Below are 56,739 nucleotides of genomic sequence, written 5' to 3' on the forward strand. Positions count from 1 at the left end.
CCGGTCCTCCCGGCGGACAAGAAAACTGTCACCCATGCTATCGGTCCATTCTGTTACCTATCTATCCGGTTCGGACAGCCGGACATTTCTCCCCGTATAGTGACGGGGAGAAAGGGCAGTTGCAACGCTGCCGTCAGTCCTTCTTCGCAACCGCGACGCGCAGCGCCAAATCGCGAAGCTGCTGCGGGCTCGCTTCCGACGGCGCGTTCATCAACAGGTCGTAGGCCTGCTGGTTCATCGGGAACATGGTGATCTCGCGCAGGTTCTTGGCGCCGACCAGAAGCATGACGACGCGGTCGACACCGGCGGCCATGCCGCCATGCGGGGGCGCGCCATACTGGAAGGCGCGGTAGAGGCCGCCAAAGCGTTCCTCGACCGTGGCGCGGTCCAGCCCGACCGTCTCGAACGCCTTGACCATGGTTTCGGGCAAATGGTTGCGGATACCGCCGCTGGCGATCTCGAAACCGTTGCAGACCATGTCGTACTGGAACGCCTTGATGCCGAGCAGATCGTCGCCGTTCAGCGCGTCGATGCCACCCTGCGGCATCGAGAACGGGTTGTGGGCGAAGTCGATCTTCTTCTCCTCCTCGTTCCATTCGAAGAACGGGAAGTCGACGATCCAGCACAGTTCGAAGCGTTCTCGGTCGACAAGATTGAGTTCCTCGCCGGCACGGGTGCGCGCAGCGCCCGCGAAAGAAACGAATTTCTTCGGGTCGCCGGCAACGAAGAAGGCAGCGTCGCCGTCGGCAAGGCCGAGTTGCAGGCGGATCGCTTCGGTGCGTTCCTCGCCGATATTCTTGGCGAGCGGGCCGGCGCCTTCGAGCCTGTCGCCCTCCTTGCGCCAGAAAATGTAGCCCAGCCCCGGCTGGCCCTCGCCTTGCGCCCACGAATTCATGCGATCGCAGAAGGCGCGGCTGCCGCCGGTCTTGGCCGGAATGCCCCAAACCTCTGCCTTCGGATCGTTGGCCAGGATGTTGGCGAACACCTTGAAACCGGAATCGCGAAAATGATCGGAGACGGCCTGCATCTCGATCGGATTGCGCAGGTCGGGCTTGTCGGAGCCGTATTTGCGCATGGCGACATCAAAGGGGATGCGCTGGAATTTCTGTGTCACGGGCTTGCCGTTGGCGAAGGTCTCGAAGACTCCCCGCATCACCGGTTCCATGGTCGACAGCACGTCGTCCTGCTCGACGAAGCTCATTTCGAGGTCGAGCTGGTAGAATTCGCCGGGCAGACGGTCGGCGCGCGGATCTTCGTCGCGGAAACAGGGTGCGATCTGGAAATAGCGGTCGAAGCCCGACACCATGATCAGCTGCTTGTACTGCTGCGGCGCCTGCGGCAACGCGTAGAACGTGCCGGGATGGATGCGCGACGGCACCAGAAAGTCGCGCGCGCCTTCCGGAGACGACGCGGTGAGGATCGGCGTCGAGAATTCGGTGAAGCCGACCTCGCCCATGCGCTTGCGCATCTCGGCGATGATTTTCGTGCGCGCCACGATGTTCTTGTGCAGCGTCTCGCGGCGCAGGTCGAGGAATCGGTACTTCAGCCTGATGTCCTCGGGATAGTCCGGTTCGCCGAACACCGGCAGCGGCAATTCCTTGGCGGCGGACAGCACCTCGATCTCGCGGGCGAAAATCTCGATCTCGCCGGTCGGGAGGTTGGCGTTGGTGGTCTCGGGCAAGCGCGCCTTGACTTCACCGTCGACGCGGATCACCCATTCGCCACGCAAGGTTTCGGCGACCTTGAAGGCAGGCGAATCGGGATCGGCGACGATCTGGGTCAGGCCATAGTGATCACGCAGGTCGATGAAGAGCAGGCCGCCATGGTCGCGCACGCGATGCACCCAGCCCGACAGACGAACGGAATTGCCGACGTCGCTCTTTCGCAACTGGGCACAGGTGTGGCTGCGGTAACGATGCATGGTCATGGATAAAATCCGGGATTGTGGGTTGCGGGCCAAAGCATCGCAGCCCGGCCCAAAATTTGCGCGAAAAGCGCATGAGAGGCATGGTTTGTCAAGGCAAGTGGGCGTCACAGGCTCAACGCCGCCGGCAATTGCCTCTGGCATTCGCCAAGGCGATGGTTCAAGAAAGAGATCACCGATACGTGATCGTCTTCCTTCATGTCTTCCATCCGTCCGCTGATCCCGCTTCTCATGGCCGCCGGCATCCTGCTCGGCGGCAATGGGCTGCAAAGCACTCTGATCGCGTTGCGCGGCGCCCAGGAAGGGTTTTCGGCTTCCGACATCGGCCTCATGGGCACCTTCTATTTCGCCGGCTTCCTGCTCGGCTGCCTGGCCATCACGCGCATCATGAAGGCGGTCGGGCATATCAGGGCGTTTTCGGCGCTGGCGGCTATCGCCTCGGTCGGCACGTTGCTGCTGGTGCTGGTTCTCGATCCGGTGATGTGGTGCGCGGTGCGCTTTGCCGGCGGCTTCTGTTTTGCCGGGCTGTTCACCATCGTCGAAAGCTGGCTGAATTCTGGCGTCACCAACAGGGACCGCGCTCGCGTGCTGGCAATCTACCGGATGGTCGATACCGGATCGGTGACATCGGCCCAGTTCCTGATTCCCGTCTTCGGCGCCGGCGGCTTTACCATCTTCGCCATCATGTCGATCATGATCACGCTGTCGCTGGTTCCGGTCTCGCTCGGCGACCGCTCCAACCCGACGCCGCCCGAGGAGGTCAAGCTCGATCTGGCGCGCGTCTGGCGGATTTCGCCGCTTGGCTGCTTCGGCTGCATCGCCGTCGGCGTCACCAACAGTGCCTTTCGCACCTTGTCGCCGGTCTATGCCGAGCAGATCGGCATGTCGGTCGCCGATGTGGTCACTTTCGTCAGCGTCGGCATCTTCGGCGGCGCCATCATCCAGTATCCGCTCGGTTACCTCTCCGACCGCTGGGATCGGCGACGGGTGCTGTTGATGACGACCTGCTGCGCGATGCTTTCGGCATTGGCGCTGGTGTTCATCGCCGGCAGCAATCCGCTGCTCAACTTCATCATCATCTTCATCTTCGGCTGTTTCGCCATGCCGCTCTATTCGCTGTCGGCGGCACATTCCAATGATCGCGCGGATGCCGGCGAGTTCGTGCTGATCAATGCGGCCCTGATGCTGCTCTATTCCTTCGGCGCCATTGGCGGCCCTTTCGCGGCTTCGACTGCGATGCAGTATTTCGGGCCAAGCGCGCTGTTCGTCTTCAGCGCCGTGGTCTACGCGGTCTTCATCGCCGTCATCCTCTACCGCATGCAGGCCCGGTCCGGCGTGCCGGCGGGCAGGCGCAGCCGCTTCACCGCCCTGTTGCGCACCTCGACCGTTTTCGCGCGGCTGGCGAGGAGAAATAGTGATCCAGACAGTCCGGAAGGGCCTTGACGGCGGCACCACAGCTTGACGAAAGCCTTCCCGGCTGAAATCTAGGAAGACCCTACTCCTGCCAAAAGCGATTTGATGCACGTCATCACCACCCAGAAAGAACTCGAGACCGTTCTCGCCGCTTTCGAAAAGTCGGATTTCGTCACCGTCGACACCGAATTCATCCGCGAAACGACCTTCTGGCCAATCCTGTGCCTGATCCAGATGGCCGCGCCCGGCGTGACGGCGCTGATCGATCCGCTGTCACCTGAAATCGATCTGGCTCCCTTCTTCAGGCTGATGGCCAACGAGGCGGTGGTCAAAGTCTTCCACGCCGCCCGGCAAGACATCGAAATCATCGTCCATCTCGGCGATCTCGTTCCGCACCCGGTGTTCGACACACAGGTGGCGGCGATGGTCTGCGGCTTCGGCGACAGCGTTTCCTACGATCAGCTCGTGCAGCGCATCACCGGGGCGCGGCTCGACAAGTCCTCGCGCTTCACCGACTGGCGCCATCGGCCGCTGTCCGACAAGCAGCTCGATTACGCGCTGGCCGACGTTACCCATCTGATCGAGGTCTATCAGCACCTCAACGCCGAGCTGGCGCGGGAAAACCGTGCCCACTGGCTGAATGAGGAGATGGATGTCCTGACCTCGCGCGAGACCTACGATCCGCACCCCGAGGATGCCTGGAAGCGGCTGAAGATGCGACTTCGCAAACCGCAGGAGCTGGCGATCGTGCAGGGCGTGGCGGCATGGCGCGAACGCGAGGCGCGCGAGCGCGACGTACCGCGCGGCCGCGTGCTCAAGGACGACGCGATCTACGAGATCGCGCAACAAGGGCCGCGCGATGCGGCGGCCCTTGCCAAGCTGCGCACGACGCCAAAAGGCTGGGAACGCTCCTCGACCGCGACGGCACTGCTCGGCGCGGTCAATACCGCGCTCGCCCTGCCCAAGGAGCAGATGCCGAAACTGCCGAAAAGCTTCCAGCCGCCCGAGGGCTCGAACGCGGCCGCGGAACTCTTGAAAGTGTTGCTCAGGATCGTCGCCGAGAGACAGGGTGTCGCCTCGAAGGTGCTCGCCTCCAGCGACGACATCGACCGCATCGCGGCCGAGGGCGAGGATGCCGATGTGCCGGCGCTGCAAGGCTGGCGGCGCGCCGTCTTCGGCGAACAGGCGCTGAAGCTTGTGCGCGGCGAGATCGGCATCAAGTTCGACAAGCGAAAAATAGCGGTGTTCGACCTGTAAGCACCGGCCTTTTCCGTCTCGGCTTGTGGAGAAGGTATTTGGCGCAGCTCAGACGATTGCGAGCAAGTGCAGGGCCAACCAGATCCAGCCCAGGGCCAGCACCACCGCGCCCAGAACGAAGGAGCGGTTGCGCAGCAGCAGGTCGTTGCTGGTCAGGTGAAACCAGGCGTGAAAATAGCGCGACGCGACAAAAATCCACATCAGTGCGAGCGTGATGTAATTGACGCCGTTGGTCATGTGCAGTGACAGGCACAGCACGTAGAAAAGCACTGGCAGTTCGAACTGGTTGATCAAACTGTTCGCGACGGTGACAGTGGAGGCCGGCTCGGTCGAACGAACCTTGTACTGGCCGACCTTGGCTTCACCCGACTTGACGGCAAAATAGCGGCCCCGGCCCATGACGACATAGATGATGTAGACCAGCAGCACTTGCGCTAGCACCGGCCAGAAGATCGCGGTCTGGTTCATGAAAACGCCCCTGTCCTGTCCGGCCTCAATTCCGACGTCTTTGGCCCGCCAGCCAGAAAGCGGCAATGACGATGACCGGGACGGCGAGAAACGCGAATTTGGTGACGATCAACGCCGAGGCGAAAGACAGCGAGTCCGGGTTGGCGTAGAGGAAATCGGACAGAAGCCGCGCCACGGCGATATTTTGGGCGTAGTCGGCGAGTGTGTACGGCAGCACCAGGACCAGCGCGAAGATCGCCTGCACCTGCGCCGGCAGCACCCGGAAATTCTTCAGACGCCGGCCGGTTGCCAGGATCAGGCTGACCAGTGTCAGCGACAACAGCGCCGGAAACAAAAGGTCGAAGGTCAGGTAATGCCAGACCAGGATGATCTCGCCACCGCGCCGGCCAAGCGCCGTCAGCCAGGCCATGCCTTCGTCGGGCGTGAATCCGAAATAGCGCATGTCGAGCGAGGCCAAGCCGCCGCTCAACTGGCGGAAATAGAAGAACTCCATCACCGTCATGGCGATGAAGACCGCCGCCGAGAGGAAGCAGAGCGCCGCGACATGGCGCGACAGGCGCAGCACCATGGCGGTCAAGTTGCACCAATGCCCGGAAGAATCAGGCTCCGCCCGGATAGTTGGGGCTTTCGCGGGTAATCGTGACGTCATGGGCGTGGCTTTCACGAAGTCCGGCGTTGGATATGCGCACAAAAGTGGCGCGGTCGCGGAAATCGGCAAGGTCGCGGCCACCAACATAACCCATAGCTGCTTTCAGCCCGCCCGCAAGCTGGTGCAGCACGCCAGACACAGGTCCTTTGTAGGGGACCTGCCCTTCAATGCCTTCCGGCACCAGTTTGAGCGTGTCGCGCACCTCGGCCTGGAAGTAGCGATCGGCGGAGCCCCGCGCCATCGCGCCGACCGAGCCCATGCCGCGATAGGCCTTGAAGGAGCGGCCCTGGTGCAGATAGACCTCGCCCGGGCTTTCGTCGGTGCCGGCCAGCAGCGAGCCGATCATGGCGGCACTGGCGCCCGCGGCGAGTGCCTTGGCGAGATCGCCGGAATATTTGATGCCGCCGTCGGCGATCACCGAGGCGCCTGATTTATGCGCCGTTTCGACCGCCGACATGATGGCCGAAAGCTGGGGAACGCCGACCCCGGCCACGATGCGGGTGGTGCAGATGGAGCCCGGACCGATGCCGACCTTGACGGCGTCGGCGCCGGCGTCGATCAGCGCCCGTGTGCCGTCCGCGGTGGCGACGTTGCCGGCCAGGATGCGCACGGAATTGGAGAGCTTCTTCGCCCGCGTCACCGCGTCCAGGACCCGCTGCGAGTGGCCATGCGCGGTGTCGATCACCAAAAGGTCGATACCGGCCTCGATAAGACGCTCGGCGCGCTCGAAGCCGTCATCGCCGACGCTGGTGGCGGCCGCGGCGCGCAGGCGGCCCTGCGCATCCTTGGTGGCGTGCGGGTTGAGCTGCGACTTCTCGATGTCCTTGACGGTGATCAGCCCGACGCAATTGCCCGTTTTGTCGACCACCACCAGCTTCTCGATGCGGTGCTGGTGCAGAAGCCGCTTGGCCTCGTCCTGGTCGACATTCTCCTTGACCGTGATCAGGTTCTCACGGGTCATCAATTCGTAGACCTTTTGCGCCGGATCGGAAGCGAAGCGCACATCGCGATTGGTCAGGATGCCGACCAGCCGGCCGGTCTTGTGGCCGCCGGCGCCGCCATTCTCGACCACCGGAATGCCCGAGATCGAGTAGGTGCGCATCAGCGACAAGGCATCGGCGAGCGTGGCGTCGGGACCGATGGTGACCGGGTTGACCACCATGCCGGATTCGAATTTCTTGACCTGCCGCACCTGCTCGGCCTGTTCGGCGGGCGAGAAATTGCGATGGATGACGCCGATGCCGCCGGCCTGCGCCATGGCGATGGCGAGCCGTGCCTCCGTGACCGTGTCCATCGCCGCCGACAGGATCGGCACGTTGAGGTCGATGTCGCCGGCGATACGGGTGCGGATGTCGGTCTGGCCGGGCATCACCTCGGAATGACCGGGCTGCAAAAGCACGTCGTCAAAGGTCAGCGCCAGTGCGCCGGTCGAGGTTTCGATGATTTTTGCCATGGCCAGCCCTTTGAATGCAGAAAAAGCGCTGGACCGGAATGGACAGCGCCGACTCGTTATTCCCTTTCAGGATTGGCGGTGGCTGGTAACACGTCCAGCGGCCGATGAAAAGCCGATCGTTGAGTGGTCGTTAAGGATCGGCTCAGTGTCGATAGGGTCGCGGAACCGATCCGACTTGCTGTTTCTACGCAGTTCCAGACGCAAAACCGTTTCACACTTTTCCTGGAGCCTAGTCCGCGCCCAGAAGAGCATCGAGCAATTCATGACGCGGCGATGCGAAAGGATTGACAACGGTCACGCCGCCCCAGGTGAAGCCATGTTGCAGATCTTCCGACAGGAGCAGCCGGCAACCCGATTGCGAGGCAGCTGATAGGATGACTGCATCCCAGATACTGAAATGATGGTCCGCGACAAGATCGACCGCCATCATCATGACCTCGGGCGACGTTGCTGTGACCGGAAAGGCGTCGCGCCAGCCCAGAAGTGCATCCCGAGCTTCCTGCGAAGATCGTCCAGCCTTGCGAACAAGCACATTGAAGAGTTCGCCAAGCACCTGAACCGGAATGACAACCGCCTCTTGCGGAACGTTGCGCAGCAATCCCAGAACAGCGTCACGCTTGTCGGCGTTGTTCACCCCTTCAGCATAAGCAAGGATGTTGGTGTCGAGGGCGACCTTCACCGCTCGTAAAGCTCGTCGCGCGTCCATTGCCCGGCATCGACGACAGGCTGCCGTTCAAGCCGCGACAGCAATGTGTTGCGCGAACGCGAGGCCACCTGACCGCGATTGTCCGCAGGCACGATCCGCGCAACCGGCCGTCCATGACTGGTCACGACAAAGCTCTGCCCTTCCCGCACACCACGAAGAATGAGCGAAAATTTTCGATTGGCGTCGGCGGCTGAAACGGATTCGTCCATGATCCATCCAAGTAGTTATTTTAACTACAATAGCGATAGCTTGGCTCCTTGGCAAGCAGTCTCTGATCACTGCCCAGGCACTCCGCGGCGTCGAAATCGCACAAAAGTGACAGCAAATTAATGCGACATCGGCCCCAGGGCATGATAACCGCCCATTGTATCGGCATGCCCCCAGCCGGCAGGCAAATTCGACCAATTCGGACGCGTTCGTTGAACCGCACCATTCCGCTTATCCTGGCGGTCGCTCTTTTCATGGAAAACATGGATTCGACCGTCATCGCGACATCGCTGCCGGCGATCGCCATCGACATCCATACCAGCCCGATTGCGCTCAAACTGGCGCTGACGGCCTATCTGGTGTCGCTGGCGATCTTCATTCCGATCAGCGGCTGGATGGCTGACCGCTTCGGCGCCAAGAACATCTTTCGCGCCGCGATCGCGGTGTTCATCGCCGGTTCGGTCGCCTGCGCGCTGTCCGGTTCGCTGCCGGCCTTCGTGATTGCGCGTTTCCTGCAAGGCATTGGCGGCGCCATGATGACCCCGGTCGGGCGCCTGGTGCTGGTGCGCGCCACGCCCAAGAGCGAACTGGTCGCCGCCATGTCGTGGCTGACCGTCCCCGCACTGGTCGGCCCGCTGGTCGGTCCGCCAATCGGTGGCTTCATCACCACCTATTTCACCTGGCACTGGATCTTCCTGATCAATGTGCCGATCGGCCTGATCGGCATCTGGCTGGCCACCCGCTTCCTGCCGGAAACCGAATCGATGGAGACGCCGCCGCTCGATTTCGTCGGCTTCGTGCTGAGCGGGGTGGCGGCATCCGGTATCGTCTTCGGCCTGTCGGTGGTCAGCCTGCCTTATCTGCCGCCGGCGACCGGCTTCATCACCGTGGCCGTGGGGCTGCTGTCGGGAGCGCTCTACCTGATGCATGCGCGCCGCGCCAGAAATCCGCTGCTGGCGCTCGACCTGTTCCGCAACCAGATTTTCCGCTCCTCCGTGCTCGGCGGCGGACTGTTCCGGATCGGCATCGGCGCCGTGCCGTTCCTGTTGCCGCTGATGCTCCAGATCGGCTTCGGGCTGACTCCGTTCCAGTCGGGCATGATCACCTTCGTCTCGGCGATCGGCGCCATCGGCATGAAATTCGTCACCGCGCTGATCTTCCGCGTCGTCGGCTTCCGCCGTGTGTTGATCGCCGGCTCGCTGGTCGCTGCCGCATCGATCGCCGTCAACGGCCTCTTCACCCCCGAAACGCCTTACGCGCTGATGCTGGCCATATTGCTGGTCGGCGGCTTCATCCGCTCGATGTTCTTCACCGGTGTCAACGCACTCTCCTATGCCGAGGTTTCGGCCGAGGACACTAGCAAGGCAACGCCGATCGCCGCCGTCTTCCAGCAGTTGTCGATCGCACTCGGCGTGGCGGTTGCCGGCGGCATCCTGGAAGTGTCGACCGGCATCCATGGCGGACCATTGACGCTCGCTGACTTCCACACCGCCTTTTTCATCGTCGCCGCGATTTCGGCCGCCGCGTCGCTGTCGTTCATGCGGCTGGCACCCGACGCCGGCAACGCAGTCTCCGGCCATGGGCTGCTGACGACGCCCAAGACATTGCAACCGGTTAGATCGCCGGGAGAGTGAGGCAGCCTTCCCTTCTCCCACAACAAGGGGAGAAGGGAAGGCGCTATTCCCGACCGGCCTCTCGCCCCTTGAAGTCTTTCGCCAAGAGATAAAGCTCGACCGATTCATCGCGCGAGGCCGGCGGCTTGACGTGGTGGACGGAGCGGAAATTCTTCTTGAGCATGGAGAGCAGCTCGTTCTCGGCGCCACCCTGAAAAGTCTTGGCCAGGAAATGGCCGCCGGGCTTCAGGACCGACAGCGCGAAATCGGCCGCCACCTCGCACAGATGCATGGTGCGGATATGGTCGGTCCGTTTGTGGCCGGTGGTCGGCGCGGCCATGTCGGACAGCACGACATCCGGATCCCCGCCCAGCGCTTCGGAGAGCTTTTGCGGCGCCTGCGGATCGAGAAAGTCCAGCAGCAGCACCGGCGCACCGGGCACGGCATCCATTTCCAGATAATCGATGCCGACGACATGCGGATGTTCGGCCGTCGATTTCGTGCGCGCGGCCGCGACCTGGCACCAGCCGCCAGGGGCGGCACCGAGGTCGATCACCTTCATGCCAGGCTTCAAGAGGTGGTGCTTGTCGTCGATCTCGATCAGCTTGTAGGCCGCGCGCGAGCGATAGCCGTCGGCCTTGGAGCGCTGGACATAGGGATCGTTGATGTGGCGCTGCAGCCAGCGGCGCGACGATTCCTTCAGGCCGCTTTTCTTCTTGATCCGCGTCTTCAGCACGCGAAGGCTGGCGGACCCTGGTTTTTCCGGTTTCTTGGTCATTGCCTGATTTCTTGTTTGAGCATGATCATGCCCTGGTACGTCCATCGTTGCGCCAGACGCCATCATCGGCCATCAGTTCGCTCAATATGCCCTCGCGCAGGCCCCGGTCGGCGACGCGCAGCCGCTCCGAAGGCCAGACGGCGCGGATCGCTTCGAGGATAGCACAGCCGGCCAGCACGAGATCGGCGCGGTCGGCGCCGATGCAGGGGTTGGCGCAGCGCTGCTGGAAATCCCAGCCGACCAGCCTCTCCACCATGCGGTCGACGCTGTCGCGGTCCATCCACAGGCCGTCGACCCGTCGGCGGTCATAGCGTTCGAGGTCGAGATGGACGCCGGCCAGCGTCGTCACCGTTCCCGAAGTGCCCAGCAGATGGAAATTCGGGCTCGTCTTGAGATGGCTCAGCCGATCGCGACCATCGAAAGCGGCCAGCCTGCCGGCGACATCGTCGACCATGGCGGTGAAGATCTCGCGCGTCACGGTGCGGCCGCCAAAGCGTTCCGCCAATGACACGACGCCGACCGGCAGCGACGTCCACGACACGATGTGGTTGGCAAGGCGCGGCGAACGGCGGCCGGTGAGATCGATCAGCGCGATCTCGGAGGAGCCGCCGCCGATGTCGAACAGGACGACGCCTTGCGTGTCGCGCTCGACCAGCGAGCCGCAGCCGGAAACCGCAAGGCGGGCTTCTGTCCGGCGGTCGATGATCTCGAGCTTGAGGCCGGCTTCGCGTTCGACACGATCGAGGAACTCGACACCGTTTTCGGCGGTGCGGCAGGCTTCCGTGGCGATCAGCCTTGCCTTCCTGATCTTGCGGCCGCGCAATTTGTCACCGCAGACCTTCAGCGCCTCGACCGCGCGGTCCATCGCCGGCTGGCCGAGCCGGCCATTGGCGGTCAGCCCCTCGCCCAGCCTGACGATGCGCGAGAAGGCATCGATGACGCGGAACTGGCCGTGACGCGTGGGAACGGCGACCAGCAGCCGGCAATTGTTGGTGCCGAGGTCCAGCGCCGCGAAGACGGGAAGCTCGTGTACCGGCGGCCGGCGGTTGCCTTGTTCGGGGCGTGGCACTGGAACGACGGGCGAGATCGCCGCAGCGGCAACGGGCTTCAGTTCCACCGCCGCGATGGTGGCCTTGCCTTGTGCCGGCGATCGATTGTCCCCGGGGCGCGCATCGTCGCGCGCAAAAACCTTGCGCCCACGCCTTCGCTTGCGCCGTTTCTTGGGCTTGCCCTTCTGGTTGTGGGTCGCGTCGCCCGCCTGCCCATTCACGGAGCGAGGCTCCGTCGGGCGGCGTTGCTGCCAACCGGCTGTCCCCGGGCCTGATGACCCCGGGGAAGCGCTGGACGCGCCCACCTCCGGCGCGCCTGCGCCGGTGTCGCGGTCTTCCACTGTCGTTCCTTCCGGCGCCGCGCGAACCGGTGACGGACGCAGCAGGCGCTTTGGCATGTTTCAAGTTGCCGCCAGACTAACAGTGCCGTGGCCGATCACCAAGAGCCGCATGCTGAATTTTGCCGGCTGGGGGCGCGAACCGCCTTTTTCGCTGCACCGCCGTAATGTACCCGCAAGGCTGGATTGATACCGCGACGCCAGGTGAGACCGCACCCGTCGAAACCGATGTCCTCGCCGCTTGTCAGCGTTTTGCGCCCCCGTCCAGCGCAGGCAGGTCTTGCCGGCATCATGCGCGACAAGTGTTCGCGGTTGAATAGCCGGCTTCAATGAGGCATTTCTGAATTGAATGGGGAATGCGGGGCGATCGGCCTCTCGACAGAAAAGGAAGCGGATACGCAACGCATGGCAGTCGGGCAATGAACTGGAAACGCTATTTCTGGCCGGTCGTCGGCATCGGCGCGGTGATCTTCTCGCTGCTGCTGCTCTGGCATGAATTGCGCGGCATCTCACTCGACGACGTATGGGAGGGGCTGGCGGCCATTCCGGCTCGCGGCTGGATGCTGGCGGGCTTGAGTTCGGTCGTCGCCTATGCCGCGCTTGCCGGCTACGACCACATCGCGTTGCTGCATATCGGCAGACGAGTGTCGTGGCTGTTCGTGACGCTCTGCTCCTTCACCACCTACGCGCTGTCGCACAACATCGGCGGCTCGGTGTTTTCCGGCGCCGTCATCCGCTACCGCGCTTACGGCACGAGAGGGCTGACCGGCCAGGAAGTCGGCGTGCTGGTGGCGGTCTGCTGGATAACCTTCGTGCTGTCGACGATACTCGCCTCCGGTCTTGTGCTGGTGTTCGAGCCGCAGATTATCGACCGCTTCTCCGGCATCGCCCATCACGGCTTGTCGGAGGCCGCAGGCATCGCAATGCTGGTCCTCATCGCTGCCTACATATTCGGCAGTTGGCTGCATCTGCGCCCGCTGAAGATCGCCAGCTTCCAATTGCACTATCCAGCGCTGCCGATCGTCGCCCGGCAATTGCTGATCGGCCCGATCGAACTGCTCGCCGCCGCGGCGATCATCTTCTTCGCCCTGCCCGAGTTGCACAATCCCGGCTATTTCGTCGTACTCGGCGTCTTCCTCGTCTCCTTCTCGATCGCCCAGATCTCGCACGCGCCGGGTGGCCTGGGCGTATTCGAAGTGGTGTTCCTGGCCGGGCTTTCCGACATGGACCCGGTCGGCGTGCTGGCCGCCCTGCTGGTGTTCCGGCTGTTTTATCTCATCATCCCGCTGTTTCTGGGCCTGGGCATCGTGCTGTTCTTCGAACGCTCGCAGTTCAGCCGCAGGGAGAGCTGAGGCCCGGAGCTCGCACGCCACTGGAAAAGGTGGCGTTCGGAACCAGTGATAAAAGCTGTCAATTGAGCCGCAGAGCAGGCTTGACTATTTTCCGCTGGCGGCTACAAGGCAGCGCTCAAGCGGCTTAGCCGTTCGGCCCGCGCGGTCCATGATCGCGCCTGCTGGGGAATAGGTTAACGGTAGACCCACGGACTCTGACTCCGTTAGTCCTGGTTCGAATCCAGGTTCCCCAGCCAACATCCTTCCAAGGCTTTTGCTGCTTTGGGGTTTCCAGCCTCTGGGGATTTTCCCGTCCGCGCACCCATCCTGACCGGGGTCCAAAATTAGACGCAGAGGTGGTGTCCGAACGCCGCTTCGCTCCAACGGCAGGCTCGGCGGTGGCGCGACGATTGTGAAGTTCTGCTTCACAGCGCATTGACGTTATCGCCAATAGTCGTTCGCTGCGAGCGGGAGTACTTCTAGCGTGCAAATTCTGGACTCGTACCGCAATTCGGGAGCCTGTGGCACCGTCGAGACTCCATGTGCGGACGCTCAGGAGACATACAATGCCGGACGCAACATTTTCCCGACGCGATATCCTCTGGGCGGCAGGCGCCCTGAGTGTCAGTGCTGCTTTCGCCGAACCACTCGCCGCCGCTCAACTCGCCGTAGCCGGCCCAGAGCCGACGTCGTGGGTGGACCCGACGATGCCCGAGATTACCCATCGCATGATCGAGACGAACGGCATCCGCTTGCACGTGGCCGAGCAGGGTGAAGGTCCCCTCATCATACTTTGTCACGGCTTTCCCGAATGCTGGTATTCCTGGCGGCACCAGCTTGGCGCGCTGGCGAAGGCTGGCTTCCGTGCGGTAGCACCCGACTTGCGCGGCTATGGGCGGAGCGACCGCCCGGAGGACGTGGAGAAATATACGATTCTCCATAACATCGGCGACCTGGTGGGCCTCGTCGACGCTCTGGACGCCAGACAAGCCGTGATCGCCGGCCACGACATCGGTGCTGCGATAGCATGGCAAACAGCGCTTCTGCGTCCCGATCGCTTCCGGGCTGTTGTCGCGCTCAGCCCGCCGTTCCGCTCGCGAGCGTTCGGCGACTCAGGGCCGCCGACGACGCTGATGCCGCGCACCAAGGACGCCGTGTTTTATCAACTCTATTTCCAGACCCCGGAGGCTGAGGCGGCGCTCGGAGGCGACCTGCGTCGCACGTTCCGATCCATGTTCTACTCCCTCTCGGGCGACAGCCCGCCGCCGGCAGGCGCCGGAGGATTTGCCGCAGGAATGGTGCCCCGGAACGGAGATTTCCTGACCAATCCGGTGTCTTTGCCTTCCTGGGTCAGTGAGGCCGACATCGATATCTATGTCGAGGAATTCACGCGCAGCGGATTTCGCGGCCCTCTGAACTGGTGGCGCAACATCGATCACAGTTGGGAACTCATGGCCGCGTTCAGCCAGGCGGTGGTGACTGTCCCGGCGCTCTACATTGCGGGCGAACACGACATGATCGTGGAGCTATTTCAACCGATTATCGCCAAACAGTCGGCAATGGTTCCCAAGCTCCGGCCGGCAGTCATGCTGCCGGGCTGCGGTCATTGGACCCAGCAAGAACGTGCGCCGCAGGTGAGCACCGCAATGATCGACTTCCTTCGGACCCTTTAGCCCGAGCAAGGCGGCTCGGCCACCGAACGCGACGTTCGAGGCGCGGCGGATTGACGAACGAAACTAGTTTGTAGGAGCTCACATGTCGTCGCAAACCGTGTTCCTAACCCATCTCGTCCTGGGGTACGTCCCGTGGCTGCTTTTCCTTGGCGCGTACATCTGGCCAAGGCTCAACGCGATGGATCACTTCGATGCGCAACGAGCTATCGCGGCCGTGCACAGCTTCCGCGTCATCGGGCTTGCCTTTCTCCTTCCCGGCGTCGTCGGCAGCAGCCTGCCTGCCGGCTTCGCCACGTTCGCCGCCTATGGCAACTTGGCGACCGGGGTGCTGGCCATGCTGGCGCTGCTCGCGATCAGGATACGTCCGCTGTTCTGGCTGCTCGTGCTCGCCTTCAATCTTGTAGGGGTGGTGGACATTGCCCTCGATTCCTACCACGCGGTCCAAGTCAATCTTCCTGCAGTTGCAGGCGAACTCGGCGGCATGTACGCGTTCCTGATCATCTACATGCCGTTGCAGATGATCTCACATCTCACTGCATTCTATCTGCTCGCGCGTTCCCAGATGGACGCAGTTTCGTCCGGCGTCGGCGATGCGGCCGGATCCTAGCACTCTCCGCTGTCACATGCGGCATCAACTTCATTGCAAGTCAAAGGCCTCGAAACGTATTCGCCCGCGCTTCATCGCCATGTCGCTCAATAATTTGTCACGTCCCACGGCGGACTGGGGCTTGCTCAGCTGAAAACGGTCCTTCAACAACCGAACGATGCTCCTCGTGATCGCTCGCCAACCGAAAGCCACCGTAGAAGCTCATACCCGCGCGGGACTGGAAGGAGCATGGTGTCGAGACTGATGAAAGCAATCGCACTCGCAATCCTTCTGATTGCGACGACAGCCGCTGGCCTCGCGGCCGCATATCCGATGGCAGCCGCCATAGCGTGCCCGAGTTGCCTGGGGTTCAAAAAAGACTCGGGTCAGGTCTATGTCGAGGATGGGATCACTCCTCAGCAGCAAGCAGCAGCGCTCCAGACAATTGGCATGGCTCGCGAACGGCTTCGCCGGTTCTATGGGGCGATAGAAAGTAATCCCGAGGTCTTCATCTGCGGGGACGACAATTGTTACCGGAAAATCGGCGGAGGCAAATCGCGCGGCATGGCCGTCCTCAATCTCGCGCTATTCCTCTCGCCCAAAGGCGCGACCGTCACCATCGCATCACACGAGATGTCGCACATCGAACTTCATATCCGGATCGGGCTGATCAAGACTTTCCGTCGTGATGTGCCGCAATGGTTTGATGAGGGCGTCGCGGTCGTCGTTTCGGATGACGACCGCTACCTGAAGCCAATATCATCGCCCGATCGTTGCCTGGTTGAACCGGATGGCGCGCTGCCGACGACGAGGAGCGCCTGGATTGAAAGCGCGGCATCGGCGGGCCTGTACGCGAAAGCTGCCTGCCGGGTGAGCCGGTGGATTGCAGATCACGGCGGCCCCCGCGCCGTAACCCGGCTGTTACAGAAAATCGCTGCGGGCGAATCCTTTGAGATGGCGTATTGAGCGCAAGAAAGTGCGCACTGGCCTGTATGAACGCTGCCGGGCATGAATGCGAATGCTCATGTGACAGACGCTGCCATAGAAAAAGTCTTGAAGTGGTTGCCTGACCATTGCGGAGTTCGTTTCGACCGGGCTCAATTCGAGGCCCTGTCTGCCTCGAACAGGCTCGTCAATTCGTTAAGTTCCGGGGCGTTTAAGGTCCCTTGTCGGTGAAGTGATCCCATCGTGAACTCTGATTCGGCTGAATTAGTCTTGATTCGAATCCAGGTTCCCCAGCCAGATTCCATAGCACCAGTCACTCCGACCCTCGGTATTATTTGATGGCCGCGGGCGCGTTCCACTGGCTAAGCTCTGTGAGAATTTCCTGCATAAGGTCGCCTGATGGTCACTGACACCGAGTTCATCCGCGAAAGCATCAGCCAAGGCTGCGTGATTCTTGCCGATGGCGAGTTCTTCATCGACAGGTTGGTGAAGTATATCGGCAACGGGAGGGTCCGATGGCACGTCGAATTTCGTGGACATCGAATCGACCTGACGACCGGCCAGCTCAAGAACCAGCCTACGTTCCGAAGGAAGATGCTCGAACAGGCCGGCGTGCTGCCGCCGCAGCGTACCAGGGCCGGTTACAGGCGATGGGCCATCGATCTGAGGAAGAACGCCATCGAGCTTCCTTGGCGGGATAGACCGGTCGATGCCGATTTCACCGTCGATAGGCTTGTCAGCCATGGGGGCGACCGGTGGATGGTTGAATACCAAGGCAAGGCAATCAAATTCACGACGACCAAACTGCGCAGGCAAACCAGTTTCCGCAAGAGGATGCTGCTCAAGGCTAAGGTGCTGCCGCCCCAACTGGACCCGGTTGCCTTTCGGAAGTGGGTGGACTGGCTGATTCAAAACGCCACTGAGGCCGCGCCGCAGGCCAGCAAAGCCTTGATGACCGAGAAAAGTTGGCTTGACGACCTGCCGGAGCTAGCCGGCTGGCAAAAAGAAGCGCCGTCCGAAAGCGACTAACAGGGCGTCGGCCGCCCTCCCCGGGCAGTTAATTTCCATTCATGGAATGCTGAAGGGCACCGAGTCCGCGACCGTTCCGTCGATGGCCAAATCAACACGATAGGTGCCCGCCGGCCATCCCGCCGTGGGTTTGGTGAGTTGTGAATCGGCCTGATTGTTCGCTCCGACGTCGAGGTCGACCTTGTCGATAGTATAGTTTTCCGGTGCCGCACCGTGGGAATCGACCGAAACCCAGGAGAATGTGATTTTCGATGTGGGCGCGATATCCACCAGGTCGGCCGACACATAAATCACCGGTGTGTCGGCAGGGAAATTGCTCTGAGACGTTTCCCCGTCCTTCGTCGCGGAAAGGACGATGTTATCGAAGCCGGCCGCCTGGGCGGGCAAGCTGAGGGCCGCCAAGGCGGCAATGGCAACTAGAACTGATTTCAAGGCTTACTCCTCGGACTGGTTAGTGGCCCCACAAATCAGGGGCGAAGCGGCGCTATGGAGCGAATGTCCTCAGCCCAGCCATTTGTCGTAGTCGGCCACCAGCAGGTGCAATGGCGGCGTATCTTCCTCGATATCCGCGAAACGGCCGATCGGCTCGCGGAAGACATTGTCGGTGCGATCGTCATTGACGGTCGACACCTCGCCGATCAGGACATCCTTGCCCTCGGCCCAGAAGGCGTGCCAGACGCCGGGCAAAAGCGTGACGCTCTGGCCGGGATCGAGCTTCAGCAGCCCGCCAGCCGGCAGCCGATGGATGGTTCCGTCGACGGGCACCGACACCTCGGCCTTGGGGTCGATACCGCCGTCGCGGTCATGCATGAACAGTTCAAGCACCAGCTTGCCGCCGCCGCGGTTGATGATGTCCTCGGCCTTGATGTTGTGACGGTGCATCGGCGACATCTGGTCCTTGCGCGAAATCATGATCTTTTCGGCATAGAGCATGCCCATGCCCTTCTTCATGTCCTCGTAGCGGCCGTTGCGAACGGTGAACAGGAACAGGCCGAGATCGTCGAACTTGCCCTGGCCGTAGTCGGTGATGTCCCAGCCGAGCCGCGAGGTGAAGATGGCAGAGGAATCGACCTGGCGCGCCTTCATCTCTTCCGGCGACCAGTAGGCGAAGGGTGGCATGATGTAGCCGAACGAGCGGATGAAAGCGTCGGCTTCGCGGATGATGTCGTTGATGGCGGAGCGTTTCATGATGATGACCCTTCGTGTCGACTTTTCCGACAAATCGCATAGCTGAACGCCGGAGCGGTGTCGATCCATCCTGCCCGTTCAGCCTTGCGCGTTCCCGCCCATGGCCCAGCGATCCGGCCCTGTGGCCGCGTGACATCGCACGCTTTCGGGCTCATAACCCGCGCGAACTGCACGGGATATAGCCAATGCCGACCATCCATGACCTCGATACGCCGTCGATCCTCATCGATGCCGCACGCGCCGAGGCCAACATCGCCCGCGCGCAGGCCCATGCCGACAAGAACGGGCTGAAGCTCAGGCCGCACATCAAGACGCACAAGCTGCCTTACTGGGCGAAGAAGCAGATGGCGGCGGGTGCGGTGGGCATCACTTGCCAGAAGATCGGCGAGGCCGAGGTGATGGCCGACGCCGGGCTGACGGATATCTTTCTCCCCTACAACATTCTTGGCCGCGCCAAGCTCGAACGGCTGAAGGCCCTGCATGGCCGGGTGACGCTGTCGGTGACGGCCGACAGCGCGCAGACGCTGGAAGGGCTCGCCGCCACCTTCACCGATGCCGGGCACCCGCTATCGGTATTGGTCGAATGCGACACCGGCATGGGACGCTGCGGCGTGCAGACGGCCGATGAAGCGGTTGCGCTGGCGAGAGTGATCGACAAGGCAGGCGGGCTTACGTTTGGCGGGCTGATGACCTATCCGGCCGCCGGCCGGGCAGTGGAGGCCGAGGCCTGGCTTGCCGACGCCAAACAGGCGCTGGCCGCTTCAGGGCTCGCCTGCGAGCGCATCTCCAGCGGCGGCACGCCTGACATGTGGCGTTCCACCGATGCCTCCATCGTCACCGAATACCGGCCTGGCACCTATATCTATCTCGACCGCTACCAGGTCGCCAAAGGCGTCGGCGGTCTCGACGATTGCGCGCTTACGGTTCTGGCAACGGTGGTCAGCCATCCGACAGCGACGCGCGCCATTCTCGATGCCGGCAGCAAGGCGCTGTCCAGCGATACGCTGGGGCTAAAGGATTTTGGCGAGCTGATGGGCGTGCCGGGAGCGCTGGTGACGGGCCTGAGCGAGGAGCACGGCACGGTCACGCTTTCCGGCGATGGCAAGGTAAGCATCGGCGAGCGCGTGCGTGTCGTGCCTGACCATTGCTGCGTCGTTACCAACCTGTTCAACGAGGTCAATCTGATCGATGGTGAGACGGTGCTGGAAACGCTGCCGGTGGCAGCGCGCGGACTGATGGGGTGAATTTTTAGACCGGCCTCTCGGCCTGCCGTGCCGCCACCCTGCGCATGGCAATAACTCGCCGGCGCCGGATTTCGGTGCGCATCGCCATCAGATGCAGCGTAAAGAACAGCACGGTAAAGCCGACGGCCATAACCAGCAGCGGCCAGAGCAGGCTGGGATCGATGGTCGGGCCGCCGAGCCTGAACACGGAAGCCGGTTGGTGCAGTGTGTTCCACCAGTCGACCGAGAATTTGATGATCGGAATGTTGATGAAGCCGACCAGCGTGATGATGGCGGCGGCCCAGGCGGCGCGGCTGGCATCGTCCAGCGCACGGGTCAGCGCGATGATGCCGAGATACATCAGGAACAGCACGAAGACCGAGGTCAGCCTTGCATCCCAGACCCACCAGGTGCCCCACATCGGCTTGCCCCAGATCGAACCGGTGATCAGCGCCAGAGCGGTGAAGACCGCACCGATGGGGGCGGCTGATTTGAGCGCGACATCGGCCAGCGGATGGCGCCAGACCAGCGTACCGAGGGCAGAGAGCGCCATCAGCGTGTAGCACATCATGGCGAGCCAGGCGAAAGGCACATGGATGTACATGATGCGCACCGTGATACCTTGCTGGAAATCCTCGGGCGCGGTGAAGCTCATATAGAGGCCGACCGCGAGGACGAGCGCGGCGAGCACCGCCAGCCACGGCACAAGCCTGTCGGCCAGCCCGACGAACCGCGTCGGATTGGCGAGATCGGTCCAGCCGCTCAGGCGTGAGGTGGTGTCACTCATGCGACTTTACATAGACCGCCGACGCGTTTGGGGCAATCGAGCGGCGGTGTCGCAGGCGTAGAGGCGTCTTCCTTCCCCCTGTGGGCCCCCTGTGGGAGAAGGAAAAAACTGCTCAGGCTGCCTCGCCCTGCACCGAGCGGCTGAGGCGGCGGACCTCCTCGTCGTTGAGCAGGCCGCCGGCGCGCAGCAGGCTGGCGAAACGGCCGTTGCGCAGCGACAGCTCGGCGAAGCCACCCATCTCGACCACCTTGCCCTTGTCCATGAACACGACCAGATCGGCGTCGCGGACGGTGGTCAGGCGATGGGCGATGATGAAGGTGGTGCGGTCGCGGCGCAATTCGTCGATCGCTTCCTTGACGCGATCCTCGGTCTCGACGTCGAGCGCGCTGGTCGCCTCGTCGAGCACCAGGATCGGAGCATCCTTCAGCACGGCACGGGCAATGGCGATGCGCTGGCGCTCGCCTCCCGACAACTGGCCGCCACGTTCGCCGACCACCGTGTCGTAGCCATTGCTCTTGGCCAGGATGAAATCCTGCGCCGCGGCCGCGGCGGCGGCGGCATGGATCTCGTCGTTGGTCGCGTCGGCACGGCCGACGCGGATGTTGTCCTCGATCGAGCGGTTGAGAAGCCCGGCATCCTGGAACACGGTGGCGATCGAATGGCGCAGCGACTTGCGGGTCACGGTGCGGGTGTCGATGCCGTCGATCAGGATACGGCCGCTGGACGGCGAAAAGACGCGCTGCAGCAAATTGATGAGCGTGGTCTTGCCCGCACCCGTCGGCCCGACGATGGCGACGGTCTGGCCAGCCTGGACCTCGAAGGATACATCGCTGACACCCTGCCCCGAATTGGGGAACTCGAAGCTGACATCCTCGAAACGGACATGACCGGTGACGTTGGCAAGGTCGCGCAGGCCGTCCGGCTCGGCGGTGTCGGCGGCCGAGTCCTCAAGGCGGTAGAAGTCCTCGAGCTTGGCGCGCGCCTCGGAAATCTGAGTGGTGAAGGCCGACATCTGGTCGAGACGGGCGATCAGCATTCCGGCAAAGCCGGTGAAGGCGACGACGTCGCCGACGCGGAGCTGGCCACGGGTGACAAGATAAGCGCCGATCGACAGCACGATCATCATCGAGATGGTCGAGGACAGGCGGTTCAGCGCATTGGCGATCGCCCACCAGTCGAGCACAGGATTCTGCGCGTCGAGCAGGCCCTTGACGTAGCGCTTCAACGCCGCGGTTTCATGGCCGATGCGGTTGTAGCTCTGCAGCACGGCGACATTGCTGACGCTATCGGTCACATGGGCAAACACGGTATGGTAGTGACGCTCGACGGCGGTCTGCCCGGACTTGGTGCGGCGCATGACGACACGGCCGATGCCAACGTAAAGCACGCCGAGGCCAAGCAACACGACGGACATGCGAACGTCCATCGCAAGCGCGGTCGGCACCAGCAGCACCAGCGCAATGGCAGTCGAAAGATGCACGCGCATGAATTCGAGCCACAAGCTGAAAAGGGTTTCAACGGCGCGCAGCAGCGTGTGCAGCGAATTGGAAGTGCCGCGCTGGTGATGCCAGGCGAGCGGCATGGTGATTACGCGCTCGAAGGACTGGCACAACACTTCCGAACGACGGGCATGGGCGAAGCGGTCGGCGCCACGCGCCACCAGCACGAAGGCTATGACATTGAAGACACCGAGGGCCGCCCAGACGGCGAGTGTCGAAAACACCGGCCCTTTTTCGGAAATGGCGCCGATCACCCGGCCTAAAAGGATCGGCTCGAGGATGGCTATGGCTGCGAGCGCGACGTTGGCCGCACAGATCAGCGCGACGCGCTTCTTGTCGGCAGCCAGATACCCCAGCGCTCTCCAATAGATCTGCAGAAGTGACACTTCAGCTACTCCGCCAACATTCTATTGTGCCCAATACCAATATTGTGCACTGCACCATTTCCTGACACGTAACGGTTGATGCGTCGCAAAACAATGCCCGTCTATCGCTTCCGTTCCCATTTAGCGAACAAAAGATAACGACGATACGAAATCTGACGTGATCACCTAACGGTTTGAGATAAAAGGTGAAATGTCAGCCTTGCGGCAAAATCATGGCAGCCGTCGAGCAGTGCCACATTTTTAATCACCGCGAGCTTGCACAGTTGGTTTCGGGCATGTTTGGCGGGGGGCCCACAGATCGCGCGCAAGTAAACAGGGCGCGGCGGCGCGCGTCCCGGAGGACGCGCGCGCTTCTGACCTAAACTGCTGATTTTACGCTGGTATCTTGACCAGGACCTCGGTCTGGCCGCCGGATTTGGGTTCAAAGGACGCCGATTTTGTCTTCGAACCATTGACTTCGAGCGAGATCGTCTTGGTCTTTTTGTCGCGCACGACCTGGACCTTGATGTCGGCGCCCAGCATCTTGAGCGAAGCCTGATAGCCATCCCAGTGGCTGGGCAGCTTCGGCCGGAACGTGATCTGCTTGCCGCGCCGTTCGATGCCCAGGATGCCTTCGACCGCTGCCCGGTAAAGCCAGCCCGCCGAGCCGGTGTACCAGGTCCAACCGCCGCGCCCGGCCTTGTCGTCCCCGGCATAGATATCGGCGGCCACCACATAGGGTTCAACGCGGTAGTGCTCGGTCGAGGCCTCGTCGAACGCATGGTTGACCGGGTTCAGCATGGAGAAGCAGCGATAGGCTTCATCGGTCTGCCCCATCTCGGCGAGCGCAATGACGAACCAGGTGGCTGCGTGGGTGTACTGGCCGCCATTCTCGCGAACGCCAGGCGGATAGCTCTTGATGTAGCCGGGATCCTTCTGCGTCTTCGAGAAGGGTGGCGTGAACAGTTTGACGATCTTGAGATGATCGTCGACGAGCAACTTCGTCGCCTGCTGCATCGCCGTGGTCGAACGCGCCGGGTCGCCCTCGCCAGACAGCACGCTCCAGGACTGGGCGATGGAGTCGATCTTGCACTCTTGCGATGTACGCGACCCCAAAGGCGTGCCGTCATCGAAACTGCCGCGCCGGTACCATTCGCCGTCCCATGCCGTGCTTTCAAGCGCCCGCTTCAGCGCGTCGGCATGCTTTGCCCAGGCCTGGGCGCGCTTGGTGTCGCCCTCGGTCCTGGCGACCGCGGCGAAGTCGCCCAGCGTCTTCAGCAGGAACCAGCCCAGCCACACGCTCTCGCCCTTGCCGTGCTCGCCGACACGGTTCATGCCGTCGTTCCAGTCGCCGCCAAGAATCAACGGCAGGCCGGCCGGACTGCTGCGCTTGATGGCAAGGTCGAGCGCACGCGCGCAGTGGTCGTAGAGCGAAACCGTCTTCTTCGAGATTTCCGGGGTGAAGAAGGCGTCGTGCTCGCCTTCGCCCAGCGCCTGTCCGTCGAGGAACGGCAGTTGCTCCTTCAGGATGGTGGCGTCGCCAGTCACCATGAGATAGCGGGCCGTGGCGTGGGCGAGCCATACCACGTCGTCGGAGATCAGGGTGCGCACGCCGGCGCCGGTACGCGGCAACCACCAATGCTGCACGTCGCCTTCCGGGAACTGCCGCCGCGCGGCGTTGAGGATCTGGTCGCGCGCCAGCGTCGGATCATGCGCCAGCAAGGCGAGCGTGTCCTGCAACTGGTCGCGGAAGCCGAAGGCGCCGCTTGCCTGATAGAAGGCCGAGCGGGCGCGGATGCGGCAGGCAAGGCTCTGATAAGGCAGCCAGTGATTGACCATGGCATCGAGCGCCTTGTCGGGCGTCTCGACCTGCATGGTGTCGAGGAAGGCGCGCCATTCGCGCTCATTGTCGGCCAGGCGCTGGTCGAAATCCTTGCCCCGGTGCTGCTGCACCAGCGCGCTCGCCTGCTCCGAGGACTCGGCATCGCCGAGCAGCCAGATGAGCGTGACGTCGCCGCCGGCCGGAATCTCGATGTCGCGGGCGATCGCCGCGCAAGGATCGTCTCCGGCCTCGACGCGGCCTGACAGGGCCGCGCCACTCAGCACCGCCTGCGGCAGTTCGCTGGACCCGTGCCGGCCGAGGAACTCGGCCCGGTCAGTCGTCACCGAGTGGACGCCGGTGTCGGCGGCGAGGAAGGCCACCCGCTCGCTGAAATCGAGCCCGTAGGGATTTTGCGCCAGCAACGCCCCGGTGGCACCGTCGCGGGACGGCACTATGGTTGCCGCGGTGCGCGACCGATGTCCGCCAAGAACCCATTCGGCATAGGCATAGACGCGCAGCCGGGCCGGTACCGGGCCGGAGTTCTGGATGCGCAGCCGCGTGATCTTCACCGGATCGATGGGATCGACGACATGGGTCAGGTCCATCGACAACGGTCCGCGCTTCGAGCGGAAGGTCGAGAAGCCCTGGCCATGCCAGGCCTCGTAGGTCATCGAGGGATCGCGCACCACCGCGGCGATCGGCGAGAACGCCTTGCCGCTGGCCTGGTCGTAAATATAGACGCCCTCGCCCGGCCGATTGGACACCGGGTCGTTCGACCATGGCGTCAACTGGTAGTCGCGGCTGTTGCGGCTCCAGGTGAAGGCAGCACCCTCGGCCGAGGTGTGGAAGCCGAACGAGGCGTTGGAGACGACGTTGATCCAGGGTTGCGGCGTGGTGCGCCAGCCAGCCAGGCGCACCACATAGTGCCGCCCGTCGCCGTCGAAGCCGCCGAAACCGTTCCACTGGTTGAGGCCGGAGCCATCGGCGCTGACGTCGGCCTGCGAGGCAAATGCATGCATTTGCGCTGCGGGCGCCGGAATTTCGCGCGGGCCCAGAAATCCTGCCGGCTGCACGCCGTCGCGTGCCTGCAGTGCGGCCGCCTCGGCCCGTTCTATCTGATCGAAGATGGTGCCGTTGCGCGTATGCAGCACAACCCGGGCGACCGCGAGCAGCGTCTTGTAGGTGGTTTCCTCCATCAGGTCGCGGCGTACCGCGAAAATGTGCTGGCGGGGTCCGAGTTCCTTGCCGCGCAAGCGGCTGTTTTCGCAAAGCGTCTCGACCGCGCGCTGCAGATCCTGGACATAGGAGGAAGCCTGCTCGTTGACGACGACGAAGTCGATCATCATGCCGCGGGTGCGCATATATTCCTGGAAGCGCAACGCCTGGGCAACGATCTCCAGATCGGCAACGTCGCCGATCCTGACCAGGAAGATCGGGTAATCGCCCGAAATGCTGGTCGGCCACAGGCTCGACTGCTTGCCCAGCCCGGAAGCGATGGACTCGGCCGGCAGCCGCAGGAACGGATCGGGATAGATCAGATAGCGCGCCAGCTTCTGCACATTGGCGGCATCGGTCAGGCTGAGGCCCATATGACGGGTCTGCACCTGGCTGCGCGTCCAGGCAAGCATGGCCTGGCGGGCAAAGCTCTCCTGATGGTCGAGCCGGTTTATCGCCTCCTCCAGCTCGGCACGGTCGGCCCCGACAACGGTCCAGAAGGTCAGTGATATCTTCTTGTTGGCCGGCACGCGCACCTGACGGCGCAGCGAGGCGATGGGATCGAGCGTGAAGCCGGAATGGCCGCCCAGCCGGGCGCCTGGATCGAAGGCGGCGGCATCGACGATGGTGCGGCCACGGCCGATGAAGGCGCGCCTGTCGGTCTCGGCCTCGGCATCACGCGCCGGTCCCGACGGATCGGTGACGAAATGCACCAGGGTGACATCGGGCTCGTTGGTTTCGCGCTTGCGGCGCGTGGCGAAGATCGCGCCATTGTTGGGAGCGATTTCCGTTTCCACGAACATCTTCGAGAAGGCCGGATGCGCATTGTCGGAAGCCTCCGAACCCAGCACCAGTTCGGCAAAGGACGTCACTTCGATGTGACGATCGGATGTGCTCTCATTGTAGAGCGTGATCCGGCGGCCCTCGCCATTGCCCTCGGAAATGACGATGCATTCCACCTCGGAGCGCAGCGTGCCGGCGGTTTTGACAAAGCTCGCCTTGTCATCGGAAAACAGGGTCTGCGCCGTTTCCTCGGTCGCGCGCCTAGGCTCCGATGTCGCCGACCACCAGTCGCCGGTGCTGACATCACGCAGGAAGATGTAGGAGCCAAGCCGATCCTCGACCGGATCGGGCTGCCAGCGGGTGACGGAAAGATCGCCCCAGCGGCTGTAGCCGGAGCCGGTCGCCGTCACCATCACCGAATAGCGGCCGTTCGACATCACATTGGTCGAACGCAGCGCCCGCACGGGATCGAGCACGATGCGGGTGTCGGGGCTCTCGGTTTCGGTCTCGTCCTTGGAGCGCTCGTCGGCCTCGGTGCGGACGGTGGCGGTCGGAATGTCGCGCGGCGCCCTCTCCTGCAGCAGCAGTTCGGCCGATTCAATGACCGGATCGCTGTGGAAGCGATCGCGCAGGCGACCTTCGAAGATGGCGTCGGCGACGGCGGCGATCGACATGCCCGAATGGTGGGCATAGTAGTTCAGCACGACCGCGTGGTTGGTGCCTTCCGGCACCCGCTGCGGCGTGAAGTCGACCGCATCATAATAGCCATGACGGCCAAGCGCGCCGATCTCGCGCAGCCGAGCCAGATTGTGCACTGCTTCGCGCGGGTTGAACTGCGCCGCCATGATAGTCGCATAGGGCGCAATTACCGTGTTCTGGCCAAGGCCACGCTTGAGCCCCAGCCCCGGCACGCCGAAATTGGTGTACTGATAGGTCAGTTCCCGGTCGCGGGCGTTGTAGGCGGCTTCCGAGATGCCCCACGGCACGTTCTTCTGGCGGCCGTACTGCATCTGGCGCTTGATGATCAGTTTGCTGGTCTGGTTGAGAATCGAGCCTTGCGGTTCCTTCATCACCAGTGGCGGCATCAGATACTCGAACATCGAGCCGGACCACGACATCAGCGCGCCCTGGAAGCCGATCTCGACGATCGGGCGGCCGAGCCTGAACCAGTGTTCGGTCGGCAGATCGCCCTTGGCGATGGCGAACAGGCTGGTCAGCCGCGCCTCGGAGGCCAGAAGGTCGTAGCAGCTTTCGTCGAGTTGATGTTCCTCGACCCGGTAGCCGATCGACAAAAGCTTGCGCTCCGGCCTCATCAGGAAGGCGAATTCCATCTCGAAGGCGAAACGACGGGTGCGCTCGCGCAAGGTGAGCAGCTTGGCACGCAGAGCCTCGACGGCGTTTTCGTCGCTGTGGGCGTCGTGGACGTGCGCCTCGCAGGTGGCTTCGAGCCTTGCCGCCCAGTCGACGATGACGTCACTCTGCGGCGATGCCGCCTCGGTGTGAATGGCGGTGGCGAGCTTGCGGATCTCGCCGGCCAGCACTGCCAGGTTGATGGTGCGGATCGAGGCCATTTCCGGCTGCGCCTTGATCGTGTCGACGGCGCGCCGCATGCCGTCGAGGCGATCGACAAGGCGTTGGCGCAACGGGCGCAACTGACGGCGGTCATCGGGCAGTTCATCGAGGCTTTCGCTCAGGATGGTCACGGTGTCGAGAATGCCTTCGAAATCGCCCTGGAGGTGAACGGAAGGCGCTTCCGCCCATTCGGCGCAGGCCGCCGCCACCGCCACAAGGTGACCGGCGAGATTGCCGCTGTCGACAGCCGAGATATAGAGCGGATAGAGCGGCTTGAGCGTCGTGGTGTCGTACCAGTTGAAGAGATGGCCGCGGCTGCGCGGCATGCTCTCGATGGTCGTCATGGTGGCATCGATGCGGGTGATGGCATCGGACAGGCTGATCCAGCCGAAATCGCGCGCCGAAACGACCGAGAGCAGGTAGACGCCGATATTGGTCGGCGAGGTGCGCGGCGCCACGACGGGCGCGGGGCTCTCCTGGAAATTGTCGGGCGGCAGATTGTGATGTTCTGCCGTCACGAAGGTTTCGAAATAATGCCAGGTGCGCCGCGCCACGGTGCGCAGCGTGTGGATATCGGCTGGCGATATGCGCAGCCGGTCCTCGGTTTCGGCGGAGCGGCTGATCCAGCTGGCGATCGCCGGCGAGCCGATCCAGAACAAGGCAAAGAAGAAGGCGACGAAGGCACCGGTGGAATCGGCCAGCACCGGAATGGCGAGGCCGACAAAGCCGATGATCACGGCGCCATACATCATGCCGTAATAGGAGCCGACATCGTTGTCGCCGGCCTTGTGCGCCTGCGAGGCGGTGCGCCATTCCAGGAGATTCTGCCGGCTGACGAACAGCCGGTACAGAGTGCGCACAATGGCATCGCCCATCATCCAGGCATTGTGCGCCATCAGCAGGATCTTCAGCGCCACCATGGCGGTGCCGAAGGCGACGTCGCGCGCCAGCGCCAAGAAATGGCCACGCGGCGTCTGGTCGCCGCTCTTGGGTAGGATGGCGTTGACCACGTCGAAGGTCGGCGCCATGAACAGGCTGAGGATCAGCAGTGCCTGCCACTGCGCGGCCTGGGTGAAGGGCAGCAAGGTCCAGCCGGCGATCGCCGCCATCACCCAGAAGATCGGCGTCAGCGAGCGGCGCAGATTGTCGACCATCTTCCAGCGCGACAAGGCCGGAACGCCTGAGCGGGGATTGAAGATGTAGCCCAAAAGCTGCCAGTCGCCGCGCGCCCAGCGATGGTGGCGCGAGGCGTCGACCGAGTAGCGGGTCGGGTAATCCTCGACCAGCTCGACGTCGGTGACCAGTGCGGCGCGCGCCAGAGCGCCTTCGAGCAGATCGTGGCTGAGGATGGTGTTTTCCTCGATGCGGCCCTGCAAGGCGGCCTCGAAGGCATCGACATGATAGAGGCCCTTGCCGGTGAAGGACCCGTCGCTGAAGACGTCCTGATAGAGGTCCGAAACAGCGAAGACATAGGGATCAAGGCCGCGATTGGCCGAGAACACGCGCTGGAAGAACGAGGCTTCGTCGCCGCTGGTGAGCGAAGCGGTGATGCGCGGCTGCAGGATGGTGTAACCGGCAGTGACGACGCGTCTGGTGGCGTCGAAATGCGGACGGTTGAGCGGATGGCAAAGCTTGCCGACAAGGCTCGATACCGCATCGCGGGTGGTGCGGGTATCGGCGTCGAGCGTCATCACATGGACGACTTTTTCCGGCAGCGGCACGTCGAGGGGCAGGAAGGTGGTATCGCTGTCGCCGCGCAGCAACAGGTCGAGCTCGTGCAGCTTGCCGCGCTTGCGCTCCCAGCCCATCCAGGCTCCCTGCGCCGCATTGTAGAGCCGGCGGCGGTGCAGGATGTAGAAGCGCGGCGCGCCTTCGGAGGGATAGCGCGCGTTGAGGCGAGCGATTTCGGCGCGGGCGAAGTCGAGGATCTCGGTGTCCGCCGCATCGATCTCGATCTTGCTGTCGGGCCAATCCGACAACAGCGCGAAATGAATCTCGTCCGCCAGATTGGCAAGGTAGTGCACTTCGATGTTGCGAATGTTCTCCTCGACATCGTCACGCGAGCCGATCAGCGACGGCACGACCACCAGGGTGCGCGCCTCGGGCGGCACACCGTGCCTGTAGTCGTAACCGATCAGACGTGTCGGCTTGAGGAACAGCGAGACCACGGTGTTGAAGAAAGCGAGCGCGCCTTCGCTGGCCGGCACGGCAAACAGAGCCAGCATCAGCACGATCGACGGCACCGACAGACCGAGATTGGAAAGGGCGTTGCCGGACAGGACGAGCAGCAGCACGGTGAGCGCGAAGACGGGCAGGACGATGCCCAGCCAGCCTGTCTTGGCGAAGGTCCGCTTGACCGTCTGGCTGATCGTGGGCCGATAACCGATCGCCTTTTCCAGCTCGAGCCGACGCGGGCCAACGACATAGAAACCGACATCGGTATGAGCGGATGCGGCCTGGGCGTCCACGCCTTCACCGCTCTCCGGGATGGTTTCACCGACGGCATGGCCGGCCAGCTCAATGGCTTTTTCGGCGACACGGTACTCCGACAGGTTCGAGCGGCGCGCCAGTTCCTCGATCGCGGTGCGGTATTGATCGCGCGAGAAGAAGTCGAGCGCGGCGAAATCGGTGCGCTCGCGCAGCACGGTATCGATGCGGCTGACGCCTTCGAACCAGACCGTCCAGTCGACATCGTTGATGAGGCGCAGGCCGCGGACGATGTTGCCGGTGGTCACATTGCCGCTGGACAGCGTCTGGTGCTCGGAAATGATGATTTCCTCGGCATCCGAGCCGGTCTTCTCGAGTTCGCCTTCCAGCCATTCCAGCGCCCTGCCGGCGTTCTGCGATCCGTCACGCAGGCGATAGAGAAGCTGAGTGGCGAAGGTGGTGTCGTGCGCATGGACGCTGAACTTGGCGAGGATTGCCTGCCGGTCCGGATTGTCGTCGGTCGCCAGCACCTTGTCGGCCACGTCGTTGGCGATCTGGCGCATCTGGCGGGTGCGGTTGACCCTGACGGCCAGGCGGCGGAGGTTCTCGATCAGCACGAAGCGCAGAAGGGACGGCAGTGCCCAGAGTTCGCCGATCTTCAACGGTTCGACCGACTGAAAACCCTGGACGATGGACTTGAACATGGTCGCCGAGACGGAACTGTCGGAATGCGCGACATAAGTCCAGGCCAGCGCCAATGCGCGCGGCACGGTGCCGCCATCGGGCAGTTTCAGCGTCGGCAATTGCCGATAGAAGCGGCGCGGCAGGTCGCGTTTGACCTGGAAAATGGTTTCTTCGATCAGGTAATTGTTGTCGAGCAGCCACTGCGCGGCCGGCGTGATGGTTTCGCCCCTCGCCTGCGCGGCATTGGTTGACCGGTAGACTTCGAGGATCTTCTTGGCGCTGTCACGGATACGGGCCTGGAAGTCGAACGGGATCAGACCGAACAGATCCGTCAGATCGCCCTTGGCCAGGCTTTCGCCGAGCAGCCGGAGCCGTTCCTCCGGCAGGTATGTCGATCTTATCGGCTCTTCCGTAATGGCTGGGAAGCTCGCGCTTGTCTTCTCGATCTGGGCTGGATTCGTCTGAATATTCATTGAAAATTCCGTAAGCGGGCACTCAGCGGCGTCACCGCCACGGCAATGGCCCTAAAACCGGTTCAAATGCAATTGGTTGCATCAACCCCTATGCCGAAAGTTTGTTTCCGCACCACGACAGGGCGCCATCTTTCGAGCAAACTCAAAGACGAGCGCCCCTCGCTCCCGTCAGGACCGATCGACGGGGAGGATTCGGGCTTTTTCGTGATGCCGGTGCCAGCTTACGCTATATTTCGCCGGCGTCGCGATCATGTTTGGAAACAGGCGGTAACCGTTGGCCCGAAACGCGTCAGGCCGCCTCGACTATCCGGATTACGAAAAGGGTCGCATCCGGGGCGGGCTGAACCCGCAAGACAGAGGCATCCGGCCCGAGCAGCAGGGTGTCGAGCGGCCCGAGACGAATGGGCGCGGCGCCGGGGAATATGGCATGGCCTCTGTGGCAAAGGATGACGGTGGAACCGGCCTCGGTCGGGATTTCCACAGGCGTCGAAATCGCCAAACGCTCGACCGAATGCAGCATCCGGCCGCGCCGGGTCATGACGTTGAGATCGGTGATCGGGCCGGCGATCAGCGCGGCACTGGTCGGCTGGTCGGCTGGAAAGGAAAATGGCTGGGAAGCCGCTGTCATCCGCTCCGGCGGACGGCCCGCGACATCAAGCACGATCCCCTCGCCTTCCAGCACCGACAGGGTGCGGTCGATGCCGGCAAAGCTGGAGAACGGCCCGCTGCCTTCGACCCGGGCCATCGAGACACGCCAGTCGAAATCGTCGAGCCCGGCATCATCGGGCGAGACGGCGATCTCGGTCGTCGTGCCGCCGCCGTTCTTCCACGGCATGACGCGGTAATCGGTGACACGAAGGGTGCGCATGACGTCAGCCGCTACCCGAGAATACCGGGCAGGTTGAGCTGGTGCTCCTTGGCGCATTCGATGGCGACGCCATAGCCGGCGTCGGCATGGCGCATGACGCCGGTCGCCGGGTCGTTCCACAGAACGCGCTCCAGCCGCCTTGCAGCATCCGCCGTGCCGTCGGCAACGATGACCATGCCGGCATGCTGGGAGAAGCCCATGCCGACGCCGCCGCCATGGTGCAGCGACACCCAAGTGGCGCCCGACGCGGTGTTGAGCAGCGCGTTGAGCAGCGGCCAGTCGGAGACCGCATCCGAGCCGTCTTTCATCGCTTCCGTCTCGCGGTTCGGCGAAGCGACCGAGCCCGAATCGAGGTGATCGCGGCCGATGACGACAGGCGCCTTCAACTCGCCCTTGGCCACCATTTCGTTAAAAGCGAGGCCCAGCCGGTGGCGATCGCCAAGACCGACCCAGCAGATGCGCGCCGGCAACCCTTGGAAGGAAATCCGCTCGCGCGCCATGTCCAGCCAATTGTGCAGATGGGTGTTGCCGGGGGTGAGTTCGCGCACCTTGGCGTCGGTCTTGTAGATATCCTCCGGATCGCCGGAAAGTGCTGCCCAGCGGAACGGGCCAATGCCGCGGCAGAAGAGCGGGCGGATATAGGCCGGCACGAAGCCAGGGAAGGCGAAGGCGTTCTCGAAACCTTCGTCCTTGGCGACCTGACGGATGTTGTTGCCATAGTCGAGCGTCGGCACCCCGGCGTTCCAGAACGCCACCATCGCCTCGACATGCTCGCGCATGGAGGCGCGGGCCGCGTTCTCGACCGCCCTGGGGTCGCTGACACGCTTCTCGCGCCACTCGGCCATCGTCCAGCCCTTCGGGAGATAGCCATTGATGGGGTCGTGCGCCGAGGTCTGGTCGGTGACCATATCGGGGCGGATGCCGCGCCGAAACATCTCGGGCACGATCTCAGCCGCATTGCCGAGCAGGCCGACGGACTTCGCCTCGCCGGCCTTGGTCCAGCGCTCGATCATTTCCATCGCCTCGTCCAGCGTCTCGGCCTTCTCGTCGACATAGCGGGTGCGCAGGCGGAAATCGATCGAATCCGGGTTGCATTCGATCGCCAGGCAGCAGGCGCCGGCCATGACGGCGGCCAATGGCTGGGCGCCGCCCATGCCGCCGAGGCCGCCGGTCAGGATCCACTTACCCTTGAGATTACCGCCATAGTGCTGGCGACCGGCCTCGACAAAGGTCTCGTATGTGCCCTGCACGATGCCTTGCGTTCCGATGTAGATCCAGGAGCCGGCCGTCATCTGGCCGTACATCATCAGGCCCTTCTTATCGAGGTCGTTGAATTTCTCCCAGGTCGCCCAGTGGGGCACCAGGTTGGAGTTGGCGATCAGCACGCGCGGTGCATCCGGGTGGGTGCGGAACACGCCGACCGGCTTGCCGGACTGCACCAGCAGCGTCTCGTCCTCGCCAAGCGTCTTCAGCGAAGCAACGATCTGGTCGAAATCGTTCCAGGTGCGCGCCGCCCGGCCGATACCGCCATAGACGACCAACTCGTTGGGGTTTTCGGCAACGTCAGGGTCGAGATTGTTCATCAGCATGCGCAGCGGCGCTTCGGTCGTCCAATACCGGGCGTTGAGCTTGTCGCCGCGAGGGCTGCGCACTTCGCGGATGTTGTGGCGAGGGTCGGTCATCATTGTCCCTTTCGGATGAGGCGGCGCATCAGCGCCCGGCCCAGTCAATGGCGCTTTGGAGGATCTGCGTCAGCGTGGCTCGGATCGGCGCGGCGAACGCGGCGTCGTAGGGCACGGGCCAATTGTCTGGCGTACCCTTCCCGTCTGGCTCGCGCATGTAGCCGCGGTTAGAGAGTTCCATCTGCAGCGCATGCACGCCCTGATGCGGCTGGCCGAAATGGCGCGTGATCCAGCCGCCCTTGAAGCGTCCGTTGACGACAAAGGTCTCACCGGTTTCGGCCATGATCCGGTTGACCATCGCCTGCAACGCCGGATCGGCGCTCTTGCCGTCGTTCGTGCCGAGGTTGAACACCGGCAGCGTGCCCTCGAACAGACGCGGCAGCACCGAGCGGATCGAATGGCAGTCATAGAGGACGATCTGGCCATGCAAGCTGCGCAACCTGTCGATCTCGGCCTGCAAGGCGGTGTGATAGGGTGCAAAGAACTTCTGGCGGCGCTCGTCGATTTCCGACGGCCCCGGCTCTTCGCCCTCGCGATAGAGCGGATCGCCGTCGAAGGTTTCGGTCGGGCATAGGCCGGTGGTTGCCTGGCCGGGATAGAGCGAGGCGCCGGATGGATCGCGGTTGACATCGATGACGGTGCGCGAGATCGCGGTGTGCACGATGGTCGCGCCAAGGTCGGTCGCGAAATCATAGAGCTTGTCGATCCACCAGTCGCAATCGCGGCGGCCGAGCCATGGCGAGATAAGCCGGTTTTCGAGGCCAGCGAGGTCGATGCCGGTGTGGGGGATGGAGACCAGCAGCGGCGCGGTGCCTTGGGTGATGGTGAGCCAGGAAGGCGAGGTCATGAGAGACCTCCGTAAGTTGGCGCTCTACGGCGCCCCCCTCTGCCCTGCCGGGCATCTCCCCCTCTTGGGGGGAGATTGGCTGTCACGCGGGCTTTCGCCAATCGCCGGCGTTGGAGGAAGAGCGGCGCCAAAGAATCTGCTAATCTCCCCCCTTGAGGGGGAGATGTCCGGCAGGACAGAGGGGGGCGCGACAGAACGCGACCTGTGGCGATTGGCGTTCTCACGATGCAATCCCCGGCAGCGCCACCGCGCTCGCGGCCTTCACGGTCGCACCGCTGCGCACCATGGCAATCGCCTTTTCCATGTCGGGGTGAAAATGCCGGTCATTGTCGAGATGCGGCACCTCGGCGCGAACCAGCTTGCGCACGGCTTCCAGCGCCGCACTCGAGGCCAGCGGCTGACGGAAATCGCAGCCTTGCGCGGCCGCCAGCAATTCGATGCCGATCACGGCCGTCGCATTCTCGACCATGCCGATCAGGCGACGCGCGCCATGCGCGGCCATCGAGACATGGTCTTCCTGGTTGGCCGATGTCGGGATGGAATCGACGCTGGCCGGATAGGCTTTCTGCTTGTTTTCCGAAACGAGTGCCGCCGCCGTTACCTGCGGGATCATGAAGCCGGAGTTCAGACCGGGCTTGGGCGTCAGGAAGGCGGGCATGCCCGACAATGCAGGATCGACCAGCATGGCGATGCGGCGTTCCGACAGCGAGCCGATCTCACAGACGGCAAGCGCGATCATGTCGGCGGCGAAGGCCACCGGCTCGGCGTGGAAATTGCCGCCCGAAAGTGCCGTATCGTCCTCGGCGAAGATCAGCGGATTGTCGGTGACGCCATTGGCTTCGGTCTCGAGCGTGTCGGCGGCCTTGCGCAGGACATCGAGCGCGGCGCCCATGACTTGCGGCTGGCAACGCAGGCAATAGGGATCCTGCACCCGTTCGTCGCCGACCCGGTGCGACTCGCGGATGGCGCTGCCGGCCATCAGATTGCGCAGCGCGTCGGCGGTCTCGATCTGGCCACGGTGCTTTCTCAAAAGATGAATGCGCGGATCGAATGGAGCGTCGGAACCCTTTGCCGCATCGGTCGACAGCGCGCCGGCGACAAGCGCCGACTGGTAGAGCACCTCGGCATCGAACAGTGCGGCCAGCGCATAGGCGGTGGAAAACTGCGTGCCATTGAGCAGTGCCAGGCCTTCCTTGGCGCCCAATGTCACGGGCTCCAGCCCATGCGAGACGAACGCGACCTTGGCCGGGAAGCGGCCATGCGGGGTAAAGCATTCGCCGACGCCGATCATCACCGCCGTCATGTGCGACAGCGGGGCAAGGTCGCCGGAGGCGCCGACCGAGCCTTGCGCCGGCACCACAGGGATGACGTCATTGGCCAGCATCGCTTCGAGCAACTCGATGGTTTGCGGGCGCACGCCGGAGGCGCCCTGCGCAAGGCTCGCAAGTTTCAGCGCCATCATCAGCCGGGCAATGGCGACAGGCATCGGCTCGCCGACGCCTGCGGCATGCGAAAGCACGATGTTGCGCTGCAGGGTCTCGAGATCCTCGGCGGGGATGCGCACGCTGGCCAGCTTGCCGAAACCGGTGTTGATGCCATAGACCGGCTCACCCTTGGCAACGATGCGCGCGACAGCTTCGGCGCTCGCCTCGATTTTTGGGCGGCAGGCATCGTCCAGTTTCGGCACGGCGCCACGATAGACGGCACGCCAGTCGGACAGCGTCGCATTGCCGGGCTTCAGGGTCAGTTCAGTCATTGTCCTCTCCAGATACGGGCATGCAGCGGGTTGAAGCCCATGCGGTAGACGAGTTCGGCCGGGCGCTCGATGTCCCAGATCGCCAAGTCGGCGGATTTGCCCGGCACCAGCGTGCCGATCTCGTCGAGCAAGCCCAGCGCACGCGCGGCTTCGCGGGTAACGCCGGCAAGACATTCATCGACCGTCATGCCAAACAGGGTCGCCGCCATGTTCATGGTCAAAAGCAGCGAGGTCAGCGGCGAAGTGCCGGGATTGTTGTCGGTGGCCACAGCCATCCTGACTCCATGCTGGCGGAACAGGCCGATCGGCGGCTTCTTGGTCTCGCGGATGAAGTAATAGGCGCCGGGCAGGATCGTCGCTACGGTCCCCGCCTCGGCCATCGCCATGGCGCCCGCCTCGTCGGTGTATTCGAGATGATCGGCCGACAATGCGCCATAGTGGGCGGCAAGTTCAGCGCCATGCAGGTTGGACAGTTGGTCGGCGTGGAGTTTTACGGGCAAGCCGAGCGCCTTGGCCTTGTCGAAGACGCGAGACATATGCCCGGTCGAAAAGGCGATGCCTTCACAGAACCCGTCGACGGCATCGGCCAAGCCTTCGGCGGCGACGCCGGGAAGGATCGTTTTGGCGACGAGATCGATGAAAGCATCCTTGTCGCCCTTGGCTTCGGGCGGCAGCGCGTGGGCTGCGAGGCATGTGGTGCGGATCGTCACCGGGCGTTCATTGCCCAGCTGTCGCGCGGCGCGCAGCGATTTCTTCTCGTTTTCGAGATCGAGCCCATAGCCCGACTTTATTTCAACTGTGGTGACGCCCTCGGCAATCAGCGCATCGAGGCGCGGCAGCGTCTGGGCGACCAGCTCGTCCTCGCTGGCGGCACGCAAGGATTTGACCGACGAGACGATACCGCCTCCTGCCCTGGCGACCTCTTCATAGGTGGCGCCGGCCAGCCGCATCTCGAACTCGTTGGCGCGGTTGCCGGCATGGACGAGGTGGGTGTGGCAGTCGATCAGGCCGGGCGTGATCCAGCGGCCCTCGCAATCGATTATCTCGCCTTGGGCAAACGCCGAGGGCATCCCGGATTCCGGACCGGCATAGACAATGCGGCCATCACGCGCGGCGAGCGCACCATGCTCGACGATACCGAGATCGGCAGAATTTTCAGCCATGGTCGCCAGACGCGCATTGCGCCACAGGCGAAGCCCCCCTGCCCGGCTTTTGCTCTCTACGGCCATCATCTTTTCCGTTTCAATTGGCGGTAATTATGTATATACATATTGAAACGCACTGCAAGTGCCATCATCGCATACGAGACCGGGAAGCGGAGAGAAAAGTGACCGAAATCTTTGCGGAACAGGCGCTTCTTCCCAATGGCTGGCACGACAATGTGCGGATCACTTTCGCCAGTGGGCGCATTGCAACGGTAGAGCCTGAAGCCGCCGCATCGCCCGGTGACGAACGCCATTCCATTCTGCTGCCAGGCATGCCCAATCTGCACAGCCACGCCTTCCAGCGCGGCATGGCCGGGCTCGCCGAGTTGCGCGGCCCCTCCGCCGACAGTTTCTGGAGCTGGCGCGAGGTGATGTACCGCTTCGCGCTGTCGATGACTCCCGATCAGGTCGAGGCGGTGGCGGCGCAGCTCTATGTCGAAATGCTGGAGGCCGGTTTTTCCCGCGTCGGCGAATTTCATTATCTGCACCATGACCGCGACGGAAAACCCTATGCCAACCTAGCCGAAATGGCCGAGCGCATCGCTGCCGCCGCCGGTGAAACGGGGATCGGCCTGACACTGCTGCCGGTGTTTTACGCGCACTCCTCTTTCGGCGGCGTGCCTCCTAACGAAAGCCAAAGGCGATTCATCAACGATGTGAACCGGTTCGCCCGGCTTGTTGAGAAAAGCCGGGAAACTGTTCGCTCTTTGAATCGAGCTGTCGTCGGCGTCGCGCCGCACAGTTTGCGGGCCGCGACGCCTGAGGAACTCACGGCGGTTGCGGCCGTGGCGCCAAACGGGCCGATCCACATCCATGTCGCCGAGCAGGTGAAAGAAGTCGAAGACTGCCTTGCCTGGTCCGGCGCGCGTCCGGTCGAATTTCTGCTTGGGGCTGCCGATGTCGACCAGCGCTGGTGCCTGATCCATGCCACCCATATGACCGACGCCGAAACGGTTGGCATGGCCAGGAGCGGCGCCATCGCCGGCCTTTGCCCGATCACGGAAGCCAATCTCGGCGACGGCACCTTTGCCGCGCCATTGTTCAGGGAGCATGGCGGGCGCTTCGGCGTCGGCTCCGATTCCAACGTGCTGATCGGCCTGCCCGACGAATTGCGCCAGCTCGAATATTCGCAGCGCATCGCGCACCGCGCCCGCAATGTGCTTGCGGTGGCCGGCGGCTCGACCGGCCGCGCCCTGTTCGACGCGGCGCTCGAAGGCGGTAGCGTCGCGCTTGGCGCAGGCGCATCGCAAATCGCGCCTGGTGCATCGGCCGATCTCGTCTCGCTCGACGCCGGCAATCCCTCGCTGGCGGGCAAGACCGGCGATGCGATCCTCGACGCCTGGATCTTCGCCAACGGCAGCAAGGTCGATTGTGTCTGGGTGCATGGCAGGAAACAGGTCAGCCGCGGCAGGCACGCCAGGCGCGAGGCTATCGCCGAACGGTTTCGCAGCGTGATGACCGCGCTTTCCGAGGGTTGACCCAGATGAGCATGGCCGAACCGGCGGAGACAGACGACAGCGAGACAGTCTCGCTGCATCAGCGCATCCTTTCCGACATCCGCGAAAAAATCCTGTCCGGCACCTGGGCGCCCGGGCACCGTATCCCGTTCGAACATGAGCTGACCGCCGAATACAAATGCTCACGCATGACGGTGAACAAGGCCCTGTCTCAGTTGGCCAAGGCAGGTTTGATCGAGCGCCGCCGCCGGTCGGGCAGTTTTGTCCGCCAGCCGCAATCGCAGGCAGCCGTGCTGGAACTTCACGACATCAGGATCGAAGTCGAGGCGCTCGGCCTGCCCTACCGCTACGAGCGTCTGGAACGCCTGAAGCGGCGCAGCAATGTGGAAGACAGGGCGTTGCTCGGACTGGCCGCCGCGGGTTCGGTGGTATGGATCGAGGGCCTTCATTTTGCCGGCGAACGGCCATTCGCGCTCGAACAACGCCTGATCAATCTGTCGGCGGTTTCGGAAGCCGGGGACGAAGAGTTTCTGGAAATCGCCGCCGGGCCCTGGCTGATCGGCCGCGTGCCGTGGAGCGAGGCCGAGCATCGGATACGCGCCATGAGCGCTGATGATACCATCGCCGACGCGCTCGACATCGATCCCGGCGCGCCCTGCCTGGTGGTCGAACGCCGCACCTGGAGCGCCGAGCACCCGGTCACCCATGTGCGCTTCATCTATCCGGCGGAAAGTCACACGCTGGTGGCAAGGTTCACGCCGTCGCAGGGGTGATTTTCACCCTCCCCCTCGTGGGTCCCACAAGGGGAAGGTAGAAACGCCTCAAATCGCGGCCGTAATAATAATCTCGACCAGATATTCAGGGCCGGCGAGCTTTGCTTCGCCGGTGGCGCGGGCGGGCGTGTGGCCCTGCGGCGCCCACTTGTCCCATTCGGAATTCATCTCGGCGAAGGTGCCCATGTCGGCCAGCCAGATGATCGCCTGGACGATCTTGGTCTTGTCGGTGCCGGCCTTGGCCAGCAATTCGTCGATGGTGGCCAGAATATCACGGGTCTGCGAGGCGACGTTGCCGCCGGGTTCGCCGACCTGGCCGGCCAGATAGACGGTGTTGCCGTGGATGACGATCTGGCTCATGCGCGGGCCAACATCGATGCGACGAATGCTCATTGCGAGGTTCCTTCCGTTGTGGTCGCGCCTCTTTAGAGTCGCCATCCGCTTCGGGCAAGGCTGCCTGAACCGAAACCGCTTGAGCCAATCGCTCCATCCAGGGCCAGGCACGTACAGGGCGAGTTGACCACCGCGTCGCAATTCCGCCGGATTGACTTGTTGACTAATGTAATAACATCACATATCCAAGCGGCCGCACCTAGCCGCATTTGGCTTCCCACGGAACGATATGACCCAGACCTGCCTGACATTCCGTGACCTGACGCTGGGCTACAACAGCCATCCCGCGATCCATCACCTCGACGGCGCGATCCGCAAGGGCTCGCTGACGGCCGTGGTTGGGGCCAATGGGTCCGGCAAGTCGACGCTGATGAAGGGTATTGTCGGGGTGCTGAAGCCGATGGCCGGAGAGGTGATCCGCGCGCCGGGCGTGCGGACGGCTTACCTGCCGCAGCAATCGGAACTTGATCGCTCCTTTCCCGCCCGCGTCGTCGATCTGGTCTCGCTCGGCCTGTGGCCGAAGCGCGGCATGCTTGGCCGCTACACCAGGGAAGATCGCGACGCCGTCAGCCAGGCTTTGATGGCCGTCGGCCTCGGCGGCTTCGAGAAGCGGCCTATCGACACCCTCTCCGGTGGCCAGTTGCAGCGCACTCTGTTTGCCCGCGTGCTGCTGCAGGATGCCGAACTGATCCTGCTCGACGAGCCGTTCAACGCGGTTGACGCCAAGACGGTCGGCGACCTCATTGCCTTGATCAAACGCTGGCACGGCGAAGAGCGCACCATCATGGTGGTGGTCCATGATCTCGATCTGGTGCGCCAGAATTTTCCCGAAACGTTACTGCTTGCCCGCCAGCCGGTTGCCTGGGGCGAGACCCGGGAGACGCTGAAGCCGGAGAACCTGCTGCGCGCGCGCCGCTTCCACGAAGCCTGGGAAGAGAACGCGCCCTGGTGCGAGCCTGACGAGCACGCTCATGGCCATGACCACGATCATCATGGCCACGACCATCATGGCCACGATCATCACCACGGCGCCGGACCGAGGGCCGCCTGATGGACGCGCTCTACGGACTCTTCATCGCCCCCTTCGCCGATTTCGGTTTCATGCAGCGGGCGCTGTTCGGCTCGCTGATGCTGTCGCTCGGCGCCTGCCCTATCGGCGTCTTCCTGATGCTGCGGCGCATGAGCCTGTCGGGCGACGCCATGGCGCACGCCATCTTGCCGGGTGCGGCCGCCGGTTTCCTGTTCTACGGGCTGGAGATCCTGCCGATGACCGTAGGCGGGCTGATCGCCGGCATCATCGTGGCGCTCGGCGCCGGTGCCGTCTCGCGTTTCACCATCCAGCGCGAGGACGCGTCGATGGCGGCCTTCTACCTGATTTCGCTCGCCATCGGCGTGCTGATGGTGTCGATCCGCGGCTCCAGCGTCGATCTCATGCATGTGCTGTTCGGCACGGTGCTGGCGCTCAACAACGAGGCTTTGACGCTGATCGGCGGCATCGTCGCGGTGACGCTGGTCAGCCTTGCCATCTTCTGGCGGGCGCTGGTGGCGGAATGCCTCGACCCGCTGTTCCTGCGTTCGGTCAGCCGCATGGGCAGCCCGGTGCATTTCATCTTCCTCGGCCTCGTCGTTCTCAATCTGGTTGGTGGCTTCCAGGCGCTCGGAACTTTGCTTTCCGTCGGACTGATGATGCTGCCGGCGGCAGCCGCGCGCTTCTGGACGGCGCGCGTCGAGCCGATGTGCGTGCTGGCCGTGCTGATCGGTTTTGCCTCCTGCATCGCCGGACTGCTCCTGTCCTACCACGCCTCGCTGCCGTCCGGTCCAGCCATCATCCTGTCGGCCGGCGTCGTCTATTTCGCCTCGATCCTGTTCGGCACGCGCGGCATTCTGCGCGCCCGCATCATCCATCACCGTCACAGAACGGCCTGATCCCCCGCCCCTAAAAGGAGACCCCTTATGCTGAAATCGATCCGTGCCGCCCTGGCGATGAGCGTTATAACATTAACCGCCTTTGGGGCGTCATCGGCCTTCGCGGCGCCGCTGAAAGTGGTCGCCAGCTTCACCGTCATCGCGGATTTCGCCAAAAACGTCGGCGGCGACCGTGTCGACATCATCACCATCGTTGGCCCCGATGGCGACGCCCATGTCTACGAGCCGAGCCCTGCCGACGCGGTCGCCATGGCCAAGGCCGACATCGTTCTGGTCAACGGCCTGCACTTCGAAGGTTTCCTGCAGCGGCTGGTCGATGCCAGCGCCACCAAGGCCTCGATCATCACCTTGACCAAGGGCGTGACGCCGATCGATTTCAAGCCTGAATTCGCCGACGCCGACGCGGCCGAGGGCGCCGGCACCGGCGGCGGCAAGACAGTCACCGACCCTCACGCCTTCCAGTCGATCGCCAACGCCAAGATCTATGTGAAGAACATAGCCGAGGCCTTCTGCGCGGCCGACAGCGACGGCTGCGTCGCCTATCAGACCAATGCCGCCGCCTACACCAAGAAGCTCGATGCGCTGGATGGCGAAGTGAAGGCGGCAATCCAGTCGATCCCCGAGGCGAAGCGCGTCGTCATCACCTCGCATGATGCCTTCGGCTATTTCGAACACGAATACGGCCTGACCTTCCTCGCTCCGCAAGGCATCTCGACCGATTCCGAACCGTCGGCCGCCGACGTCGCCAAGCTGGTCGAGCAGGTGAAGCAGGACAAGGCCGCGGCGATCTTCGTCGAAAACATTACCAACCCGCGCCTGATCGAGCAGATCGCCAGCGAGACCGGCATCAAGATCGGCGGCACGCTCTATTCGGACGCGCTGTCGCAGCCGGACGGCCCAGGATCGACCTATATCAACCTGATGCACAACAACATCCGTCAGATCAAAGGCGCCATTCTCGGCAGCTGAATCTGATCTGCCGTCCAGCCGGGCCATATGGCCCGGTTGGATTTTCCGGCGCGCGATGTCTATTTGGCAGAGAATTCCGTCGAAGCGGATTGCCGCCCTTCTCCCGGAGTGGCAAGACTTTCCACCAAACCAGATTGCGAGGATATCAGCCATGGAATATCGCCAGATCAGCGAAGACTATTCGGTCTCGGGCCAGATCCAGCCCGAGGATGTCGCCGCCATCAAGGAAGCCGGCTTCAAGAGTGTGATCTGCAACCGGCCGGACGATGAACAGCCCGGCCAGCCTTCGGCGGACACGCTCAAGGCAACGATCGAAGCCGCCGGTCTCGCCTTCCGCTACATCCCGGTGATCAGTGGCCAGATCACGCGAGAGAATGTCGACGACCAAGCCGAGGCGTTGGATGAGCTCGAGGGTCCAGTCTTCGCCTATTGCCGCTCCGGTGCGCGCTGCACAAACCTGTATGGGCTAATCCAGCAGTCGAAAGGCTAGATCGGCAGCGCGCCGGTTTCCTTCAAAGTTTCCAGCACAATCGCCGTCTTCACATGCTGTACCGATTCGTGCGGCAGGAGCACGCCGTTGACGAACTCGGACAATGATTTGAGGTCAGGCGTCACCACCTTCAAAATATAATCCATCTCGCCGGTCAGCGCGTGTGCCTCCTGCACTTCCGGCAGCCGCGCCACCAATTCGCCGAAGCGCCGGGCGTTGTCGCGATTGTGGGTGGCCAGCGTCACCGAAATGACGTTGACCAGCGAGAAGCCGAGCCTGTCGCGGTCGAGCACGGCGCGATAGCCCTTGATATAGCCATCCTCCTCCAGTCGCTGGCGGCGGCGCGAGCATTGCGATGCCGAGAGGTTCACCCGTTCGGAGAGATCGTTGTTGGTGAGCCGCGCATCGCCCTGCAAAAGCGCCATTATCTTGCGATCAAACTGATCGATACGCGCGTCATCCATGGTTTTTTCTCGCTTCATGCATGCTTCGCGCATGACATCATCATTTCAAGCGTTTGAATGCAAGCACCATGCACCGGCTCCGCGTTATCATGGCGTCGGATGGCCCTTTGGGGCCAAGCAGCTTCCGGAGGAATATCATGGGTCCCTTCCCGCACGACGCCCCGCCCGCCACGATCAGCAGGGACAATCCTGCCGGCACCGATGGTTTCGAGTTCGTGGAATTCGCGCATCCGGAGCCCAAGAAACTGGCCGAACTGTTCACCCGCATGGGTTATGTCGCGGTGGCCAGGCATCGCACCAAGAACATCACCGTCTGGCGCCAGGGCGACATCAACTACGTCGTCAATGCCGAGCCCGGCTCGCACGCGATGAAGTTCGCCGACAAACACGGCCCTTGCGCCGCCTCGATGGCCTGGCGGGTGGTCGATGCCAAACATGCCTTCGAGCATGCGGTGTCGAAGGGCGCCACGCCTTATGAAGGCGACGACAAGGCCCTCGACGTGCCGGCCATTGTGGGCATCGGCGGCTCGCTGCTCTATTTCATCGATGCCTACGGCAAGAAAGGCTCGGCCTATGACGCCGAGTTCGAGTGGCTGGGCGAACGCGACCCGCGGCCGCAGGGCGTCGGCTTCTATTACCTCGACCACCTGACCCACAATGTCTATCGCGGCCAGATGGACAAGTGGTGGGATTTCTACCGCAATCTGTTCGGTTTCAAGCAGATCCATTTCTTCGACATCGACGGCAAGATCACCGGCCTGGTCAGCCGCGCCATCACCTCGCCCTGCGGCAAGATCCGCATTCCGCTCAACGAATCCAAGGACGAGACCAGCCAGATCGCCGAATACCTGAAGAAGTATAATGGCGAAGGCATCCAGCACATCGCGGTGGGCACCGACGAGATCTACGCCGCCACCGACAAGCTCGCCGAGAATGGGCTGAAATTCATGCCCGGCCCGCCCGAGACCTATTACGAGATGTCATATGACCGCGTGAACGGCCATGACGAGCCGATCGAGCGGATGAAGAAGCACGGAATCCTGATCGACGGCGAAGGCGTGGTCGATGGCGGCATGACCAAGATCCTTCTGCAGATCTTTTCGAAGACCGTGATCGGGCCGATCTTCTTCGAGTTCATCCAGCGCAAGGGCGACGAAGGCTTCGGCGAAGGCAATTTCCGCGCGCTGTTCGAATCGATCGAGCAGGACCAGATCAAGCGCGGCGTGATCAAGGTTCAGGCTGCGGAATAGACCGGAGTTCTTGCGGCTCGACCGATTATGACCTAAATTCTAGTCATAAAGGGTCGAGCACATGAATGTTTCTATCGCCGAAGCCAAGGCCAAATTGTCCGAGCTCGTCAGCCGCGCGGAAGCAGGCGAGGAGATCGTACTTACGCGCCACGGCAAGGTCGCGGCGCGGATTGTACCTCCGGCGGTGGCCGAACCTCTGCCGCGTATCGGCGCATTGAAGGGGAAAATCTGGATTGCGGACGATTTTGACGAACTCGGCCCCGAATGGGACGAGTACGTGAAATGACGGTCGGCCCCTTTCTCGCCGACACACATATCATCCTCTGGTCGATTTCGGACGATCGACGTCTCAGCGAGCACCACCGCGCCATCTTGGCTTCGGAAGCGGTGGTGTTTGCGAGCGCGGCAAGCGTTTGGGAAATTGCCATCAAACGATCGATCGGAAAACTCAATGCGCCGGACGATCTGCCGACGCTGCTTCCAAGGATGCGATTTCAGCCGCTCGTCGTGACCTTGCAGCATGCGAATGCCATCAGCGGTCTACCCCACCACCATGGTGATCCGTTCGACAGATTGCTGATCGCGCAGGCACAAGTGGAAAACCTGACCATCCTTACATCCGACCCGCATTTTGCCCGTTATGATGTCGCTGTTGCGTGATTGGCCAAGCAGTTGGTCTCACAACCGAAGCCTCTCAACCTCCTCCTGCCTAACCTTGACGTCATAATCGAGCAGGAACTCGTCCAACTGCGGCGGCGAGACCGAGGTGCCCGAGAGCATCGCATGCACCTGGCCGCGATGATGGATGTCGTGCAGGAAGACGTGCGCCAGGATGTCGCCGATCTTTTCCGGGATCATGCCGTCCTCGCGCCGGTCAGTGATGACGCGGCGATCGAGATCGGTCTCCGACAGGCGCTGGCAGAAGGCGGTCAGCCGCCGGTCCGCCGCAAGCTGGGCGATGTAAAGCTCCGGCGCGGCATCGAAGGGCACGAAATCATCATGGGCAGCGGCACCGACGCCGCCTTCTTCGAGAAAATCGAGATAGAGCTGATCCACCGCGAGGACATGGTTGAGCGTTGCCTTGATCGACGGGAAAAAGCTGGTGCGCTCGGCCTCGAACTCACCAGGCTTAAGCGCAAGCACGGCGCGATAGAGCCGGTCGTTCGACCAGAGATTGTTCCCCGCCATGCGGCGCAGATGATCCAGAAGATTCATCGCCGAAAATCTGTATTAGCCTCTATCTCTCGTATTTCTCGACCTTCTGCTCGATGGCGCCGAAGATCGAATGCCCGGCCTTGTCCTTCATCTCGATGCGTACCGTGTCGCCGAAGCGCAGGAACGGCGTCTTTGGTTCGCCTGACACAATCGTCTCGATCATGCGCAGCTCGGCGATGCAGGAATAGCCGGCGCCCCCCGCCGAGACCGGCTTGCCCGGGCCGCCGTCGAGCTTGTTGGAAACCGTACCCGAGCCGATGATCGTGCCCGATACCAGCGGCCTTGTGCGGGCGGCGTGAGCGATCAGGGCCGGGAAATCGAAGGTCATGTCGATACCGGCATTGGCGCGACCGAACGGCTTGCCGTTGATGTCGGCGAGCAGCGGCAGGCTGACCTTGCCGCCATCCCAGGCGTCGCCCAGTTCATCCGGCGTTACCGCGACCGGAGAGAAGGCCGAGGACGGTTTCGACTGGAAGAAGCCGAACCCCTTGGCCAACTCCGACCCCGTGAGCGCGCGTAGCGTGACATCGTTGACCAGCATGACCAGCCGGATCGCGGCGCGCGCTTCATCGAGGCTGGACCCCATCGGCACATCGTCGACGATGACGGCGATTTCGGCCTCCATGTCGATGCCGAAGGCTTCATCCGCCATCCGGATCGGATCGCGCGGCGCAACGAAGGAGTCCGAGCCGCCCTGGTAGATCAGCGGGTCGGTCCAGAAGCTCGCCGGCATCTCGACGCCGCGCGCTTTTCGCACCAGTTCGACATGGTTCACATAGGCCGATCCGTCGGCCCATTGATAGGCGCGCGGCAGCGGCGAATGCGCGTCGTGCTCGTGGAAGCGAGCCGCCGGCATCGCTTTGTTCTCCAGCGATTCCGCGATCGTCGCGAGATGCGGCGAGATCCTGCGCCAGTCGTCGAGTGCCGCCTGCAGCGTGCGCGCCAGGAACGATGCGTCGGTGTACTGCGTCAGGTCGCGCGAAACGACGACGAGTTTTCCGTCGCGCGTTCCGTCCTTCAGCGTGGCAAGCTTCATGTGGTTCCCTCTCCTTGTGCAGCTTTCTCGCTGCTTAGTTCCACAACAAGGCCGTCACGGGCGATCGTCAAGTCGCCGGCCCATGTTTTCCTGACGGCGGCGATCCAGTCCGCCTCGCCGATCCCGGCATCATCGGCTGGAATGAGGTGATTGAGCACCAGCCTCTTGACGCCGGCATCGCTGGCGATGCGCCCGGCCTCCTCGGCAAAGCTGTGGCTGGCGAGCAGATGTTCCCTGAGCCGAGCGCCATTGCCGGTCCTGGCAACCAGCCGCTCGATGCCTTCTTCCAGCATGGCTTCATGGACGAGGATATCAGCGCCTTCGGCGAAGTCGGCCAGCGGCGGGAAGAAGGCTGTATCGGCCGAGAACACCACGCTGATTCCGTTATGCTCGAAGCGCAGGGCAAAACAGTCGGTCACCGGTGGATGGTCGACGCGTAGCGCCGTCACCTTCAGGCCGCGCTGCTCGACCACATGGCCTTCACCGAATTCGTCGACAGAAACCAACTCGCGAATATCGGGCCGGCCCTCATCGACGATGCGGATCTCGATGTCGAATTCCATCGCCTGACAAAAGCGCCGCCAGTAGTGGCCGACCCCAGGCGGGCCGAACACGGTGACCGGCGTCGCCAGGCCAGCTGTCCAGGCGGTGTGGATCAACGGTCCAAGCTCCAGCACATGGTCGGAATGGAGGTGCGTGATGAAGATCAGATCGAGCGCCTTCAGCCTGACGCCGGCATCGACCAGACCGCGCGTCACGCCAAGCCCGCAGTCGACGACGATCGCTCGCCCGCCGATCTCGAGCAGCGACGAACTCGGCCACGGTCCGCCCGGCCGCAGCGCCGGACCGCCTTTCGAGCCCAGCAGCACCAGCCGATCCGGCATTAGCTTGCCGCTCAAGACCAGTCGCCCTCGGGCGTGCCATTGAAGCGTTTCTTCAGGCCGGCCCAGCAATCGATGTAATTGTCCTGCCGGGTCTCGAGTTCGGCGCCGTAACGGGTCAGCATCTGCGGAAAGCGGGTCTCGAACATGAAGGCCATGGTGTTGTCGAGCTTGACCGGTTTCAGGTCCGCGCGCGAGGCCTTTTCGAAGCCAGGCGCATCCGGCCCATGGGCCAGCATCAAATTGTGCAGGCTGATGCCGCCGGGCACGAAGCCTTCTTCCTTGGCGTCGTACTGGCCATGGATCAGCCCCATGAACTCGCTCATGATGTTGCGGTGGTACCAAGGCGGCCGAAACGTATCTTCGGCCACCAGCCAGCGCGGCGGGAAGATGACGAAGTCGATATTGGCCGTGCCCTCCTCGCCGCTCGGCGCTGTCAGCACGGTGAAGATCGACGGATCCGGATGGTCGAACAGCAGCGCGCCGACCGGCGAAAAGGTCGCCAGATCATATTTGTAAGGCGCGTAGTTGCCGTGCCACGCCACCACGTCGAGCGGCGAATGCTCGATCTCGGTGATATGGAAATTGCCGCACCATTTCACGATCAGCCGGCAGGGCGTTTCCTTCTCCTCGAACCAGGCGCAGGGCGTCTTGAAGTCGCGCGGATTGGCCAGGCAATTGGCGCCTATCGGGCCGCGGTCCGGTAGCGTCAGCTTGGCGCCATAATTCTCGCAGACATAGCCGCGCACTTCCTTGTCTACCAGTTCGACCTTGAAGACGAGGCCGCGCGGCAGAACGGCGATTTCACCGGGCCGAAGCTCGATGACGCCCATCTCGGTGACCAAGCGCAAAGCGCCGACCTGCGGTACAACAAGCAATTCGCCGTCGGCATTGAAGAAATGGTCGTCGACCATCGATGTGTTGGCGGCATAGACATTGGCTGCCATGCCGGTCTGCCCAAGCACGTCGCCGGCTGTGGTGATGGTGCGCATACCCTGGATGAAATCGGTCGGCTCCTTCGGCATCGGCACCGGATTCCAGCGGTACTGGCCAAGCGCCAGCTCGTGATCGCCGACATTGGGCGCGGACTTCCACAGGAGGTAGCTCGCGGCCTTGAACCGGCCCGTGTGCTTGACGCTTGGCCGGATGCGATAGAGCCAAGAGCGCTCATTGGTGCCGCGCGGCGCGGTGAAAGGCGAACCGGAAAGCTGTTCGGCATAGAGGCCGTAGGCCGGCCGCTGTGGCGAGTTCCGTCCCTGCGGCAAGGAACCTGGCAGCGTCTCAGTTTCAAAGTCGTTGCCGAAGCCCGGCATGTAGGAAAAGGTCATCGCTTCCTCCCGGAATAGAGCCAATTGACCAAACTGGTTTCATTTGTAACCATCGAAAATGTAACTATCAACCTTCCGTTTTTTCCGGATGCGGACAATGGACATTCTCGAACTCGAAAGCTTCCTGCCCTACCGGCTCTACCGTCTCGCCGATGCCGTCAGCCGCGAATTCTCGAAGGTCTATAAGGACCGCCACGGCCTGACCCGGCCCGAATGGCGCACGTTATCGGGATTGGGACAGCGCGGCACGATGAGCGCCACGGAACTCGGCGAACAGTCGGCCATGCACAAGACCAAAGTTTCGCGGGCGGTGGCCGAGTTGGAACGGCGGCGCTGGCTGGTGCGAACGGCCGACGAGAACGACCGTCGCGTCGAGCACCTGGCCCTGACCAAGGCAGGGCTTGCGGCCTATCGCGAGATGGTGCCGCTGGCGAAGGCGTTTGAGCGGGAATTGCTAGCGAAGCTAAGCAACGGTGAGCAGGTGGCAATCAAGACCGCTTTGGCTGCATTGGAAGGTCGATCGGAATAAGCCGGAATGGATTCGAAACTACCCCGTCGAACGATTAAACACCCAGTCTTCAGCAAAGAATTCGATCGTTTCGTCCCGAAAATAGAACAGGAATTGTCGCGATTTAGGTCTATCTGGCGACAGAACCTCCCAATCGTCATCGCCGACTGGACGGCTGTCGCCGATCACCTCGTAGAACTCACCCCATTCTGGAGCGTGCTTGCTGTAAAGGCCTTCCCCGGCGAACCAAGCATGGTCGTTTGTGGAGTCCCATCGCCAGCGACTGCAACCGATAAAACGAAGAATCCCTTTCTCTCCCATGCCGGCATCATAAGCCCATGGATTCAACAGAAAGGTAAGCTGAACCGTGTCGCCCTCGACGGTTAGCCTTATTTCGGGAGCGTTAGGTTCTGCGTTCCAGTCCAGGTTCAGGTGTCGGAAAGATAAGTCGCTCACCAATCCATCACCACCTTGCCCGAACTGCCGCTCCTCATCGCATCGAACCCAACCTGGAAATCATCGATTCCGATGCGATGCGTGATCAGGCCGGTTACATCGAGCGGGCCCTGCACCAGGGCGATCATCTTGTACCAAGTCTCGAACATTTCGCGGCCATAGATGCCCTTCAAGTGCAGCATCTTGAAGATGACCTTGTTCCAGTCGATCTCGAAGCCGGTCGGCGCTATGCCGAGGATCGCGATCTTGCCGCCATTGTTCATGGTGTCGATCATGTCGCGGAAGGCGGGTGCGGCGCCCGACATTTCCAGCCCGACGTCAAACCCCTCGGTCATGCCGAGCGCCGGCATGACTTCGCGCAGCTTTTCCTTCGAGGCATCGACGACATGCTGGACGCCGAGCTTTTTCGCCAGCGCCAGCCGCACCGGATTGATGTCGGTGATGACCACCTTGCGCGCGCCGACGCACTGCGCCACCAGCGCACCCATGATGCCGATCGGCCCGGCGCCGGTGACCAGCACATCCTCTCCGACCAGATCGAAGGACAACGCCGTGTGGACGGCATTGCCAAGGGGATCGAAGATCGCCGCGATCTCGTCCGGCACGTCGTCGGGTATCGGCACCACATTGTGCTGCGGGATCGCCAGATATTCGCCGAAAGCGCCTGGCCGGTTGACGCCGACACCGAGCGTGTTGCGGCACAGATGCCCTCGCCCAGCGCGGCAGTTGCGGCAGTGACCGCAGACGATGTGCCCCTCGCCCGACACGCGCTGGCCGACCTTGTATTCGGTGACCGCGGCACCAAAGTCGGCGACCGTGCCGACGAATTCATGGCCGGTGACCATCGGCACCGGCACGGTCTTCTGCGCCCACTGGTCCCAATTGTAGATATGCACGTCGGTGCCGCAGATCGCCGTCTTCTTGACCTTGATCAGCACGTCGTTGGGGCCGATCTCCGGCACCGGCACCTCTTCCATCCAGATGCCCGGCTCGGCCTTGGCCTTCACCAGCGCCTTCATCATGTTCGACATTCTTTTGTCCCTTGAATCTCTTGATCCGGAATCGCTTTTCGACGCTCAGGAAATCACGCCCAATTCCTTGCCGACCGCGCCAAAGGCCTCCACCGCGCGGTCGATATCGGCGCTGGAATGCGCCGCCGACATCTGGGTGCGGATGCGCGCCTGGCCTTTCGGCACGACCGGGAATGAAAAGCCGATGACATAGATGCCGCGCTTCAGCATGCGCGCGGCCATCTCCTGCGCCAGCGTCGCATCACCGAGCATCACGGGTATGATCGGATGGTCGGCCCCGGCCAGCGTGAAACCAAGCTTGCCCATCTGGGATCGGAACCTCGCCGCATTGGCATATAGGCGCTCGCGCAAGGCACCACCATTGCGGATCAGCTCGAACACCTTGATCGAGGCGCCGGCGATCGCCGGCATCAGCGTGTTGGAAAAGAGATACGGCCTCGAGCGCTGGCGCAGCCAGTCGACGACCTGACTTTTGCCAGAGGTGTAACCGCCGGAAGCGCCGCCGAGCGCCTTGCCGAGCGTGCCGGTGATGATGTCGACCCTGCCCTCGACGCCGCAATGCTCGGCCGAACCGCGGCCGTTTGCGCCGACGAAACCGACCGCATGGCTGTCGTCGACCATGACCATGGCATCGTATTTCTCGGCCAGATCACAGACACCCCTGAGATTGGCGATGATGCCGTCCATCGAAAACACGCCATCGGTGGCGATCAGCCGGAAGCGGCAATCCTTCGCTTCCTTCAATCGCGCCTCGAGATCGGCCATGTCGTTGTTGGCGTAGCGGAAGCGTTTGGCCTTCGACAGCCTGACACCATCGATGATCGAGGCGTGGTTCAGCGCATCCGAGATGACTGCGTCTTCCTCACCGAGCAGCGTCTCGAACAGGCCGCCATTGGCGTCGAAGCAGGAGCCGTAGAGGATTGTGTCTTCCAGGCCGAGGAAGGATGAAATCGTCGCCTCGAGCTGCTTGTGCTCTTCCTGCGTGCCGCAGATGAAGCGCACCGAGGCCATGCCGTAGCCGTAGCGATCGAGCGCCTGCGTGGCCGCCGCGCGCAAGTCCGCGCTATCGGCGAGGCCGAGATAGTTGTTGGCGCAGAAATTCAATACCTTCTCGCCGCCGACCTCGATTTCGGCCGACTGCATCGAGGAAATCACCCGCTCGGACTTGTAGAGGCCGGTGGATTTCAGTCCTGCAAGCTCGCTGTCGATATGGGAGAGAAATGCTGCGGTCATGGTCAGGCCTCGTTTGACGTGGGCAGACTGTCGTCCGGCCCGCGCAAAAAATCCATCGCAAAAGCGACCGGATCGGGTGGCCGGGCAGCATCAACCGAGACGCCATGGACATTGCCCAGGTCACCCGGGAACGCATGGACTGACGAATGCTCAAATGCGGGCTTGCCGCGAAAGAACCCGATAACCATTTCGCGACCTTTCCGCGCCTCCCCCTTGCCGGCCGGCCGTCGACTTCCGGTCCCGTTAACGTTTGCAGTTCAATGGTGCTACAGAAATCCGTTGGCGAGAGGACCGCCCCCGAACATGTCTCAGCAGCCGGTGCAAACCGTTTCAGGCAAGCTTATACTGCTGATCAAGGCTGGCTACTGGCTGGCGCTGCTGATCATTGCCGCCATGGTGGCGGCCTCCTTCGTGCTGCTGCAGCAGACGATGGCCACCCAGCAGCACAACAACAAGCTGCTCGACATCGTCGGTACGCAGAAGACCTTGTCGCAGCGCATCGTTTTCCTTGCCAGCGCAACGGGCGCCGCCTCGCGCGACAAGCAGCCGGCGCTGGTCAGCGCGCTGAAGCAGGCCACGGCTGAGTTCGAGACAAGTTATGATCAGCTGCTCAAGCAGACAGGCGCGGATCCGCAATCGCCTGCCAAGCTCGATCCGAAGTCGATCGAGAGCGTGCTTTTCGCCAAGCCCTTCCATCTCGACTATTTCTCGGTTGGCCTGATCGCCAATGGTGACCGGCTGGTCTCGGCCTTTGAATCGCAACTCAACCAGCTCGACAATGGCGGCTACAAGGGCGGCGCGGAACGAGTCAACCTCGATGCCTCGGTGGCCAATGCCGCGCTGTCGGGCTATGCAGCGCTCGGCCAGCGGATCAGCGCCGATGCCGACGAGCGCTCCGAAAAGCTTCTCACCCTCCACCGCACGCTGTTCTACGCCACCCTCGGCGTCATCCTGCTGGTGGCGCTGTTCATTTTCAGGCCGATGTCCAACGCGATCCTGCGCAAGACCCGTGAACTGGTCGACGCTCGCAATTCGATGGCGTTCATCGCAGTGCATGACGGTCTGACCGGCCTGCACAACCGCACCTTCCTGACCGACCATTTCGAGACGCTGATCAAGGGCGCGCATCGCCGGCGCGAGCGCCTGGCCGTTGTCCAGCTCGACCTCGACCGCTTCAAGCAGATCAACGATACGCTGGGCCACGCCGCCGGCGACTATGTCCTGGTCGTGACCGCACAGCGCATGCGCGATTCCTGTCGGGCGTCGGATCTATGCGCGCGGCTCGGTGGCGACGAATTCGTGATGATCCTCAACGGCGCCGGCAGCACCGAGGACATCAACATGCTGGCGCGGCGCATCCTGGTGCACATCAACGAGCCCATCGTGTTCCAGGGCACCACCATTCTTCCGGGCGCCAGCGGCGGCATCGCGGTCTATCCGATCGATGCCGACAATGCGCAAGACCTGCTGGTCCATGCCGATCTGGCGCTTTACTCCGCCAAGAAAATGGGGGGCGGCAACTTCTCGTTCTTCTCGGAGGAACTGCGCCGCGAACTCGACTACCGCAAGCAGCTCGAACACGACATCAAGGTCGCCATTTCCGAAAAGGCGTTCCAGGCCTATTTCCAGCCGCAGGTCTCCCTGACCCATGGCACCATCAGCGGTATCGAAGCGCTGGTGCGATGGAACCACCCCGAGCGCGGCATGATCTCTCCGGGCGAGTTCATTCCGGTCGCCGAGAAATGCGGCTTCATGCCTGAGATCGGCCGCATCGTGATCAGCAAGGCGATCAACGAGGCTGCGGAATGGAACCGTGCCGGGATTGCCTTCGGACGGCTTGCCGTCAATGTCTCGGGCACCGAGCTGCGCGAGCATGATTTCGATGCGTTTCTGTTCGAGACGCTGGAGAAGGCCGGACTGCCGCCGCAGAAGCTGTCGTTGGAAATCGTCGAATCCGTCATTCTCGACGACGAGAAGACAGGCATCGCGGCCAAGCTGCGGCACATAAGGGCGTCCGGCGTCCATCTGGAACTCGATGATTTCGGCACCGGCTATGCCTCGCTCAGCCACGTCAATCCCAACGAGATCGATCGGCTCAAGATCGACCGTCGCTTCGTCCAGAACATCCACGAGAATGGCGACAATTCCAAGATCGTGCGCGCCATCACCGAACTTGCCCGGGGGCTGGGCATCTCCATCGTCGCCGAGGGCGCCGAAACCGAGGCGGAACTCGACTCGCTCATGGCGATCGGCTGCGACCAGGTGCAAGGCTATTCCATCGCCTTTCCGATGCCGCATGACAAGGCGCTGGAATGGCTGACCGCCCGCATGCCGAAGAAAGCCAGGCTGACAGTATTGCAGGGAAGTCTGGCGTAGGTAGCCCGGCCTGGCTCGGCACTCCTAGCTCTCCACATTGTTCCGTAACGCCGCCAGTACCTGTGCGAATTCCGCCAGACGCTCGTCGGACAGTCCTGTGCGAAGCCGCTTGTCGAAGACAAGTGCCGCTTGCCGCAGCGTCTCGAACAGCGCTTCTCCCGCGCCCGTCAATTCGACCAGATGAACCCGGCGGTTGACGGGATCGCGCCGCCGCGTCAGCAGGCCCTGCGCCTCCATCGCATTGAGGTGATGGGTCAGCGTCGCGCCCTGGATGCCGATCATGCCGGCGAGTGCGCGTTGATTGGCAAGCTCGCTCGACTTGACCGACAGCAGCGTGAGCCAGACCGGCAAGGTGCCGCCTGCTTCAACCAAGGCAGCGTCGAAGGCCTGGGCAACACGCTTGGCGGTGCGGCCGAGATTCATGCCGACCGGCGGGCGTTCAAACGGTGTCATGATCTGACAGTAGGGCAAGCAGTGGCAACGTGAAACTCGGCTTCATGATTGACATCTAACCGTTAGATATCTAACTTTGTCTTATTGATGGCATCGCGACATGGTTGCGGCGCGCAGGCGGCGGGCGAATGAGAGGAATGCGATCATGCAATATGTCTATATCGTCGTCATCGGCCTGCACGTCATGGCCGGCGTCTTCTGGGCTGGCACGACCATCGCGGTTGCCCGCGATCCGGACATCCGAGCAGAGCGGTTCTTCCGGCCTCAAATGGGCGCGGCCGTTTTGGCTTTCCTGACCGGTTTGCTGCTCTGGTATTTCTTCCATGAGGGTGCTTTCGGCCCGATGGAGAAGGTACTGGCGCTCGGCATTTTGACGGCGCTGATCGCCGCCGGCGTGCAAGGCGCGCTTGTGGGCTCCGCCAGCAGGCAGCTTGCCGACGCCGATGCCGCGACCCAAACGGAGCTGCGCGCGAAAATGACCCGGGGCGAACGCATCGCCGGCGGGCTTCTGGTCATCACCGTGCTTTGCATGGCGACCGCCAAGATGTTTTAGAATCGCACGGCCGGTGAAAGCCGATCATGCGCGGCGCGCAACCGACCAGAGCGGCAGGTGGCTCTCCTTGCAAAGGCCGTTGCGCGCCACCTGATCGTGATCAAATCCTGATCCCGAACCTGATCCCGTCAT

The 56,739-nt window shown here is 62.8% G+C and carries 51 protein-coding genes and 1 tRNA gene (1 of these 52 only partly in view); 22 read left to right on the forward strand and 30 right to left on the reverse strand.

Annotation, left to right across the window (positions count from 1 at the left end):
- Positions 1-133: 133 nt before the first annotated feature.
- Positions 134-1,921, reverse strand: coding sequence for an aspartate--tRNA ligase (aspS, locus tag LB536_RS05240; RefSeq protein WP_224590621.1), 1,788 nt, complete (start codon positions 1,919-1,921; stop codon positions 134-136).
- 201 nt (positions 1,922-2,122) lie between these two features.
- Between aspS and LB536_RS05245 the strand changes: the two genes are divergently transcribed.
- A complete protein-coding gene (locus LB536_RS05245; RefSeq protein ID WP_224590367.1) occupies positions 2,123-3,367 on the forward strand; it encodes an MFS transporter in 1,245 nt (414 codons plus the stop codon).
- 75 nt (positions 3,368-3,442) lie between these two features.
- Entirely contained in the window at positions 3,443-4,594 is a 1,152-nt protein-coding gene (gene rnd / locus LB536_RS05250; protein WP_140755453.1) for a ribonuclease D, read from the forward strand.
- Positions 4,595-4,642: 48 nt separating this feature from the next.
- Here rnd and LB536_RS05255 read toward each other — a convergent pair whose 3' ends face one another.
- The 5 genes from LB536_RS05255 to LB536_RS05275 all read right to left on the reverse strand — a co-directional run bounded on the left by LB536_RS05255 (position 4,643) and on the right by LB536_RS05275 (position 8,079).
- On the reverse strand, positions 4,643-5,062 hold the full coding sequence (locus LB536_RS05255) for an MAPEG family protein (protein WP_224590368.1): 420 nt from the start codon (positions 5,060-5,062) through the stop codon (positions 4,643-4,645).
- Positions 5,063-5,087: 25 nt separating this feature from the next.
- Positions 5,088-5,630, reverse strand: coding sequence for a hypothetical protein (locus LB536_RS05260; RefSeq protein WP_181178299.1), 543 nt, complete (start codon positions 5,628-5,630; stop codon positions 5,088-5,090).
- 31 nt (positions 5,631-5,661) lie between these two features.
- Positions 5,662-7,164, reverse strand: a complete 1,503-nt coding sequence (gene guaB / locus LB536_RS05265; RefSeq protein ID WP_224590369.1) for an IMP dehydrogenase — start codon at positions 7,162-7,164, stop codon at positions 5,662-5,664.
- A gap of 229 nt (positions 7,165-7,393) precedes the next feature.
- Positions 7,394-7,843, reverse strand: coding sequence for a PIN domain-containing protein (locus tag LB536_RS05270; protein WP_224590370.1), 450 nt, complete (start codon positions 7,841-7,843; stop codon positions 7,394-7,396).
- Positions 7,840-8,079, reverse strand: a complete 240-nt coding sequence (locus tag LB536_RS05275; RefSeq protein ID WP_140755463.1) for a type II toxin-antitoxin system Phd/YefM family antitoxin — start codon at positions 8,077-8,079, stop codon at positions 7,840-7,842. The genes LB536_RS05270 and LB536_RS05275 overlap by 4 nt, the downstream gene beginning before the upstream one ends.
- 210 nt (positions 8,080-8,289) lie before the next feature.
- Between LB536_RS05275 and LB536_RS05280 the strand changes: the two genes are divergently transcribed.
- Entirely contained in the window at positions 8,290-9,711 is a 1,422-nt protein-coding gene (locus LB536_RS05280) for an MFS transporter (protein ID WP_224590371.1), read from the forward strand.
- 43 nt (positions 9,712-9,754) lie between these two features.
- Here the strand turns inward: LB536_RS05280 and LB536_RS05285 are convergent, their stop codons facing one another.
- Positions 9,755-10,468 carry an RlmE family RNA methyltransferase gene (locus LB536_RS05285; protein WP_224590372.1) on the reverse strand — a complete coding sequence of 238 codons (714 nt, stop codon included), beginning with the start codon at positions 10,466-10,468 and terminating at the stop codon, positions 9,755-9,757.
- Positions 10,469-10,493: 25 nt separating this feature from the next.
- On the reverse strand, positions 10,494-11,858 hold the full coding sequence (locus LB536_RS05290) for a Ppx/GppA phosphatase family protein (RefSeq protein WP_224590622.1): 1,365 nt from the start codon (positions 11,856-11,858) through the stop codon (positions 10,494-10,496).
- Positions 11,859-12,274: 416 nt separating this feature from the next.
- Between LB536_RS05290 and LB536_RS05295 the strand changes: the two genes are divergently transcribed.
- The 6 genes from LB536_RS05295 to LB536_RS05320 all read left to right on the forward strand — a co-directional run bounded on the left by LB536_RS05295 (position 12,275) and on the right by LB536_RS05320 (position 17,419).
- A complete protein-coding gene (locus LB536_RS05295; protein ID WP_224590373.1) occupies positions 12,275-13,207 on the forward strand; it encodes a lysylphosphatidylglycerol synthase domain-containing protein in 933 nt (310 codons plus the stop codon).
- A 162-nt stretch (positions 13,208-13,369) separates the two neighbouring features.
- Positions 13,370-13,443, forward strand: a tRNA-Gln gene (locus LB536_RS05300).
- Between the two features lie 309 nt (positions 13,444-13,752).
- A complete protein-coding gene (locus LB536_RS05305; RefSeq protein ID WP_224590374.1) occupies positions 13,753-14,859 on the forward strand; it encodes an alpha/beta fold hydrolase in 1,107 nt (368 codons plus the stop codon).
- A gap of 82 nt (positions 14,860-14,941) precedes the next feature.
- Positions 14,942-15,466: a hypothetical protein gene (locus LB536_RS05310; protein WP_224590375.1), complete on the forward strand. Its 525-nt coding sequence runs from the start codon at positions 14,942-14,944 to the stop codon at positions 15,464-15,466.
- A gap of 228 nt (positions 15,467-15,694) precedes the next feature.
- On the forward strand, positions 15,695-16,411 hold the full coding sequence (locus tag LB536_RS05315) for a hypothetical protein (protein WP_224590376.1): 717 nt from the start codon (positions 15,695-15,697) through the stop codon (positions 16,409-16,411).
- A gap of 378 nt (positions 16,412-16,789) precedes the next feature.
- Positions 16,790-17,419: a hypothetical protein gene (locus tag LB536_RS05320; protein ID WP_224590377.1), complete on the forward strand. Its 630-nt coding sequence runs from the start codon at positions 16,790-16,792 to the stop codon at positions 17,417-17,419.
- Between the two features lie 39 nt (positions 17,420-17,458).
- On the opposite strand, the gene LB536_RS05325 is transcribed toward LB536_RS05320, so the two are convergent.
- Positions 17,459-17,851 carry a hypothetical protein gene (locus LB536_RS05325; RefSeq protein ID WP_224590378.1) on the reverse strand — a complete coding sequence of 131 codons (393 nt, stop codon included), beginning with the start codon at positions 17,849-17,851 and terminating at the stop codon, positions 17,459-17,461.
- 69 nt (positions 17,852-17,920) lie between these two features.
- Positions 17,921-18,607 (reverse strand): D-lyxose/D-mannose family sugar isomerase, encoded by a 687-nt coding sequence (locus tag LB536_RS05330; protein ID WP_140809077.1) that lies wholly within the window; start codon positions 18,605-18,607, stop codon positions 17,921-17,923.
- Positions 18,608-18,792: 185 nt separating this feature from the next.
- Between LB536_RS05330 and LB536_RS05335 the strand changes: the two genes are divergently transcribed.
- Positions 18,793-19,851: a D-TA family PLP-dependent enzyme gene (locus LB536_RS05335; protein WP_224590379.1), complete on the forward strand. Its 1,059-nt coding sequence runs from the start codon at positions 18,793-18,795 to the stop codon at positions 19,849-19,851.
- A gap of 4 nt (positions 19,852-19,855) precedes the next feature.
- Here the strand turns inward: LB536_RS05335 and LB536_RS05340 are convergent, their stop codons facing one another.
- From LB536_RS05340 to hutI, 8 genes are all read right to left on the reverse strand, one after another.
- Positions 19,856-20,617, reverse strand: a complete 762-nt coding sequence (locus LB536_RS05340; protein WP_224590380.1) for a heme ABC transporter permease — start codon at positions 20,615-20,617, stop codon at positions 19,856-19,858.
- A gap of 112 nt (positions 20,618-20,729) precedes the next feature.
- Entirely contained in the window at positions 20,730-22,502 is a 1,773-nt protein-coding gene (locus LB536_RS05345) for a glucan ABC transporter ATP-binding protein/ permease (RefSeq protein WP_224590381.1), read from the reverse strand.
- A gap of 372 nt (positions 22,503-22,874) precedes the next feature.
- Positions 22,875-31,457: a GH36-type glycosyl hydrolase domain-containing protein gene (locus LB536_RS05350; protein ID WP_224590382.1), complete on the reverse strand. Its 8,583-nt coding sequence runs from the start codon at positions 31,455-31,457 to the stop codon at positions 22,875-22,877.
- 289 nt (positions 31,458-31,746) lie between these two features.
- Positions 31,747-32,325 carry a HutD family protein gene (locus LB536_RS05355; RefSeq protein ID WP_224590383.1) on the reverse strand — a complete coding sequence of 193 codons (579 nt, stop codon included), beginning with the start codon at positions 32,323-32,325 and terminating at the stop codon, positions 31,747-31,749.
- An 11-nt stretch (positions 32,326-32,336) separates the two neighbouring features.
- A complete protein-coding gene (hutU, locus tag LB536_RS05360) occupies positions 32,337-34,010 on the reverse strand; it encodes a urocanate hydratase (RefSeq protein ID WP_224590384.1) in 1,674 nt (557 codons plus the stop codon).
- Between the two features lie 25 nt (positions 34,011-34,035).
- Positions 34,036-34,854 (reverse strand): N-formylglutamate deformylase, encoded by an 819-nt coding sequence (hutG, locus tag LB536_RS05365; protein ID WP_224590385.1) that lies wholly within the window; start codon positions 34,852-34,854, stop codon positions 34,036-34,038.
- Between the two features lie 220 nt (positions 34,855-35,074).
- On the reverse strand, positions 35,075-36,610 hold the full coding sequence (gene hutH, locus LB536_RS05370) for a histidine ammonia-lyase (RefSeq protein WP_224590386.1): 1,536 nt from the start codon (positions 36,608-36,610) through the stop codon (positions 35,075-35,077).
- Positions 36,607-37,839, reverse strand: coding sequence for an imidazolonepropionase (gene hutI, locus LB536_RS05375; protein ID WP_224590387.1), 1,233 nt, complete (start codon positions 37,837-37,839; stop codon positions 36,607-36,609). Before hutI ends, hutH begins: the two co-directional genes overlap by 4 nt.
- A gap of 98 nt (positions 37,840-37,937) precedes the next feature.
- On the opposite strand from hutI, the gene LB536_RS05380 reads away from it, so the two are divergent.
- Positions 37,938-39,293 carry a formimidoylglutamate deiminase gene (locus tag LB536_RS05380; RefSeq protein WP_224590388.1) on the forward strand — a complete coding sequence of 452 codons (1,356 nt, stop codon included), beginning with the start codon at positions 37,938-37,940 and terminating at the stop codon, positions 39,291-39,293.
- A gap of 5 nt (positions 39,294-39,298) precedes the next feature.
- Positions 39,299-40,045 carry a histidine utilization repressor gene (hutC, locus tag LB536_RS05385; RefSeq protein ID WP_411966532.1) on the forward strand — a complete coding sequence of 249 codons (747 nt, stop codon included), beginning with the start codon at positions 39,299-39,301 and terminating at the stop codon, positions 40,043-40,045.
- A 48-nt stretch (positions 40,046-40,093) separates the two neighbouring features.
- On the opposite strand, the gene LB536_RS05390 is transcribed toward hutC, so the two are convergent.
- A complete protein-coding gene (locus LB536_RS05390; RefSeq protein WP_224566651.1) occupies positions 40,094-40,438 on the reverse strand; it encodes a RidA family protein in 345 nt (114 codons plus the stop codon).
- A 229-nt stretch (positions 40,439-40,667) separates the two neighbouring features.
- On the opposite strand from LB536_RS05390, the gene aztA reads away from it, so the two are divergent.
- From aztA to LB536_RS05410, 4 genes are all read left to right on the forward strand, one after another.
- Positions 40,668-41,489, forward strand: a complete 822-nt coding sequence (gene aztA / locus LB536_RS05395; RefSeq protein ID WP_224590389.1) for a zinc ABC transporter ATP-binding protein AztA — start codon at positions 40,668-40,670, stop codon at positions 41,487-41,489.
- Positions 41,489-42,364 (forward strand): zinc ABC transporter permease AztB, encoded by an 876-nt coding sequence (gene aztB / locus LB536_RS05400; RefSeq protein WP_140755593.1) that lies wholly within the window; start codon positions 41,489-41,491, stop codon positions 42,362-42,364. The genes aztA and aztB overlap by 1 nt, the downstream gene beginning before the upstream one ends.
- Positions 42,365-42,391: 27 nt before the next feature.
- Positions 42,392-43,333 (forward strand): zinc ABC transporter substrate-binding protein AztC, encoded by a 942-nt coding sequence (gene aztC, locus LB536_RS05405; protein ID WP_224590390.1) that lies wholly within the window; start codon positions 42,392-42,394, stop codon positions 43,331-43,333.
- 151 nt (positions 43,334-43,484) lie between these two features.
- On the forward strand, positions 43,485-43,823 hold the full coding sequence (locus tag LB536_RS05410) for a TIGR01244 family sulfur transferase (protein WP_224590391.1): 339 nt from the start codon (positions 43,485-43,487) through the stop codon (positions 43,821-43,823).
- On the opposite strand, the gene LB536_RS05415 is transcribed toward LB536_RS05410, so the two are convergent.
- Positions 43,820-44,287: an Lrp/AsnC family transcriptional regulator gene (locus LB536_RS05415; RefSeq protein WP_140755596.1), complete on the reverse strand. Its 468-nt coding sequence runs from the start codon at positions 44,285-44,287 to the stop codon at positions 43,820-43,822. The two genes, LB536_RS05410 and LB536_RS05415, sit on opposite strands and share 4 nt — an antisense overlap.
- A gap of 137 nt (positions 44,288-44,424) precedes the next feature.
- Between LB536_RS05415 and hppD the strand changes: the two genes are divergently transcribed.
- The 3 genes from hppD to LB536_RS05430 all read left to right on the forward strand — a co-directional run bounded on the left by hppD (position 44,425) and on the right by LB536_RS05430 (position 46,197).
- Positions 44,425-45,537, forward strand: coding sequence for a 4-hydroxyphenylpyruvate dioxygenase (gene hppD / locus LB536_RS05420; RefSeq protein WP_224590392.1), 1,113 nt, complete (start codon positions 44,425-44,427; stop codon positions 45,535-45,537).
- A gap of 61 nt (positions 45,538-45,598) precedes the next feature.
- Positions 45,599-45,823 carry a type II toxin-antitoxin system Phd/YefM family antitoxin gene (locus tag LB536_RS05425; protein WP_023780515.1) on the forward strand — a complete coding sequence of 75 codons (225 nt, stop codon included), beginning with the start codon at positions 45,599-45,601 and terminating at the stop codon, positions 45,821-45,823.
- Complete coding sequence (locus LB536_RS05430; RefSeq protein WP_224590393.1) at positions 45,820-46,197, forward strand: type II toxin-antitoxin system VapC family toxin; 378 nt, start codon at positions 45,820-45,822, stop codon at positions 46,195-46,197. The genes LB536_RS05425 and LB536_RS05430 overlap by 4 nt, the downstream gene beginning before the upstream one ends.
- A gap of 18 nt (positions 46,198-46,215) precedes the next feature.
- Here the strand turns inward: LB536_RS05430 and LB536_RS05435 are convergent, their stop codons facing one another.
- Genes LB536_RS05435 through hmgA form a run of 4 tightly spaced genes read right to left on the reverse strand, consistent with a single transcriptional unit; the run spans position 46,216 to position 49,997 of the window.
- Entirely contained in the window at positions 46,216-46,752 is a 537-nt protein-coding gene (locus tag LB536_RS05435; protein WP_224590394.1) for a DinB family protein, read from the reverse strand.
- Between the two features lie 22 nt (positions 46,753-46,774).
- A complete protein-coding gene (locus LB536_RS05440) occupies positions 46,775-47,788 on the reverse strand; it encodes a fumarylacetoacetate hydrolase family protein (RefSeq protein ID WP_224590395.1) in 1,014 nt (337 codons plus the stop codon).
- On the reverse strand, positions 47,785-48,672 hold the full coding sequence (locus LB536_RS05445) for an MBL fold metallo-hydrolase (protein WP_224590624.1): 888 nt from the start codon (positions 48,670-48,672) through the stop codon (positions 47,785-47,787). Before LB536_RS05445 ends, LB536_RS05440 begins: the two co-directional genes overlap by 4 nt.
- A gap of 11 nt (positions 48,673-48,683) precedes the next feature.
- Positions 48,684-49,997, reverse strand: coding sequence for a homogentisate 1,2-dioxygenase (gene hmgA / locus LB536_RS05450; protein ID WP_224590396.1), 1,314 nt, complete (start codon positions 49,995-49,997; stop codon positions 48,684-48,686).
- 97 nt (positions 49,998-50,094) lie between these two features.
- Here hmgA and LB536_RS05455 point away from each other — a divergent pair, with 97 nt between their 5' ends.
- The gene (locus LB536_RS05455) at positions 50,095-50,526 is read left to right on the forward strand and encodes a MarR family winged helix-turn-helix transcriptional regulator (protein ID WP_224590397.1); all 432 of its coding nucleotides are present in this window, start codon (positions 50,095-50,097) and stop codon (positions 50,524-50,526) included.
- A gap of 18 nt (positions 50,527-50,544) precedes the next feature.
- Here LB536_RS05455 and LB536_RS05460 read toward each other — a convergent pair whose 3' ends face one another.
- The 4 genes from LB536_RS05460 to LB536_RS05475 are packed head-to-tail and all read right to left on the reverse strand — an operon-like array spanning position 50,545 to position 53,413.
- Positions 50,545-50,961, reverse strand: a complete 417-nt coding sequence (locus LB536_RS05460; RefSeq protein ID WP_224590398.1) for a hypothetical protein — start codon at positions 50,959-50,961, stop codon at positions 50,545-50,547.
- Positions 50,958-51,992 (reverse strand): L-threonine 3-dehydrogenase, encoded by a 1,035-nt coding sequence (gene tdh, locus LB536_RS05465; protein WP_224590399.1) that lies wholly within the window; start codon positions 51,990-51,992, stop codon positions 50,958-50,960. The genes LB536_RS05460 and tdh overlap by 4 nt, the downstream gene beginning before the upstream one ends.
- Positions 51,993-52,037: 45 nt before the next feature.
- Entirely contained in the window at positions 52,038-53,225 is a 1,188-nt protein-coding gene (locus LB536_RS05470) for a glycine C-acetyltransferase (RefSeq protein ID WP_224590400.1), read from the reverse strand.
- 2 nt (positions 53,226-53,227) lie between these two features.
- Complete coding sequence (locus LB536_RS05475; protein WP_140809033.1) at positions 53,228-53,413, reverse strand: hypothetical protein; 186 nt, start codon at positions 53,411-53,413, stop codon at positions 53,228-53,230.
- Positions 53,414-53,528: 115 nt separating this feature from the next.
- On the opposite strand from LB536_RS05475, the gene LB536_RS05480 reads away from it, so the two are divergent.
- On the forward strand, positions 53,529-55,601 hold the full coding sequence (locus LB536_RS05480; protein ID WP_224590401.1) for a putative bifunctional diguanylate cyclase/phosphodiesterase: 2,073 nt from the start codon (positions 53,529-53,531) through the stop codon (positions 55,599-55,601).
- 24 nt (positions 55,602-55,625) lie between these two features.
- Here LB536_RS05480 and LB536_RS05485 read toward each other — a convergent pair whose 3' ends face one another.
- Positions 55,626-56,054 (reverse strand): MarR family winged helix-turn-helix transcriptional regulator, encoded by a 429-nt coding sequence (locus LB536_RS05485; protein ID WP_224590402.1) that lies wholly within the window; start codon positions 56,052-56,054, stop codon positions 55,626-55,628.
- A gap of 145 nt (positions 56,055-56,199) precedes the next feature.
- Here LB536_RS05485 and LB536_RS05490 point away from each other — a divergent pair, with 145 nt between their 5' ends.
- Positions 56,200-56,607 (forward strand): hypothetical protein, encoded by a 408-nt coding sequence (locus LB536_RS05490; protein ID WP_140755611.1) that lies wholly within the window; start codon positions 56,200-56,202, stop codon positions 56,605-56,607.
- Positions 56,608-56,707: 100 nt separating this feature from the next.
- On the opposite strand, the gene LB536_RS05495 is transcribed toward LB536_RS05490, so the two are convergent.
- Positions 56,708-56,739: the 3' end of an FAD-dependent oxidoreductase gene (locus LB536_RS05495; protein WP_224590403.1), read on the reverse strand. It continues 2,014 nt past the right edge of the window; only the last 32 of its 2,046 coding nucleotides appear in the window; its start codon lies off the right edge, out of view; the stop codon is at positions 56,708-56,710.

This window comes from Mesorhizobium sp. ES1-3 (genome assembly GCF_020164795.1).
In the GTDB taxonomy this organism is placed as follows: Bacteria; Pseudomonadota; Alphaproteobacteria; order Rhizobiales; family Rhizobiaceae; genus Mesorhizobium.

What these genes read in the sequence shown, in the direction of transcription:
- LB536_RS05285 (WP_224590372.1), bottom strand. Translation starts at nt 10,468, where the DNA reads ATGACCAAGAAACCGGAAAAACCAGGGTCCGCCAGCCTTCGCGTGCTG.
- LB536_RS05350 (WP_224590382.1), bottom strand. Translation starts at nt 31,457, where the DNA reads ATGAATATTCAGACGAATCCAGCCCAGATCGAGAAGACAAGCGCGAGC.
- LB536_RS05415 (WP_140755596.1), bottom strand. Translation starts at nt 44,287, where the DNA reads ATGGATGACGCGCGTATCGATCAGTTTGATCGCAAGATAATGGCGCTT.
- hppD (WP_224590392.1), top strand. Translation starts at nt 44,425, where the DNA reads ATGGGTCCCTTCCCGCACGACGCCCCGCCCGCCACGATCAGCAGGGAC.
- hutU (WP_224590384.1), bottom strand. Translation starts at nt 34,010, where the DNA reads ATGATGACCGACCCTCGCCACAACATCCGCGAAGTGCGCAGCCCTCGC.
- LB536_RS05305 (WP_224590374.1), top strand. Translation starts at nt 13,753, where the DNA reads ATGCCGGACGCAACATTTTCCCGACGCGATATCCTCTGGGCGGCAGGC.
- LB536_RS05245 (WP_224590367.1), top strand. Translation starts at nt 2,123, where the DNA reads ATGTCTTCCATCCGTCCGCTGATCCCGCTTCTCATGGCCGCCGGCATC.
- aztC (WP_224590390.1), top strand. Translation starts at nt 42,392, where the DNA reads ATGCTGAAATCGATCCGTGCCGCCCTGGCGATGAGCGTTATAACATTA.
- LB536_RS05490 (WP_140755611.1), top strand. Translation starts at nt 56,200, where the DNA reads ATGCAATATGTCTATATCGTCGTCATCGGCCTGCACGTCATGGCCGGC.
- LB536_RS05295 (WP_224590373.1), top strand. Translation starts at nt 12,275, where the DNA reads ATGAACTGGAAACGCTATTTCTGGCCGGTCGTCGGCATCGGCGCGGTG.
- LB536_RS05275 (WP_140755463.1), bottom strand. Translation starts at nt 8,079, where the DNA reads ATGGACGAATCCGTTTCAGCCGCCGACGCCAATCGAAAATTTTCGCTC.
- LB536_RS05330 (WP_140809077.1), bottom strand. Translation starts at nt 18,607, where the DNA reads ATGAAACGCTCCGCCATCAACGACATCATCCGCGAAGCCGACGCTTTC.
- LB536_RS05255 (WP_224590368.1), bottom strand. Translation starts at nt 5,062, where the DNA reads ATGAACCAGACCGCGATCTTCTGGCCGGTGCTAGCGCAAGTGCTGCTG.
- aspS (WP_224590621.1), bottom strand. Translation starts at nt 1,921, where the DNA reads ATGCATCGTTACCGCAGCCACACCTGTGCCCAGTTGCGAAAGAGCGAC.
- LB536_RS05435 (WP_224590394.1), bottom strand. Translation starts at nt 46,752, where the DNA reads ATGAATCTTCTGGATCATCTGCGCCGCATGGCGGGGAACAATCTCTGG.
- LB536_RS05390 (WP_224566651.1), bottom strand. Translation starts at nt 40,438, where the DNA reads ATGAGCATTCGTCGCATCGATGTTGGCCCGCGCATGAGCCAGATCGTC.
- LB536_RS05430 (WP_224590393.1), top strand. Translation starts at nt 45,820, where the DNA reads ATGACGGTCGGCCCCTTTCTCGCCGACACACATATCATCCTCTGGTCG.
- LB536_RS05470 (WP_224590400.1), bottom strand. Translation starts at nt 53,225, where the DNA reads ATGACCGCAGCATTTCTCTCCCATATCGACAGCGAGCTTGCAGGACTG.
- aztB (WP_140755593.1), top strand. Translation starts at nt 41,489, where the DNA reads ATGGACGCGCTCTACGGACTCTTCATCGCCCCCTTCGCCGATTTCGGT.
- LB536_RS05445 (WP_224590624.1), bottom strand. Translation starts at nt 48,672, where the DNA reads ATGCCGGATCGGCTGGTGCTGCTGGGCTCGAAAGGCGGTCCGGCGCTG.
- LB536_RS05485 (WP_224590402.1), bottom strand. Translation starts at nt 56,054, where the DNA reads ATGACACCGTTTGAACGCCCGCCGGTCGGCATGAATCTCGGCCGCACC.
- LB536_RS05315 (WP_224590376.1), top strand. Translation starts at nt 15,695, where the DNA reads ATGGTGTCGAGACTGATGAAAGCAATCGCACTCGCAATCCTTCTGATT.
- tdh (WP_224590399.1), bottom strand. Translation starts at nt 51,992, where the DNA reads ATGTCGAACATGATGAAGGCGCTGGTGAAGGCCAAGGCCGAGCCGGGC.
- LB536_RS05455 (WP_224590397.1), top strand. Translation starts at nt 50,095, where the DNA reads ATGGACATTCTCGAACTCGAAAGCTTCCTGCCCTACCGGCTCTACCGT.
- LB536_RS05480 (WP_224590401.1), top strand. Translation starts at nt 53,529, where the DNA reads ATGTCTCAGCAGCCGGTGCAAACCGTTTCAGGCAAGCTTATACTGCTG.
- guaB (WP_224590369.1), bottom strand. Translation starts at nt 7,164, where the DNA reads ATGGCAAAAATCATCGAAACCTCGACCGGCGCACTGGCGCTGACCTTT.
- hutC (WP_411966532.1), top strand. Translation starts at nt 39,299, where the DNA reads ATGAGCATGGCCGAACCGGCGGAGACAGACGACAGCGAGACAGTCTCG.
- LB536_RS05440 (WP_224590395.1), bottom strand. Translation starts at nt 47,788, where the DNA reads ATGAAGCTTGCCACGCTGAAGGACGGAACGCGCGACGGAAAACTCGTC.
- LB536_RS05340 (WP_224590380.1), bottom strand. Translation starts at nt 20,617, where the DNA reads ATGAGTGACACCACCTCACGCCTGAGCGGCTGGACCGATCTCGCCAAT.
- hutH (WP_224590386.1), bottom strand. Translation starts at nt 36,610, where the DNA reads ATGACTGAACTGACCCTGAAGCCCGGCAATGCGACGCTGTCCGACTGG.
- LB536_RS05335 (WP_224590379.1), top strand. Translation starts at nt 18,793, where the DNA reads ATGCCGACCATCCATGACCTCGATACGCCGTCGATCCTCATCGATGCC.
- LB536_RS05260 (WP_181178299.1), bottom strand. Translation starts at nt 5,630, where the DNA reads ATGGTGCTGCGCCTGTCGCGCCATGTCGCGGCGCTCTGCTTCCTCTCG.
- aztA (WP_224590389.1), top strand. Translation starts at nt 40,668, where the DNA reads ATGACCCAGACCTGCCTGACATTCCGTGACCTGACGCTGGGCTACAAC.
- LB536_RS05355 (WP_224590383.1), bottom strand. Translation starts at nt 32,325, where the DNA reads ATGCGCACCCTTCGTGTCACCGATTACCGCGTCATGCCGTGGAAGAAC.
- hutI (WP_224590387.1), bottom strand. Translation starts at nt 37,839, where the DNA reads ATGGCCGTAGAGAGCAAAAGCCGGGCAGGGGGGCTTCGCCTGTGGCGC.
- LB536_RS05425 (WP_023780515.1), top strand. Translation starts at nt 45,599, where the DNA reads ATGAATGTTTCTATCGCCGAAGCCAAGGCCAAATTGTCCGAGCTCGTC.
- hmgA (WP_224590396.1), bottom strand. Translation starts at nt 49,997, where the DNA reads ATGACCTTTTCCTACATGCCGGGCTTCGGCAACGACTTTGAAACTGAG.
- LB536_RS05410 (WP_224590391.1), top strand. Translation starts at nt 43,485, where the DNA reads ATGGAATATCGCCAGATCAGCGAAGACTATTCGGTCTCGGGCCAGATC.
- LB536_RS05310 (WP_224590375.1), top strand. Translation starts at nt 14,942, where the DNA reads ATGTCGTCGCAAACCGTGTTCCTAACCCATCTCGTCCTGGGGTACGTC.
- rnd (WP_140755453.1), top strand. Translation starts at nt 3,443, where the DNA reads ATGCACGTCATCACCACCCAGAAAGAACTCGAGACCGTTCTCGCCGCT.
- LB536_RS05320 (WP_224590377.1), top strand. Translation starts at nt 16,790, where the DNA reads ATGGTCACTGACACCGAGTTCATCCGCGAAAGCATCAGCCAAGGCTGC.
- hutG (WP_224590385.1), bottom strand. Translation starts at nt 34,854, where the DNA reads ATGACCTCGCCTTCCTGGCTCACCATCACCCAAGGCACCGCGCCGCTG.
- LB536_RS05475 (WP_140809033.1), bottom strand. Translation starts at nt 53,413, where the DNA reads ATGGTTATCGGGTTCTTTCGCGGCAAGCCCGCATTTGAGCATTCGTCA.